The following is a 55,134-nucleotide window of genomic DNA, read 5'->3' as shown; positions in this document are numbered from 1 at the left end:
CCCGGCCAGTCAGCGGGCCAACGGTGACTTCCTCGAACACGACCTGCGCTACAAGCGCACCGGCGAATTCCTCGACATCATCCAGGGTCTTTGGCAGAACGAACGTTTCTCCTACGACGGCGATATCTACCAACTGGAGAACGGCGCCCTGCCCCATGGTTTGCAAAACGAACGCAAACCCGGCGTGTATTTCTCCGGTTTTTCCGATGCCGCGCTGGATGTCGCCGCCAAACATGCCGACGTTTACCTGAACTGGGCCGAGCCGATCGACAAGCTCAAGCCGCACATCGAGCGCGTCCGCGAACTGGCGGACAAACAAGGCCGCAGCGTGCGCTTCGGTCTGCGCGTCGACCTCTTCGCCCGCGAAACCGAAGAGCAGGCCTGGAAAGATCTGCGCCGCCAGTTCGACAAGCTCGACGGCAAGAGCAGCGTAGTCGCCAAAGGCTTTACCAGCGGTTCCGATTCAGTCGGTGGCGCACGGCAAACGGCTTACCACCAGAACATCGATCGCTTTGATGACCTGATCATTGGCCCGAACCTGTGGGCCGGTTTCGCCAAGGCCAAACCCGGGCCGACCGTGGGCCTGGTAGGCAGTCACCAGAACATCGCCGAACGCCTGTCGGAATACCGCGACGCCGGTTTCTCGACCTTCATCCTCGCCGGCAATCCGCACCTGGAAGAAGCCCTGCGCATCGGTCAGGAAGTGCTGCCGCTGGTGCACCAGCGCCCTGTTGCCCAACCGCAAACTCACTTGAAGGCCAGCGCCTGAGCGCGGCGGGAGAATCATTGATGACGCAAGCCCTCGACACCCTCTGGTACACCCGCTGCCCGGTCCCGACCGGGCTCGGCATCGCCGTGCAAAAAGGCTGGCTGCAAGACACCGTCGGCGCGCTCGGCACCGAGGTTCAATCGCTGCGCGAGTCCACTGACAAAGCGGTTCGCGAATCGCACTTCGATCACACCTTGCGTAACTCGGTACGCCACGGCGGCAACATCCCGGCGATCTGGGCCCGTGCGCAGGGCCGGGAAACCCGGGTCATCGGCCTGTCCTGGGCTGATGAAGTGCAACTGATCCTGACCCGCGCCGACAGCGGCATCAAAACCGTCAAGGACCTCAAGGGCCGTCGTTTCGGCCTGCCGGACTGGGCCGGCGCGCAGATCGACTTCACCCGCGCCCAGGCTCTGCGCGGCCTGGAAAACGCCCTGAAACTCGAAGGCCTGCAAGTCGGCGACGTGCAATTGGTGAACTTCCATTATGACGGCACGTTCAGCGACCCGCAGGTGCAGACCGTCAACGGCACGCCGGTCAGCGCGCAGCGGGTCGAGGGGCGCAACCTGGAACTGGTGGGCCTGCTGCGCGGTGAGGTCGATGCGATTTTCCTCAAGGGCGCGAGTGCCGCCCGGCAGGCCCACGAGTTTGGCCTGCACACGGTGATCGACACTGGCTCGCATCCGGAACCGCTGATTCGCAGCAACAACGGCACCCCGCGCACACTGGCCGTGGACCTGAACCTGCTGGACCAGCATTTTGATGTGGCCACCGGCATTCTTGATTCCGTGCTGCGCGCCGAACAATGGGCGCACACCCATCCGGAAGAAACCCGTCGCTACCTGGCTCGGGAAACCAACAGCAGCGAGTACTGGGTCAGCGCCGCGTATGGCGACGACGCGCACCTGCGCCTGCGCACCGAACTCGACGAACAGGCCATCGCCGCGTTGCAGGATTTCACCCACTTCCTGCATCGCTGGCGCTTCATCCCGAAAAGCTTCGACGTGCGCGACTGGATCGATCCACGGCCACTGCAAGCACTGCTGGCAACACCCACCGCACTGGCTGGCTAACCCGCCGGATTTCATGGATTGGAACTGAAGACCCTTATGAGCAAACCACTCGATACCCTTTGGTACACCCACAGCCCGGTGCCCACCGGGCTTGGCATCGCCGTGCAGTCCGGGCGACTGGCGGAAGCCTTTCTGCCGTTCGGCACCAATATCCAGTCCTTGCGCGAGTCCAGTGAACGGGAAGTTCGCGAAGCTCATTACGACCATCACCTGAAAAATTCGGTGCGTCACGGCGGCAATATTCCAGCGATCTGGGCCTACGCCAGCGGCGTGCAAACCCGCGTATTGGGGTTGTCCTGGAGCGACGAGGTGCAGTTGATCCTGACCACTGCGGAAAGCGGCGTGAAGAGCATTCGCGACCTGAAGAACCGCCGCTTCGGCCTGCCGAAATGGGCCAACGTGCAGATCGATTTCACCCGCGCCCAGGCCCTGCGCGGACTGGAAAACGCCCTCAAGCTTGAAGGCCTGGAGGTGTCCGATGTCGAGCTGGTGGATTACCCCTACGGCGGTACTTACAGCGACGATCAAAAACAGCATGTCTTTGGCTCGGAAGTCAGCCTCGGTGTCACGCGCTTCAGCAAGCGCAATAACGAACTGATCGGACTGCTGCGCGGCGACATCGACGCGATTTTCCTCAAGGGTGCGCACGCCGTGCACCTGGCGAACGAGTTCGGCTTGCAGGTGGTGGTCGATACCGGCTCGCACCCTGACCCGTTGATCCGCTCGAACAACGGCACGCCACGGACCCTGACCGTGGACACGCACCTGCTGCACGAGCATTTCGATGCCAGCGTGAAAATCGTCGACACCGTGCTGCGCACCGAGCAATGGGCGTGGGCCAATCCGGAAGAAACCCGTCGCTTTTTGGCGCGGGAACTCAATACCAGCGAGTACTGGGTGGCCGCTGCGTACGGTGAAGATGCGCATCGGCGTTTGCGCACAACCCTGGATGCGCGCTCGATTGAAGCGTTGCAGGATTTCACCGATTTCCTGCATCGCTGGGATTTCATTCCACGCCGGTTCGATGTGCGTGAGTGGATTGATTTCAGCGTGCTGGAAAAGGTGATTGGTTCGACGTCACGATTGGCGGTTTGAGGTTTTTTTCGTTTGTGAGGGCCCCTTCGCGGGCAAGCCTCGCTCCTACAGGCGATGTGTGTCGACCACAATAAATTTGAACGACACACAACCCCTGTAGGAGCGAGGCTTGCCCGCGAAGCCGTCCCCAAGCCACACACACTGCTCGCCTGGCAACACACCCTCGCCCCACTCCTGCTGCTCCAGCAACACCCGCCAAGCAACTTTCTGCTGAATCCACGACAGGCACTTAGCGCCAGACTGGATCCAACTAACTCACTTATTAAAAATCGCCCTTAACAGCAACTTCAAAAAACTATTTAATCCTTTTATTTCAACTATTTAACAAAACTAAAACCCCTAGAAAATAATCTGGCACGATCTCTGCTCTACCCCTATTAGCGAAACTTTAACGGGGGAGATTCACATGCATAAACTTAATCCAATCACCAAGAGTATCTGGTTAACCTTGCTGCTGTCCGGGGGGACTGTCAGCGAGGGGCTGCTGGCGGCGCAATCCAAGGACGCAGACAGCGACAAGACCACCACGGAGCCTTCACTCAAGACGGTCACCGTCACCGCTCAACACCGGGAAGAAACCCTGCAAGAGGTTCCGGTGGCCGTGTCGGCGGTACAGGGCACCAGCCTGATAGCCGATGGCGTGCGCAATATCGGCGACATCACCACATTCGTTCCCAACGTAGCGGCGAAGAACCCCGACGGCGATGGCCGGCCGCGTTGGTACATTCGCGGCCTCGGCACCGGTGATACGGGCGCGGCCACGGTGTTCCCGGTGGGGATCTACGCCGATGACGTGTACCTGAACGCACCGATTGCCGGTGGCGGGCCGTTGTTCGACCTGGAACGCGTGGAGATTCTGCGCGGTCCGCAAGGCACGCTGTACGGCAAGAACACTACCGCCGGCGCGGTGAACATCATTTCCAAAAAGCCGACTTTCGACACTGACGGTTTCGGCACCATCGGCTTCGGCAGCAAGAACGAACGCATCGTCAGCGGTGCCCTCGGCGGCGCGCTGGTGGATGAAAAACTCGCCGCACGGGTGGCGCTGTATTCCGAAGAGCGCGACGGTTTCCAGAAGAACCTCGTCGACGACAACACCTACGGCGACGTCAACAAGAAAGCCGTACGCCTGCAATTCCTCGCGCAACTGAACCCGGACCTGGAGGCCCTGCTGAAGATCCACAGCCGCGAATTCAAAGGAGATGGCAGCAACGGCTCGCTGGCCGTCGGTCGTTACTACAACGTCGGTTATCAACGACCCAACGGGCGCGACACCGCGCTGAACGTCAACGAGGACTCCAAGCTTGATCACGACGGCACGTCGCTGACCCTGAACTGGAATTTGGGTGATTACACCCTGACGTCAATCAGCGCTTATGACTACATCCGCGGCCAGTCCACCAGCGACGCCGACTACACGCCTTTTGAGGTGAACGGCGCGGCGATTTCCGATAACAAATACACCCAGTACTCGCAAGAAATCCGCCTGGCATCGCCGCAGCAGGAGACCCTGCGCTGGCTCGCCGGTGCGCATTACTTCCACGAAGACCTCGACAGCTCGGCCCAGCGCATCATCACGCCCGGCCCGACACCGAACGGCACCGGCTCGAACCAGACCGGCGGCGCCACCGATTTTCGTGACCTCAACTTCGACCACACCACCGACAGCTATGCGTTGTTCGGCAACCTGACCTACGACTTCACCGACGACTTCAGCGTCACCGGTGGCCTGCGCTGGACCCAGGAAAAGAAAGACATCGACCTCAACCTGACCCAACTGACCCGCACCACTGCCAACGGCCCGCTGGTGCCACTGGGCGGCGCCGGCACCAACGGCAATCGTCAGGAAGACAAGACCTGGGAAGCCTGGACGTACGACCTGACGCCGGAATACCGGATCAACGACAACGTGCGCGTGTTCTTCCGTTATGCCCATGGCTTCCGTTCCGGCGGCTTCAACACCGGACTGTCGACCAGCCTTGCGCAGCTGACCACGGTTGACCCGGAACAACTCGACGCCTACGAAATCGGCCTCAAGTCCGAGTGGTTCGACCATCGCCTGACGGCCAACGCCAACATTTTCTACTACGACTATTCGGACATTCAGGTGAACCTGCTGACGGTCAACAACGGGGTGTTGACCACCGCGCTGACCAACGGCGCCAAGGGTACGGTCAAGGGCGCCGAGCTGGAGCTCGAAGGCCAGCCGACGGACTACCTGCACTTGCGGGCGGCGGTGTCGTTCCTCGATACCGAATACACCGATTTCAAAAACACCAACCCGACCACAGGCGCCGTCACCGGTGACTACAGCGGCAACAGCTTCGTGCGTTCGCCACGCAACGTGGTGTCGCTCGGCGCCGATTACACCTTCCCGCTGGAGATCGGCGGCAAGCTGGTGGCCGGTGGTGACGTGAGTTTTCGCGACAAGGAATACTTCCTCGCCGATCGCCAGAGCAGCGCCGACAAGACGCTCACCCAACCCCATTACACCCTGGCCAACACCCGCCTGACCTGGTTCAGCCCGGATGAAAAACTCAGCGTCACCGGTTTCGTCAACAACCTCACCGACCGTCGCTACCAGGTCCATGGCCGGCCCAACGGCACCCTCGGTCAATACGTCATCACCTACGGCGACCCACGCACCGTCGGCCTGAGCGTGACCAGCCGCTTCTGATCCCGGTTCACACACCTCTCCTGTAGGAGCCGGCTTGCTGGCGATGGGGCCCGTGAGCCTTGCATCGCAGGTAAGGACGCCATCGCCAGCAAGCCGGCTCCTACAAGGATTGTGTTGTTCTCAATTTCAGTGACACCGCTTCTCCCTGTAGGAGCTGGCTTGCCAGCGATGAGGTCTTCAAGCCTTGCGTCGCCAGTGAGGACGCTATCGCCAGCAAGCCGGCTCCTACAAGGATTGTGTTGTTCTCGATTTCCGTGACACCGCTTCCCCTGTAGGAGCTGGCTTGCCAGCGATGAGGCCTTCAAGACTTGCATAGCCAGTGAGGACGCTATCGCCGGCAAGCCGGCTCCTACAAAGGATTGTGTTGTTCTCAATTTCCGTGACACCGCTTCCCCTGTAGGAGCCGGCTTGCTGGCGATGCGGCCTCAAGGCGCGCATCGCTCATGCGGTCGCCATCGCCGGCAAGCCGGCTCCTACAGGGGCTGCGGACCTTTTAAGGACTCTGCTCATGTTCCATCGCACTCCGTTGGCCGGCGCTATTGCGCTGGTCTTAGGCAGCCTTGCCGTGCCTGTAATAGCTGCCGAAACCAAACCTGCCGCCACTTCCGATCACCTGGACACTGTCGTGGTGCTCGGTACCCGGCGCAGTGATGTCACCGCACTGGAAAGCGCCGCGCCGGTAGACGTCTTGACCAGCGAGCAATTGCAGCAGACCGGTGCCAGCGACCTGTCCGGCGCGCTCACGGCCCTGTCGCCTTCGTTCAGCTATCCGCAATCGCCCCAGGGCGCGTTCGCCGGTTCCATCGCTCAGGGCGCCTCTTTGCGTGGCCTGGCCTCCGATCAGGTGCTGGTGCTGGTCAACGGCAAGCGCCGCCACACCAGCGCCAACGTCACGCGGCAAAGCCTGGTCAATGGTCGTGGCGCCGCCGCGGTCGACCTGAGCCTGATTCCCTTGAGCTCGATCCAGCGCGTCGAAATCCTGCGCGACGGCGCCGCCGCTCAATACGGCTCCGACGCCATCGCCGGGGTGATCAACATCGTGCTCAAGGAAAAGGACGACGGCGGCAACCTCGGCTACCGCTTCGGCGGCTACGACAAGGGTGACGGCATCCAGCGCAAACTCAGCGGCTGGAAAGGTTTCGCCCTGCCCAACGACGGCTTCCTGACCCTGAGTTTCGACGCCGGCAGCCAGGACCCGGCCAGCGACACCAACCCTGACAACCGGATCTTCTACCCCGGTTCCACCAGCATCAACACGCCGCGCGAGCAGAACAACCGCTACCGCACCTGGCGCTGGGGCTCGGGCAATGTCTCGGACCAGTACAACTTCGCCGCGAACAGCGAAGTCGGCATCGGCGACGGTCTGACGGCCTACGGTTTCGCCACCTACTCGCACAAAAACACCGACGCCGAAGGCTTCTTCGACCCGCCCACCACCCTGCGCAACAACTACAGCAGCACCGCGTTGCAGCGCTTCCCGGACGGGCGCCTGCCGATCACGCGCTATTCGCTGGAAGACTATGCGCTGACCGGCGGCCTGCGTTACGAAGACGACCTTCTGGGTAAATTCGACTTCGCCGTGAACCATGGCAACAACACCCTGAAGTCCACCGACCGTAACGCGATCAACCCCAGCTGGGGCGCCACCAGCCCGGAGAAAATCTTCACCGGCGAACGGGAGGTCGATCAGACCAACGTCACGCTGGACTGGGTGCGGGATTTCCCCACCGACCTGCTGTTCAAGCCGCTGACGCTCTCGGCCGGCCTGGCCTGGCGCCAGGAGAATTACGAGCTGAGCGCCGGCGAAGCGGCTGGCTGGCAGAACGGCCCGTTGTTCAACACCGTCGACCCGGTCACCGGCCGGCGCATCCCGGGTTACTACTCGGGCATCACCCAGGTCGATGCGGCTTCACTGGACCGCAACGTGCTGGGTGCCTACATCGACGTCGAAGGGCAGATCACCGAGAAATTCCAGGCCGGCGTCGCGGTGCGCACCGAGCACTATTCGGACTTCGGCGACACCACCAACGGCAAACTGTCGCTGCGTTATGACTTCACTCCGCAGATCGCCGCACGGGCCACGGCCAGCACGGGTTATCGCGCGCCGTCGCTGGTGCAGAGCGGCTTGTCTTCGTTCAGCGTGCAGGTGGTCGAGCAACCGCCCGGCAGCGGCAACTTCGTCGAAGTGCAGCAACGCACATTGCGCGCCGACAGCCCGGAAGCGGCGCTGCTGGGCGGCAAGTCGCTGAAACCGGAAGAGTCCACCAGTTATTCCCTGGGCCTGGTCTGGCGTCCGTTGGCCAATGCGTCGGTGACGCTGGACGCCTACCGGATCGACATCGACAACCGCATCACCCTCTCCGATCAGTTGCCGGCGGCGGTGGTGTCGCCGATTTTCGCCGGCACGCCCTACGCGAATATCCAGAGCGCGGCCTTCTACACCAACGTTGCCGACACCCGCACCGACGGGATCGAGCTGATGGGTAACTATCAACTGGACCTGCAGCAATGGGGACGCCTGAACCTGAGCAGCGGCATCAGCCAGAACAACACGAAAATCACCGCGTTGCGCGATGTCGGCAATATCAAGGGTTCGCAGATTGTCGGCCGTACCACCCAGGGCCTGATCGAGGACGGCACACCGGAAACCAAACTGGTGCTTAGCGCCAACTGGCTGTTTGATGAATGGGGTGTGACCGTGGCTCAGCGTCGTTACGGTGAATGGAAAAGCCTCAACGCCACCAACCCGACCCTGGACCAGACCTACAGCCCGCAATGGGTCACGGACCTGGATGTGTCGTACACCTTCAACAAGGCGCTGAAGCTGTCGGTGGGCGCGATCAACCTGTTCGACACGCACCCGGACAAGGCGGATGGCGCGCAGTTGTACGGCGTACCGAAATACTCGATCACCAGCCCTGAAGGTGCGCAGGGTGCGTTCTATTACACCAGCGTCAGTTACGAGTTCTGACGCGGGTGCTGATGGGGTGTTGCTGGGGCAGCAATGGGTGCTGGCATGGCATCAATGTGCGGCGCATAGGCTGACGTCTTCGCGGGCAAGCCTCGCTCCTACAGGTTACGAATTGTCCCTGTAGGAGCGAGGCTTGCCCGCGAAGGCGTCAGTGCGATCAACCACTCTCTGTGCGATGGCACACCTCTTGCGATACCCCTGCGGTACTTCGCCGAAATAAGACCCGCCATGCGTACCCGACGTCTGTTGTTTTCCCTGACCTGGCTCATCTCCCCTGCCGCCCTGTTGTTGCTCTGGGCGGTGGTGGCCGAGGCCGGGATTTTCCCGCGCAACCTGCTCGTCCCGCCCGCTCAGGTGTGGCAGACCTTCGAGGAATTGTCGGCCAGCGGTGAGCTGCTCGACCACTTGCTCAACAGCCTGTCACGACTGGGGCTGGGTTTCGGCATAGGCTCGCTGCTGGGCCTGGCGTTCGGGGTGCTGATGGCGTTGTCGAAGAACGTCGAGATCTACTGCTCGCCGCTGTTCCACACCCTGCGCCAGATCCCCAGCATCGCGCTGATCCCGATGTTTGTGTTGCTGTTCGGCATCGATGAAACCTTCAAGATCATCATCGTCGCCAAGACTGCGTTCTTCCCGGTGGCGCTGGCCGCCAGCGAAGGGGTCAAGGCCATTCCGCGCAGCTACTTCGAAGTCGCCGATGTGTATCGCCTGCGCTGGCCGACGTTTGTCCGCGCCATCGCCCTGCCCGCTGCCGCGCCGCCGATCATCACCGGTTTTCGCATCAGCCTGACCCGCGCCTGGGTGGTGTTGGTGGCCACCGAGTTGCTGGCCGCCGACAGCGGTCTGGGGCAGATGATCGAAATGAGCCGGCAGATGTTGCGCATTGATGTGGTGATGGTCGGGATTGTGGTGACCGGCGTTATCGGTTTCGCCCTGGACTTTACCTTTCGCCAACTGGAACAGCGGCTGTTCCGCTGGCAGACCCGCTAGGAGCCGATGATGATTCGATTGCTTGCCAAATCCCGTGGCCTGCTCCTGCCGCTGTTGTTGATCGGCGGCTGGGAATACCTGTCACGCCAGGGTGCCGCTGGCGCGTACGCCTTTGTGCCGTTGTCGGCGATCGGCGCGGCGTTGCTCGAACTGTTGGCCAACGGCGAGTTGCTGGTGAACCTGCTGGCCAGCCTGGCCCGCACCAGCACCGGCCTGGCACTGGGGATTGTCTTCGGCGTGTTGCTGGGGGTGCTGATGGCGCTGTCGGCAGTGGCCAATCGGCTGGTCGGGCCGCTGTTTCATTCGATCCGCCAGGTGCCGATGCTCGGCTGGATTCCGTTGATCGCCATGTGGTTTGGCAATGGCGAGTTTTCCAAAGTGTTGATCGTCAGTCTCGCGGCGTTCTATCCGATGGTCCTCAACACGTACCAGGGTTTCAGCCATGTCGAGAAGCGCTATCGCGAGGTCGGTCAGGTGCTGGTGCTGAGCCGCTGGCAACGCTTTCGTCATGTGCTGCTGCCAGCGGCGCTGCCGAGCATTGCCACCGGCGTGCTGCATGCGCTGGCGTTTGCCTGGGTCACCGCGGTGGGCAGCGAACTGTTCCTGTCTTCGGGCGCCGGCCTGGGCAACCTGATGATGAACGCCGAAGCCGGCTCACGCATGGAAGTCATCGTCCTCAGCGTGCTGTGCATCGGCCTCTGCGGTTACCTGATGACCCTGCTGTTCACTCTTCTTAGCCGCCATCTGCTGCGCTGGCGCAACATTCGCTGAAAGGCCGATAACCATGAACGCAATTGCCCAACACGCTGTGCCACACAGCACCTCATTACACACCGGTGCGCTGCAGATTCGCGGCTTGAGCAAGGCCTACCGGATCGAAGGCCAGCCTTTGCCGGTGCTGCAACAGATCAATCTCGACGTGCGTCCCGGTGAGTTCGTCAGCATTGTCGGTGCCAGCGGTTGCGGTAAGTCGACGCTGCTGCGGCTGGTCGTCGGGCTGGAGGACGACTATGAAGGCGAGATTCTGCTGGATGGCAAACGGGTGGTCGGCACCAGCCTGGAACGCGGGATCGTGTTTCAGGACCATCGACTGTTTCCGTGGATGACCCTGAAACAGAACATTGCCCTGGCGCTGAAAAACCATCCGTTGTCCAAGGCAGAAAAGGACCGTTTGGTGGCCGAGCACATTGCGCTGGTCAACCTCGAAGGTTTTGAAAACGCCTACCCCCACCAGTTGTCCGGCGGCATGGCGCAGCGCGCGGCCATCGCCCGCGCACTGATCAACCAACCGAAAGTGCTGCTGCTCGACGAACCCCTCGGCGCCCTCGACGCCCTGACCCGGGTGCGCCTGCAACACGAGTTGCTACGCATCTGGGTGCAACAGCGCTGCACGGTGATCATGGTCACCCACGACATCGAAGAAGCGCTGTACCTGGGCGACCGGGTCATCGTGATGGACGCCCACCCGGGCCGGATCAAGCACGAAATCAAGGTCGACCTGCCCCACCCACGGGACCGGGCTTCAACGGTTTTGCAGGGGTACAAGGAACAGCTGCTTGAGGAGTTGGTGGGGCATTAAACGCTGGACCTGTAGGAGCCGGCTTGCTGGCGATTGAAGCGACGCGGTGTGTCCGATGCGCCGCCATCGCCGGCAAGCCGGCTCCTACAAGGTCATTTGATCAACACAGAATCCTGTAGGAGTTGGCTTGCCGGCGATGGCGTCTTGCTTGATATACCGCGCCGATCCGATCGCCAGCAAGCCGGCTCCTACAGGATCAGGGGGCATCCAGAGCCTTTCTGGCAGCTGGCTTTAAAAAGAACCAAAAGGAATTAATAAATACATAAACAGTATTTATCGTTATAAAAATATCCGCGTAATCTCAGACCATCCCGTCATTCACCACGACAGTGAAGAGCCCTATGAATCCGACCGCCAACATCATCGACTTCACCAGCTACCGCAAACGCAAACAAGCGCAGCAACGGGCACGGGCCATGTGGGAAATGTACGCACGCAATGCTGGCCTGCAGGCCTTTCAGTGGGTTCAGGCTTCGCGTTCGACCGAGACTCGTCAGGCGTGAATACACAAAACCCCTCGCGCTTTCTGGCGAGCGCTGACGAACCCGTGCTGGACCTGAACAACCTCGAATCACTGGAAGAGGACCCGATCTGCGAGCGGGTCGCGCAAAACCTGCAACGCCTGCGGGGCAAGCGTCACCTGTCCCTCGACGCCCTTGCGCGACAATGCGGTGTGAGCCGGGCGATGCTCGCGCAGATCGAATCCGGACGCAGCGTGCCGTCGATCAAAGTGCTGTGCAAAATCGCCAAAGGCTTGAAGGTTTCGGTGGCCGCATTTCTTGAACATCGCGCCTTTGAAGGGGTGGCCGTGTTATCGGCGAGCCAGAGCAAACGCCTGGTCAGCGCCAGCGGCGCCTTTGTCAGTCGTGCGCTGTTCCCGTTTGACGTGGCGCGCCAATCGGAATTTTACGAACTGCGCCTGAGCCCATTGGGAGAGGACGTTTCCGAGGGCCATGGCCCCGGCGTCCAGGAGAACCTGGTGGTTTCGCAGGGCGTACTGGAAATCAGCGTCAACGACGAACGCTACCTGCTTTCCACCGGCGATTCGATCCTGTTTTACGCCGACCAGCCCCACCGCTATCGCAACCCGGCGGACAGTGAAGCGGTGGCGTATCTGGTGGTGACTTACCCGGAACGCCTCGACTGACAAAACCGACTTGCGGGTGATGGCGGCTTTGCTGACGCCATCGCCGGCAAGCCGGCTCCTACAGGGTAGGTGGTCAACTCCAATTCATCGAACGACGCAGACATTGTAGGAGCCGGCTTGCTGGCGATGGCGATCTCAAGTACGCCTTCGCCGGCAAGCCTGGCTCCTACAGGGTCGTGGATGCCCCCAGTTTTTCGGACGACATCAAACTGTAGGAGCCGGCTTGCTGGCGATGGCGATCTCAAATACGCCTTCGCCAGCAAGCCTGGCTCCTACAGGGTCGTGGATGCCCCCAGTTTTTCGGACGACATCAAACTGTAGGAGCCGGCTTGCTGGCGATGGCGATCTCAAATACGCCTTCGCCGGCAAGCCTGGCTCCTACAAAAGCAGGACATTAAAAAGCCCGGCCAATCTGCATTGGCCGGGCTTTTTAATGGCTGTCGCTCAGGATCAGCAGGTGCAGCACATCATCGGCATGCCATTGCAGCTCATCATCATCGGCATGCTGCAATCGTTCATCATTTTCATCATCAGGGTGCAGCAGTTTTTCATCATGTCCATGTTCATGCCCGCCATCGGCATGATTTTGCACATCATGCCGTCAGCCATCATGGTGCATTCCATCACGCACTTCATCGACGGCATCGGCATGCCCATCATCGGCATTGGCATCATCATGTTCATCATCGGCATGGCCATGGCCGCCTGGGACATGCACATCATGCTCATGTTGCCGCAGTGCATCATCATCGGCATGCCGCAGTTCATCATCATCTGCATCATTTCTGCGCTGTTCTTGAACATCGCCATGTCCATGCCAGCGGCCGGCATCATTTTGCACATCATGCCGTCGTCCATCATTTCGCACGTCATGGTCGCCATCATCATCGGCATGCCCATCATCGGCATCATCGGCATGTTGGCGTTCATCGGCATTTGCATCTGCATGGCGTTCATCATGGTGTTGTTCCCCAAAGGTTTGAATAGTTGGACGAAGCTGATGGCGCCGATTCTAAGGATTGGACCGGGGGCAACAAGATGACCATCGAACAGCGGAATTTGATGCTGGGGCAGCTTTAACGAGGTGGATGGAACGTCTATTTCTGCCATGACCGCCATTCGGATTTGATTGCAGACACAACCCGATCCACAACGCGGATTTTACGGTTATGGATATGCAGAAGAGGTCTATTTAAAGAACCGAAAGAAATAATCGTTCTAACTGAACGAATAATTTTTGAAGCACAGCTTATTTCAGGCAAAAAAAATCCCAGGCAGCTGATGGACGCCTGGGATTTAAAAATGCATAAACCGTGGTGGTGAACGCGGTGCGGATATTACGGAATATTTCACCGTGTAACAAGATATTTTGACTCACCACCTGGTTACTAATCTTTCCAAGTCCTTAAATATCCACACTTTTTTTAAGGTCGAGTGACGAAAAGCGGTCAACTACAAGTACCAGCGATATTCACGCGCATTGATGTCCTGCATAAATGCCAAATGGTCCTGACGCTTGTTTTCGCAGTAGACATTTACAAACTCCGCACCCAATCCCTCACGCAACTGCGCGTTGTGTTGCATGGATTGAACGGCCTCCAGCATCTCCAGCGGGAAGTTGATGCCACTGCTGCGATCTTCATTCAACGGTGCTATCGGTTGACGACCGGTTTCGAGTCCTTGTTCCAACCCGACCAGAATCGCCGCCAACACCAGATACGGGTTGGCATCGGCACCGGCGAGGCGATGTTCGATGCGTAGATTCCTCGCGTCCGACTCAGGAACCCGCAGGCAGGCGTCCCGATCTTCAAAGCCCCAACTGGCACGCGTCGCGACATTCACGGTGCCGCTCAAGCGACGCAGCGCATTGTGGTTCGGCGCGAAGATCGGCATGCAATGCGGCAACAGTTCAAGGCAACCGGCCACGGCATGGCGCAGCGGCTGTTGGTCATTGGCCGCTAAAAGGTTATTGCCCGCCTCGTCGTACAGGCTCACATGAACATGCATGCCGCTGCCGGGGTGTTGCAAGTAAGGCTTGGCCATGAAACTGGCGCGGTAGTTGTGCTTGAGCGCCACGCCACGGGTGCTGCGGCAAAACAGCGCCGCCCAGTCGGCAGCCCGCAGGCCGTCATCCAGGTGACCGAAGTTGATCTCGAACTGCCCCGGGCCCAGCTCGGCAGTAATCACCGTGGTGTCGATGCCTTGCGCCCGCGCCGTCTCGACCATTTCATCGAGTACCGGCGCAAACCGCGACAGCCGCTCGATATGCATGTTCGGCTGATCGTCCGCATCGTCGGTCAGCGGATCGCGCGCAAACTGCGGCAAGCCGTCACGCAACTGGCGATCGAACAGGTAGAACTCCAGTTCGAAAGCCACCACCGGGAAGATCCCTTTGCCAGCGAGGCGCTCCAGCACTTGCGCCAGCACTTCCCGTGGCTCGAAGACGATCGGTTTTTCAGTGCCGCTGGAGGTGATCAACATCTGCCCCAGCGGCTGTTTTTCCCAGTCGACGATTTTCAGCGTACCCGGCACCAACCGACGGGGCGCATCCGGGTCGCCGTCGTTGAAACAGTAGTCGCCGATTTTGAACAGCCCGCCTTGAGTGCCGAGCAATACACAATTCTGCGGCAGCTTGAGCGCGCTGCCGGCGGCGACCTTTTCGAGCATCTCGATCGGATAGCGCTTGCCGTAGAAATGCCCCGGGATATCCAGGGAAATCAGGTCGACGTAGCGCACATCCGGAAAGCGCTGCCGAAATGCGCGCACTTCAGCAACCAGATCAGAGCAGACAGCATCCATCATGTTGTTCCTTGTTGTTTTTATCAGGTGTAAACCCAGAGCACCCGGGTGAGCTGATCGGTGAGATTGCCGTAGCGGCAATGGGTATGGCTGGCTAGTTGAAAGCTGTCCCCGCCCCCCAGGGTGACCGGTTGATTGTCATCCAGCCAAAGTGTCAGTTGCCCTTCGAGCACGTAACCGCCCTGCTCCGAGCTGTCATCCATGTGCCGGTCACCACTGCTGGCGCCGGGCTCGAGACGGCTTTCGAGCATCGAGAACGAGGCGCGCATTTTCGGCGAGACCAGGATGTCGGTGATGCCGTCGGCGTAATACAGCGTGCGGCGCTCGTCCGGCCGGGTCACCCACGGCAAGGCCATGGGTTTGGGCAGGCTGTAGAAATAGGTGGTCGGCACGCCGAGGGTTTCGCTGATCGCGGTCAAGTCCGCCACGGTCGGACGTGACAACCCACGCTCGACTTGCGAGAGGAAACCGACAGAGCGACCGATCTTGTCCGCCAGTTCCTTGAGCGTGTATTTCTTGTGTTTGCGCAGGTCCTGAATCAGGATCGCCAGCGCCGAAATCTCTTCTTGCATGTCCATCTGAAAGCTTCCAGAAAATGTGCGTTTCAAAGGCTGTCGCGCAACCGATACCAGGCCTTGCCGATGGCTTCCAGGGGCGCGGCCATGTATTTGCCGCCGGGGAAGCTGCCGTTGACCAGGCCCTGATACAAGCCCAGCTCATCTGCCTGACCGAGTATCGCGTCGGACACGGCGCGAGCCCCGGCCAGGGTCGGCAGCACACCATGGCCCGAATAACCCTGCAGCCAATAGAGATCGCCGCGTCGGCCAATGTCAGGTGTGCGTTTGAGCGTGAGGTCGATATGGCCGCCCCAGGCGAATTCCAGTTCGACGCCCTGGAGCTGAGGAAATACCCGTTGCAGGAACGGCCGGGTCGCGGCGGCGATGTCCTTCGGCATGCCGCCCAGGTAGGTGCAACCGCCGCCGAACAGCAAGCGGTTATCCGGTGTACGACGGAAATAATCGAGAACGAACTGATTGTCGGTGACACAGACATTGCTCGGCAGGAGCGCGGTCGCCTGTGCTTGCGAGAGCGGCGCGGTGGCCACCTGATAGGTGCCGACCGGCAACACACAACTTGATAGCTGCGGATCGAGCCGGTCCAGATAGGCGTTGCACGCCAGCACCAGCACATCGGCCCGGATGCGCCCGCGCTCAGTGGTGACCACGTACCGGCCACCCTCCTCGCGGTAATTCAGCGCCTTGCTTTGTTCATGAATACGACCACCGGCGCGCTCGATGGCCGCAGCCAGGCCGAGTGCCAGTTTCAACGGGTTCAGGTGCCCGCCTTCAGGATCAAACAGGCCCGCCTGGTAGCGCTCGCTGGCGACCCATTGCGGCAACTGCTCACGGGGAATGAATTGCAATCCATCGTGGCCCCATTTGTGGCTCGCCTCGTGTTGCCACTCGGTCAGCAGGCTCACCCGGCGCGGCATCACCGATGTCCAGAGGTGGCCGGGCCGATAGTCACAATCGAATTCATGCCGGGCGGGCAGCGCGCGCAATTCCTGCGCGGCCCAGCGCATGCCGTCCCACAAGCGTCGCGCACGCTCATAACCCAGCGCGGCCTCCAGCGGCGGCATATCGCACGACCAACCGAGAATGGCCTGGCCGCCATTGCGCCCCGACGCCGCCCAAGCCACTCGACTGGCTTCCAGCAGCGTCACGCGTTTGCCCGCCAGGGCCAGTCGCAATGCCGTGTGCAAACCACTGAAGCCGGCGCCGATGATCAACACTTCAGTGTCGTGCTCGCCCTCCAACGCCGCACGTTCCACCAAGCGATCTGCGCAAGTGTGAGCGTAGTAACTGGCGACGTGGCGGGTGGATTGCTGGAACATGCGGGCCTCATGAAATTTTATTATTTAAATTTCATGAAAAAATACACACGTTATTTCACGAACGCAAGAACCTGTAGGAGCGAGCCTGCTCGCGATGGAGTGTCAGCAAACCTATGTGGCTGACATTCCATCGCGAGCAGGCTCGCTCCTACAGGGATTCAGGTGATTTCCGCTCAGCGACTCAAGCGATCGGGATCAGCGGATCTGCTGCGGCCCATGCGGTTGTACGATCAGCTGCCGGCGGGTAGATCCACACGGTGTTGATCTGCGTCTTCAGGTTCTTGCCTTCCTGTTTCACCAGTTTGACCTGACGGTCCCAGCCCTCGGTGTACACCGCACCCCAGGCACCCAGGTCCAGGCAGGTGACGTATTTGGGTTGGCTGTACGGCGTCGGGTCCACGCCAAGGATCTGCGCGGCAACGTTATTGCCGGCGTGACGCCCCAATACGATGGCGTGTTGGCAGGTCATCAAGGCGTAGTTGCCGATGTCGTCGGACGCGGCATAAGCCACATCGCCGGTGGCAAAGATATCGTCCTGACCGATGACTTTCAGGTGGCTGTCCACGTGCAGGCGGCCCAGGTGATCGCGTTCGGCAGGGATCTGCTCGGTCAGCGAACTGGCGCGCACGCCGGTGGTCCAGACCACGGTTTTGGCCTCGATACGCTGGCCGTCGCTCAGAGTGACGCCGTTGGCATCGACGGAAAGTACCGAAGCCTTCAAGTGCCATTTCACGCCGGTTTCAATACTGGCCTCTTCGATCGACTTGGCGATTTCAGCCCCCATCGACCCGCCAATTTTCTCGCCACGATCGACAATGATCACCTCGACGTCGGCCTGATCGCCCAAAATGGCACGCAGACGTGCGGTCATCTCGGTCGCCGTTTCAATCCCGGTGAAGCCGCCGCCGGCCACCACCACGGTGTTGCGGGCTTTGCTTTCCGGCAGGCTGGCCAGGGATTTCAGATGGTTTTCCAGGCGCACGGCTTGTTCGATCTGGTCGACATCGAACGCATGTTCAGCCACGCCGGCGGTCGCCGGAATCGCCAGACGGCTGCCGGTGGCCAGAACGAGTTTGTCGTAGCTGCACACCTGTTTCGCACCCGAGGCGTCGACATAACCCACGCGTTTTTGCTCGACGTCGATGGTTTGCGCAGCGCCCTTGATGAACTTCACGCCCACCGCATCGAACAGCTCGCCAATCGGCGCGGCCAGTTGGTGCGCGCTCGGCTCATAGAACCGCGGACGCACGCGCAGCTCGGCCTGCGGGGCCAGGACGGTGACTTCTACGTCGTTGTGACCATGAATGTCGAACAGGCGTGTGGCGCTCAAAGCCGTCCACATGCCACCGAAACCTGCGCCGATTACCAGAATGTGCTGTTTCATCTTTAACTCCGTGAGAAGGCCGATCAATAAATTCGTAGAGGTCGTGCGCTTGCCAGTGTCGACCGAACAACTACGACTGTATTGATCCTAGTTAATTAACGCAATCGGTTTTTTCTGATGGTTGCCATCGAAAGGTTCGATGGCTCGACCGAGAGAGCCTTTACCCACGCACAAGGGGTAATGCACAGAGAGATGCGCCGACGGGATTCGTTGCCTGCCTAACCTTCAGCTGCTAACATTTGCGACAAGATTAGTCGGAGATCCAAATGTCTCTTTACAGCGCTGGCGTTGAGTACGGCATTCATTGCCTGATTTTCCTGGTGGGCAATTGCGGCGACACCCGTGAGGCGAGCGTGCGTGACCTCGCAGAGCTGCAAGGCGTGCCACTGGACTATCTGGCGAAAATTTTCACCAAACTGGCCAAGGCAAAACTGGTGGTCGCCACTGAAGGCGTGCGCGGCGGGTTCAAGCTGGCCCGGCCCTCCGACGAAATCAGCGTGCTCGATATCGTCAATGCCATCGACGGCCAAAAGCTGATTTTCGATTGCCGGGAAATTCGCGGGCGTTGCGCCCTGTTCGAAGGTTCCGCCCCGGATTGGGCGGTGTCAGGCCATTGCTCGGTCCATGCGGTCATGATGACGGCGCAGAAACGCATGGAAGACGCCCTCGCCCAGCAGACCATCCTGGATCTCGCCAGGAAAGTCGGACGAAAGGCGCCCTCGGAGTTCAGTGCTCAGGTTGATAACTGGATGAGTGATCGCCGGGACAAGAAAAGCGCTGCCCCGGCCGCTGACGAACAGACCATTGTGGTTACCAACATTTGAAATGTGTTTGGCGACTGACGCCATCGCCAGCAAGCCGGCTCTTACAGGAAATTGCGGTGTCCTTGTAGGAGCCGGCTTGCTGGCGATGGCGATCCATCAAACGTCGCTATAAACAGTCCCGAACCGCCTGACGCAGTGCGCCTGACTTGGCCCATGGCGGCCCTTGATACAGCGAAACCCGGCTGCCGTCTTTCGATTTCACGATATCCAGAATTTCGTCGGCCGTGATGATGCTCGGCGCCTTGATCCGGTAGCCATTGGAAATCGGCGTTTGAGTCGTATTGGAAATCTCTTTCTGCCACGCCGGCAATACGCAGGCGGCATACTCCTTCGGCGCCTTCTCACTGTATTTGCTGACATTCGGCTCACCCGGCACCAGTGACGCAGGCAAGGAGCACCCCGCCAGTAACGCCACCACGACTCCCGCAATCAACGTCCGCATGACGCCCCCCTATTCAAAAAAAAGGAAATGTAGCGCGTCGTCTTGCAGACATCCATTCATTGAGCCTTTCTCAGCGTTTTTCGGTGTTCTGGCCGGGATGCGCAGCGGGCCGTTCGTTCAGGAAAGTCATCCATCGCTCATACGCTTCGTGCTGCCATTGAGTGACCCGCTCCCATTCCGGGCCGCTGAGTTGATGAGCGGAAATCAGCTTCATCATCTCCGTGGTCGCTGCGTCCAGATCGACCATCAGCTCATGCGCGTGAACCCTGAAGTCATCGGTCGTCGTCATTTGAAATTGCCTCGCCCCGGCGGAAATTCGCCACTTCAATACGACAGCAAATCTTTTCGCTCGCGTGCATCTTCCCGACCAAAGGCAGCATTGGCAGTTCGGACGAACAAAACGCCCTGTCGAGGGAAATGGGACTAAAATTTCGTAGCAGAGGTTTTCTGGAGATCGTCATGTGGCTCAACGAATCTGAAAACGAACTTCGACGTGACCTGCAAAGCGTTGCATCGGACCTGAGGTGGTCGGCGGTCGAGCTTCTACGCTTGGCAGATCAGTTAAAGCTGTCTGGCAATGATGTCGATGCGCAGGCGGTGCTGAGGCTGTGCGACCTGTTTCAGGGCGACGAACAGCGATTGGCAGGCTATGCCGAAGAAGTGAAAGCCAAGGCCATCAGTCGCAACAAAGCTCACTGAACAGGAGCGCGGCCATGAACAAGCCTTTATTCGCGCTGGTTGTCGTACTGGCAGCGCTGGCGGGCTGCAGCACTGAATCACGCCTCTATGGCGACCTCCCGTTGGTCGCCAAAGTCGAGACCGGAATGAGCAAGGATCAGGTCGAGCAGATCGGCGGGCCGCCTCACACCATCACCGATCGCACGGCTGTGCCTGGCACTTGCTATGACTACAAGCTGACGAAAGCCGGCCATCAACAAGCGTACAACGTCAGTTTCGATAACCGGGGCAAGGTCGACCACACGAGCTTCATCACCTGTGCGGAATGGAGCCGCCTGCAAACAAAAGCCAGGGAGTCTTCCCATAGCACCGGCGGCGGTGGCGGCGGTTACTGAGCCAAAATGAAAAGCCCCGGAAAAAACCGGGGCTAGAAGCGTTTTACTTGACCGTCGTCTGGTTGCCCGCCGGCCTTTTGGCCCGGGATTTGTAACCGGGAAGTGCCGCGGCAAAGGCCAGTGCCTCTTCCCGGCTGGCAAAAGCGCCCAGTTGGTCACCTTGGGTGCACACCCGCCATGGGCCATTGCTCACGCTAAGTACGTCATAACCGTTCATGTGCATCTTATTCAGCATCGGAACGCTCATAAGTCACCTCCATTTTCGGTACTGATGTCCAGGATTGACCTGCCTACCTTACACCCGCCCTTTGCCGAGGTGCCGACCAGACGTCGCGACAGTATTCCGCCATTCGGTTGCACTTTCAGCCCCTGTGAGACCTCTAACCAGCCAAGAGGCCCGTGCAGCCTTGGGCGGCCTGAATATTGCATTTTTATTACTGTTTTATGACAACAAGCACTCAGGTAACACATGAAAGTACGCGCAACCGTCATTTGTGAGCAGGACCGGCACGTTCTCCTGGTGCGCAAGCCAAGGTGTCGCTGGACGTTGCCCGGCGGAAAGGTCGAGCCCGGAGAAACCGTGGCAGGCGCCGCCATGCGTGAACTTCAGGAAGAGACCGGGCTCGGGGTCGACGACATGCTGTACCTGATGCAACTGGAAACGGGCGGCACCCGACACCACGTTTACGAGGCGTCGGTGCTCAACTCGTCTGAAGCCCGGCCGCAAAACGAAATATTCGACTGCCTGTGGTATCCGCTGGACGCCGTGCAGAACCTGAACACCAGCGACGCCACGCTGCGAATCGTCAGAGCGTTTCAGCGTCGCCTGTAAGATGGGTCAGGCCTTGGCCACTGCCGTTGCCGCCTTGTCGATAAACGCCGCCACTTCGACTGGCATCGAGGCAAGGGACGCGTGACTGGCATGCAACGTCAGGATCTCTTTGGCGTTCAACCGCCCCGCCATCCACTGCTGGTTTTGCGGCGCGATCATCCGGTCGTCGGTCGACACCTGATACCACGACGGTTTGTTCTTCCACGCCACCGTAGTGATCGCATCGCCAAACGTGCCGGCCAAGGGGGCTTTTTGGGTGATGCCCATGACCAATCCTTCGGTTGCGGGCAGGTCCTGGCAGAAGCTTTCGTGGTAAAGCTCCGGTCTGACCCACAAATAACCATCACTGTCGGGGGCCAGGTTCGCTGCGGCAGCGGGTGGATGCCGTTGAGTGATGGCACCGGGACTTTCACCCGCATCCGGCGCGAACGCGGCGATGTACACCAGACCCACGACATTCGCTTGATCGCCGGCCTCAGTGATGACCGCACCACCATAGGAATGCCCCACCAGCAGCACCGGCCCCGCCACTTGCGCGACCATTTTGCGCGTGCGCTCGGCATCATCGGCCAACGACGTGAGCGGCATCTCGACCGCGCGGATGCGGGTGTAGCCCCTGCTCAACAGTTCGGCGATAACCTTGTTCCAGTGGGCGGCACCGCCCCAAAAACCATGGACCAGCACGATCGTGGGTTTTTCACTCATCACGTTGACTCCGTTTGATGGGGTTGTTGGCGAACGCTGTCAGCCCTGGTCGCCACCACCCACCGGCATGATCATGCCGGTGATATAGGACGCTTCGTCGCTGGCCAGAAACAGAATAGCGCCTGCCTGCTCATCCAGCGTGCCATAGCGCTTCATCAAACTGCTGTCGAGCGTCTGGTCGACGATCTGCTGGTACCACACTTTTTCTTCGGCGCTCTGTTCGGCGCTGTTGCGCGGAATCACTCGCGGCGGCGCTTCAGTGCCACCGGGCGCCGTGGCATTGACCCGCACGCCACGACCGGCGGTTTCGAACGCCAGGCACGCGGTCAGCGCATTCACCCCGCCCTTCGCCGCACCGTACGGCACACGGTTGATGCTGCGCGTGGCGATGGACGAGACGTTGACGATGGCGCCGCTGCCCTGCTCCAGCATGAACGGCAGCGCCGCATGGCAGCACCATAACGTCGGGAACAGCGAGCGGCGGACTTCAGCCTCGATCTGCTCGGCTTCGTAGTGTTCGAACGGTTTGGCCCAGATCGTCCCACCGACATTGTTGATGAGGATGTCGAGACGACCGAAGCGCTCGACGGCGGTTTGCATCACACGGTTGCATTCGCCGTATTGCTCAAGATCGGCGGTCAGCGCGAGCACCTGGCTGTCCTTCCCCAATTGCTGCTGCACTTCGAACACCAGTTCGGAGCGGTCGACCAGAATCAAGCGCGCCCCTTCCGCCGCCATGCGCTCGGCAACACGCCGGCCGATGCCTTGGGCGGCACCGGTGATCAACGCGACTTTTTCGTGAAATCTGTTCATGTGTACCTCGTGACGACGGATGCGAATCTACCCTGTGGGAGCGAGCCTGCTCGCGATGATCGTTAACGATTACGCGTGCTTTCTGAATAGACGCGGCGTCCTGGAGACCATCGCGAGCAGGCTCGCTCCCACATTGGTTTTGTGTCGCGACTTATGCCGCGCTGGCAGCGAACTTCTCGTAGTAGAAATTCACCGGCGCAATGCCTTGCTCGCGAATGTACTGGCTGACCGCCTCGACCATCGGCGGCGGGCCGCACAGGTACACATCGACGTCGCCCTCGTTCAAGTGTTTGGGCTCGATGTGCTGGGTCACGTAGCCTTTGAGCGGGTGCTGGCTGTCGGGGCTGGCCACGCAGGCGCTGAAGCTGAAATTCGGGATTCGCGCGGCGAAGGCTTCCAGCCGATCCATTTCCACCAGATCGAAATCGTTGGTCACGCCGTAGATCAGATGCAACGGATGTTCACTGCCCTGCTCGGCGATTTTTTCCAGCATCGCGGTGAATGGCGCAAGCCCCGTACCACCGGCCAGCAGCAACAACGGCCGACGGATGTCGCGCAGATAAAAACTGCCCAGCGGCCCGGCCAGGCTCATGCTGTCGCCGGCCTTGGCCATGCCGGTGAGGAAGCTGCTCATCAAACCGCCAGGCACATTGCGAATCAGGAAACTGACCTCGCCGTCACGCTGCAACGAGCTGAACGAATAAGCGCGGGTCTGCTCGCTGCCGGGAACCCCGAGGTTCACGTACTGCCCCGGCAGGAACGCCAGTTTGCTCAGCGCATCGCCCTTGATCGACAACGCGATGGTGCTGTCGGACAGCTGGCGCACGGCGCTGATGGTCGCTTCAAAACTGGCCTGCTGGGTGCGGCAGACTTCCGAGGAGGCCGGCACCCGCACCACGCAATCGCTCTGGGCGCGCATCTGGCAGGTCAGGACAAAACCCTGTTCGGCTTCCTCAGCCGTGAGCGCGTCCTCGATGTATTCCTCGCCCAGGTCGTAACGGCCGGCTTCGGCGAAACATTTGCACGTACCACAGGCGCCGTCGCGGCAATCCAGCGGAATGTTGATGCCTTGACGGTACGCGGCGTCGGCCACGGTTTCGCCGGCGTTGGCGTCGATGAAACGGGTGACGCCGTCTTCGAAATTAAATGCGATGGAATGAGTCATGACGGCCGCCTCACAGGTGGTAAACATCGATGACCTGGCGAACGTAGTCGTTCTTCAGGATCACTTTCTTGGCCTTGATCAGCGGGTTTTCGCCGCGCATATCGAGGGTGTAGAAACTGCTGCCGAAATAGCTGTCGACGGTCTTGTAGCGAAAGCTCAAGGTGTGCCAGTTGAAGCGCACCTTGCACAGGCCGTCCGCCTGTTCCAGAAGCTCGATGTTGCTGATGTTGTGCGAGGTGCGGGTGTCCGGCACGGTGGCGCTGGAACGCTCGGTCTTGATACGGAAGATGCGGTCTTCCAGACCCGTGCGGTTGCCGTACCAGATCAGCGAAATTTCCCGTTGCGGGTCTTCAGTCAGTTCGTCGTTGTCGTCCCAGGACGGCATCCAGAACGTCGCATCCGTGGCGTACAACTCCAGCCATTCGTCCCATTGCCGGTCATCGAGGTAGCGCGCTTCGCGGTAGAGAAAGTCGCGCACGGTTTCATAGGTGATGGTCATTACACGGTCTCCACGGCAATCAGCTTCGATTGCTCGGCAGCCAGGGCCTTGAGCATGGTTTGCTGCCAATACTTGTGCTGCAACACGAACAGGCCTTCGTCCTCGGTGCGCACACCGCTGAGCAACGGATGCAGGTCAATTTCCTTCGCCGCCTCATCGGCGCCTTCGACCCAGTGCTCGGCGCCACGGGACATGTCGTTCCAGGCGGTCACGCTGCCCTGGTAACCGGTCTGGCAGGAGCGGAACTCTTCCAGATCGTCCGGGGTGGCCATGCCGCTGACGTTGAAGAAATCCTCGTACTGACGAATCCGGCTCGAACGGGCGTGATCGCTTTCGCCTTTGGGGGCGATGCAGTAAATGGTGATTTCCGTACGGTTGACCGAGATCGGCCGGGCGATGCGGATCTGCGAGCTGAACTGGTCCATCAGGTACACGTTCGGGTACAGGCACAGGTTGCGCGAGTTTTCGATCATCCAGTCGGCGCGAGCCTTGCCGAAGTCCTTGGCCAGCTCATCGCGACGTTCGTACAGCGGACGGTCCTCCGGGTTGGCCCAACGGGTCCAGAGCAGCATGTGGCCTTTGTCGAACGAGTAGAAACCACCGCCCTGCTTGGCCCAGCTGCCGGCGCTCATGGTCGGGTTGGTGTCGCCGGCCTCGCGCTGTTTGCGCTGGTTCTGGGTGGCGGCGTAGTTCCAGTGCACCGAGCTGACGTGGTAACCGTCGGCGCCGTTTTCGGCGGTGAGTTTCCAGTTGCCTTCGTAGATGTAGCTGGACGAACCGCGCAGCACTTCCAGGCCGTCGGCGGACTGGTCGACGATCATGTCGATGATCTTCGCCGACTCGCCCAAATGCTCAACCAGCGGCACCACATCAGCCTTGAGGCTGCCGAACAGGAAGCCGCGATAGGATTCGAAACGGGCGACTTTGGTCAGGTCGTGGGAGCCTTCGCAGTTGAAGCTCGCCGGGTAGCCGGCCGCTGCCGGGTCTTTGACTTTCAGCAGTTTGCCGGAGTTGTTGAAGGTCCAGCCATGAAACGGGCAGGTGTACGAGCTTTTGTTGCCGGACTTGTGTCGGCAAAGCATCGCGCCACGGTGACTGCAGGCGTTGATAAAGGCGTTCAGCTCACCGTCCTTGTTGCGCGCGATGAAGATCGACTGGCGCCCCATGGTGGTGGTGTAGAAATCGTTTTTGTTGGGGATCTGGCTTTCGTGCGCCAGGTACAGCCAGTTGCCTTCGAAGATGTATTCCATCTCAAGATCGAACAGCCGCGGATCGGTGAACATCTCGCGCTTGCAGCGGTAGATGCCTTGTTCTGGATCGTCCTCGAGCAAGGATTGAAGATATTCGGGTCGCAGGGTCATGGCCGCCGCCTCCATTGTTATTGTTCAGGCAAGGCTCATGCTAGGACGGGGCAATGGGGTGGACTATCCGCTGGGTGCAGACCTTTATCCGATTTGTGCAGAACGTATTTTCGGAATCGGACTACATAACTGCTTACAACTTCTGAATAGACTGCCCTCCTGACTACAAGGAGTGGTTTGCATGGCTAATCACGGTTACATGACCATAAACGGTAAAGCTCAAGGAATGATTTCAGCGGGCTGTTCAACCCAGGCCTCTATTGGCAACAAATACCAGGCTGCACACACAGACGAGATCATGGTGCTGTCCTACAGCCACAACATGACCAATATCGGCGATATCAATAAATCGACCCACAGCCCGATCATCGTTACCAAAGCCGTCGACAAGTCATCACCGCTGCTCGCTCAAGCGCTTTCAAATCGTGAAGAAATCAACTGCACGATCAGCTTTTATCGCGTGTCGTCCTTCGGCATGCAGGAAAAGTTTTTCACCGTGTCGATCAATGGCGGGGTCATTGCCGACCTGACGCTTGAAGTGCCTCATGCCATTTTTCAAAACGATGCAGAGCCCCAGGAACAGGTGGCCATTCGTTACCGCGACATCACGTGGACCCACCACTTGGCAAAAACCTCCGGCTACAGTTCGTGGGGCGAAGAGGAATGAATCCTCATGAGCAGTGGGACGTTAACAGCGCGGCGGGCAAACTGGCGGGACAGGCCCGCACGCTCGGCGCGCGTCATCTGGCTCAAGGCAGGTTGCGTGAGCGGTTCAATCGGGAAGTCGCCTTTTATGCAAAGCGCGTTGCGGACGATGTCGCGCAGGGCAAAACAACGCCAGGGCAAGGCTTACAGGCGCTTGCACAAGAACAACACGACTTGCTTATCCAGTCACAAGCCATCACGCAAAAAACTCAGGGCGCGGTCACTGAACGGGTAAAAAGAATCCCGGCCTCAATGCTCACACAGCCTTCATTGAAAGCTGACCCGGAACGTTTATTGCGCTTTGTACATGCGCAGAATCTCAAGTCCACGGGCACGAACTCGCCCCGCGAACTGGCGGCAGCCGCTTCGCCGCATCCTGCTCCAGACCTGAAATTTTTCCCTCAAGAACAATGGCCCGCGCAAGTCGCACAAGAAGAACCCGGGTTCTACGTCGTGCCCAGAAGTACGACGGCTGACAAACTGGAAGCCCGACTATTCACGTCAGCCTCCCCCGCCGCCATCGCCAAATTCAAGGCCTTGAATCCGAATCTGGATCAGGTAAAGGCCGGGACGATGATTGTTCTCAGCGATCCGAATAGTCATCTTTGTACTTTCGAAGAAGCGTTGCTGATGGAAGCGGCTGGTAATGTGAATAGAGCCCTGGAGCCTCTCAGTTCGGATGAGGCCGATTTCATGGCGCGGCACTATGACGAGATTGCGTTCTTTATCTCCAAAGGGTCACTCGGGGCCAGTGCAGGGCTGGCGATGTTCTCGAAGAACCTGAAAGACGTGGAGGAGATTTTGCGCGACATCGATAAATTGCACACAAAAACGTTTCAGGCAAACGGTCACCTCAACTCTCCCGATTTCTATGCCGAGCGCAAACGCCTGCTGACTCAGCTGGACACCCAACTCACCAAACTGACTAAAAAGAGCATTGGCTTTCCGGATCATCCCAATCTGAAAAGCGTGTTGGGCCTATCGACTAAAAGCCTTGTTCATCGCTGGAGAAAAGCAGGGGCTATTGGGCAGATTCCTGGTTATGCCACGCATATTGATGCCGTTTCCAAAGCGGCGAAGTACGTCAAATATGGTGGTTGGGTTGGTACAGCGGTGGGTGGTGGAGCGTCAGTGATCAAGGTTCAGGGTGTTTGTGCAGAAGGGAATGTGGAGGCCTGTGAGAAGGTGAAATTTACAGAAACTGGGGGTTTTTCCGGTGGAGTGGCAGGTGGAGTCTTCGCTTCAGCTGCGATCACTGGTTCGACTGCAGGTTGGGTCTGCGCCGCACTTTCCGTACCGACTGGTGGGACCGCTGCTCTTGTATGCGGTCTAGTGGTAGTCGGTGTCGGTTCTATTGTCGGAGGCGTTGGTGGAGGCAAGGGTGGAGAGTTAATTGGAGAGAAAATTTATGAGATCACTAAATGAACGCTGAGACCGTTGATTTATTAATTGCCGGCATCGGACTAATCTATTTTGCAGCTGCACTAGCTTGGATAATTTTCGCATTGCATATGGCCTACACAAAAATGGACATGATGCTCGAACTTTATAAAAACTGTAAGGCAATCATGGTCCGAGCACCTCTCAGACACGGTGGACCATGGGGAAATTTAATGCTCATAGGAGGCATTTCTGGAATTGTAACTTTCCCCAATTTTTATCTAAAAAGAGGAGAGTTAAGCATGGAAGACTTAAAAAACACTCCGACTAGCTTGAGACGTAAACTAGCCATTTTGCAGTGGAGCGTATGGGGACTTTTATTGGTAATGTCGGGATTCGCGATTATAGCCATATTCGACCTTGCCTAAACATACGACCGATTCAAATTTTGAAGTCAGGACTTTTAACTACACTGGTTTTACTCACCACGACAGATAGTTCCAAACTTCTATATCAATCCAAGTTTTAGATGACGAACGCGCTTAGGAGATTAGCTAGTGAGCCTGAACACCGTTCAAAAAATTCATTTTGTCATTGGCCTAATAAATTTTGGATGTATTTTTATATTTATTGGCACAACGCTTTATCTCGCCTATACCAAAATGGATTTTATATTGCATCACCTGAGAAACTGCCCTGCAATTATTCATCGGAGAGGTCTCAGAAACCGAGGACCTAGAGCAAACCTAGTTTTAATGGGTGAAATAATGTTCACATTAGCTATGCCTCACTTCTCTCTACGCAATGGAGGTACTAGCGCGGATGATCTGAAGAACTTCCCCGTAGGCCTGAGACGATTTTTGGTAACCCTATATTGGCTCGGGTGGACTTCTTTTATCGTAATGTTCGTCTTTTACGCAGTTGCCGAACTTGAACTTGTCTGAAAAATTTCTTTTCGCGAATGAACCTCTCACGGACGACTCAATCCCGCCGCTTCAACGTATCCGACGGCAATTCCCCAAACTGCTTGCGATAGTTATCCGAAAACCGCCCCAAATGCAGAAACCCATAATCCATCGCCACTTCCGTAACGTTACGCACATTACAGGTCGGGTCGCTCAAACAGGCATTGATACGCTCCAGACGTTTCTGCCGGATGTAGTTTTTCGGCGTGGTGCCGGCGTTGCGTTCGAACAAGCCATACAGTGAACGCAGGCTCATCCGTGCCTGACGCGCCAGTTCTTCGCTGTCGATGTCCTGCTTGAGGTGGCGTGCGATGTAGTCGGCAATCACCTCGAATGTGGCCGTCTGTGAGCCGAGGTTGATGCGGCTGACGTTGGTCTGCATCAGGCTGAGCATCTTGCTGACGATGATCTGTGCGTAATGCTCCTGCACCTTGGGAATCTGCTCGGTGGCCTCGGCCTCCTGGCAAATCATCGCCAGCAGCCCGACAAACCCTTCCAGTTCATTGAGCTGGTAACGGTTCTCCAGAAACCGCACGCCCTGCCCCGGATAACGCCAGCGCTGCTCGTCGCACACAGACTCAAGCAACGTTGTGGGAACTTTGAGGATGAATTTTTCGCAATCGTCAGAGTAGGTCAGGTCCACCGGATCATCGGGATTGATCAGCAGCAACTCGCCAGGTGCGAAGTAATGTTCCTGACCGTGCCCGCGCCACAGGCAGTTGCCACGCAACAACACTTGCAGGTGATAGATGCTTTCCAGTGCGCCCGAGGTGACCCGCACGCTGCCGCCATAGCTGATGCGGCACAGGTCGAGGCTGGCAAACTTGCGATGATTGAGACTGGCCAGGGGTTGCCCGGCGCGCGGCATCAGGATGCAATGATTACCGACATGCTGATTGACGTAGCCCGACACCGCGTACGGGTCGGCATGGTCGAATACGGAGCTGCGCTGACTCAACAGTTGCGCTTGCATCATCGGGTCACTCTCGTTGTTTTTATGGGGTGCGTCGGGTCATTCTAAGGCAGTGCTTGCAGCGGTGTGTCAGTTGATCGACATGTGGAATATTCTGGCCCTTTCGCGAGCAAGCCCGCTCCCACATTTTGACCGTAGTCCCACTGAAGAAACACGGTCGAATGTGGGAGCGAGCCTGCTCGCGAAAGCGGTGTGTCAGTCATCACCAAGCTGGAATCAGTCCTCGAGTGCGCGAACCCGCTCGTGACGCTGCTGCTCTTGCGGCTGGGCGGACGACTGCAAGGTGAAATCGAATTCGATCTCGGCAAAACGACCGCTGACGCCATGCGCCGCTGCGCGTTGTTGATCATCGCTGAAGGTGATTTTCGCGATCAGCTCGTCACGCGTGGCGTAGGCAAAATCGTCGTGCAGGTATTGATCGCCGTCGAGGTTGATCTGGGTGGTCAGGTGACGATGATCCGCCGCCGAGATGAAGAAGTGCACGTGCGCCGGACGCTGGCCGTGACGGCCCAGTTGATCGAGCAGTTGCTGGGTCGGACCGTCCGGCGGGCAGCCGTAACCCGACGGCACGATGCTGCGGAAGCGGTAGCGACCTTCGGCGTCGGTGACGATGCGTCGACGCAGGTTGAATTCGGATTGCGTGGTATCGAAGTACGAATAAGTGCCGCCGGTATTGGCGTGCCAGACATCCACAATCGCACCGGCCAACGGTTCGCCGGCGGTATTGAGCACACGGCCCTGCATGAACAGCGTCACACCCGGATCGACGCCATCATCAAGACGCGCTTCACCTTGGGACAACGGCGCACCGGCCACGTACAGCGGGCCTTCGATCGTGCGCGGCGTGCCGCCAGCCTTGCCGGCCTGTTCGTCTTCGGCGTCCATCAACAGGTCGAGGTAGTGTTCCAGGCCCAACCCGGCCACCACTAGTCCAGCCTCCTGGCGCGCACCCAGCACGTTGAGGTAATTGACGGCTTTCCAGAACTCTTCCGGGGTCACGGCGAGGTCTTCGATGATGTTCACCGAATCACGCAGGATGCGGTAGATCAGGGCTTTGGTGCGTGGATTGCCGGCATCGTTGTGCAGGCCGCTGGCCTCTTCGAGAAACTTCTGGGCTTTGGCAGTGTGGGAAATTTTTACGTTCATTTTATGGGTTCCTCATCTTGTAATTATTAGCGTGGCGAACTGAACAGGCCAGGTTCAGCGGTCATCCTCGCGGATGGAAGAAGGATGCCGGCACATCGCGGTGACTTCGATCGCCATGTACGGGTACAGCGGCAATTGCATGAGCAAGTCGTGCAGCTCTTGAACGCTGTCGACATCGAACACGCTGTAATTGGCATAGAGCCCGGCAATGCGCCACAGGTGACGCCACTTGCCTTGATCCTGCAGACGCTGGGCCAGGGCTTTTTCGTCAGCCTTGAGCTGCGCGGCGCGTTCGGGGTTCATGTCGACCGGCAAATTCACGGTCATCTTTACGTGGAACAGCATAATGCTCTCCTCAGGCTTGATGAATGGCAGTGGATGTCTTGTCGCGACGGAAAAACGCCAGGCGTTCTTCATCGAGGTTCAGGCCCAGCCCAGGGGTTTTCGGCACGTGCAGCTCGAAATCGCGATAGACCAGCGGCTCGCTGAGAATGTCTTCGGTCAACAGCAGCGGGCCGAACAGCTCGGTGTCCCACGCCAGTTTGTTCAGCGTGACGAAGGCATGGGCCGAAGCCAGCGTGCCGATGCCACCTTCGAGCATGGTGCCGCCGTACAGGCCGATGCCCGCCGCTTCGGCAATCGCGGCGGTTCGCAGCACAGCGCGTGGGCCGCCGTTCTTGGCGATCTTCAGGGCGAACACCGAAGCCGCACCTTCTCGGGCCAGGTTGAACGCATCTTCCACGCACTCGATGGATTCGTCGGCCATGATTGGCGCCGGGCTGATGGCGTTCAGGCGCGCCATGCCCGAGCGGTTATTGCGCGAAATCGGCTGTTCGATCAGGTCGATGCCGTTGCTGCCGAGAATCCGGCAGGCGCGCAACGCGACGGCTTCATCCCAGGCCTGATTGACATCGACCCGCACGCTGGCGCGATCGCCGAGGGCTTTCTTGATCGCGATGACGTGGGCCAGATCGCGATTGACTTCGCCGGCACCGATTTTCAGTTTGAAGATGCGATGGCGGCGCAGGTCGAGCATTTTTTCCGCTTCGGCAATGTCCTTGTCGGTGTCGCCGCTGGCCAGGGTCCAGGCCACTGGCAGCGCATCCCGAACGCGGCCGCCCAGCAGTTCGCTGACCGGCAGGCCAAGGCGTTTGCCCTGGGCATCGAGCAACGCGGTTTCGATACCTGACTTGGCAAAGGTGTTGCCACGGATGCTGCGCTCCAGGCGCAACATCGCAGCGTTGACGTTGGCGCTGTCCTGACCCAGCAGCAGCGGCGCGAAGTGCCGGTCAATGTTGGTCTTGATGCTGTCCGGGCTTTCATTGCCATACGCCAGGCCACCGATGGTGGTGGATTCGCCAATGCCTTCAATGCCATCGGCGCAGCGCACACGAATGATCACCAGCGTCTGGTTCTGCATGGTGTGCATCGCCAGCTTGTGCGGGCGGATGGTCGGCAGATCGACGATGATCGTCTCGATCGATTCAATGGCAGTTGCAAGCATGTCGATACCCGTCAGGTTCTTAAAGTTCTGGAACCGATTCTGGTACGGCTTTTTTCGGGAAGCCAATATAGAATTGGTCTGACTTGATACCTTTAAGGTATGCAAACTGCTTTGCGGAGGCCTCATGGAACTGCGTCACCTGCGGTATTTTCAGGTGTTGGCTCAAACCCTCAACTTCACCCGCGCGGCCGAACTGCTGCACATCGCCCAGCCGCCACTGAGCCGACAGATTCAGCAACTGGAGGATGAACTCGGGGTGTTGCTGCTGGATCGCGGACGACCGCTGAAGCTGACCGACGCCGGACGGTTTTTCCATGAGCACAGCACTGCCCTGCTGGAGCAACTGGGCAAGGTCTGCGACAACACGCGACGCATCGGCCTGGGGGAAAAAACCTGGCTGGGGATTGGTTTTGCGCCGTCGACACTCTATGGCGTGCTGCCGGAACTGATTCGCCGTTTGCGCAGCGGCGAGCCTCTGGAGCTGGAACTGGGGCTCTCGGAAATGACCACGCTGCAACAGGTGCAGGCGCTCAAGGCCGGGCGGATCGATATCGGTTTCGGCCGCATCCGCATCGACGACCCGGCCATTATCCAGACGGTGTTGACCGAAGACCGGCTGGTCGCCGCCCTGCCCGCCGGTCATCCGCTACTGGCCGGGCCGATCAGCCTGCGCGAACTGGCGAAGGAACCTTTCGTGCTGTACCCCGGCAACCCGCGCCCCAGCTACGCCGACCATGTGATCGGGCTATTCGAATCCTATGGCGTGAGCATTCACGTGGCGCAGTGGACCAACGAACTGCAAACCGCCATCGGCCTGGTGGGCGCAGGAATCGGCGTCACCCTGGTGCCGGCCTCGGTGCAATTGCTGCACCGCGACGACATCGGCTTCACGCCGCTGCTGGAAGACAACGCGACCTCGCCGATCATCCTCAGCCGACGCGTGGGCGACGTGTCGCCAGGGTTGAATCATTGTTTGCGGATGATTGATGAATTATCGCCGCAACAGCTGAACGCTTTGTAAGAGCCCGGCTTGCTGGCGATGGCGCCCGTGAGATTGCCATCGCCGGCAAGCCGGCTCCTACAAATTGCGGGCGTGTTCGGGGTTGAGGGTTTACGCAAAACCTGTAGGAGCCCGGCTTGCCGGCGATGGCGTCCGCGAGATCGCCATCGCCAGCAAGCCGGCTCCTACAAATTGCGGGGGTGTTCGGGATTGAGGGTTTACGCAAAACCTGTAGGGGTCCGGCTTGCTAGCGAGGGCACCCGTGAGATTGCCATCGCCAGCAAGCCGGCTCCTACAAATTGCGGAGGTGTTCGGGGTTGAGGGTTCACGCAAAACCTGTAGGAGCCCGGCTTGCTGGCGATGGCGCCCGTGAGATTGCCATCGCCGGCAAGCCGGCTCCTACAAATTGTCGGGGTGCTCGGGATTGAGGGCTCACACAAAACCTGTAGGAGCCCGGCTTGCCGGCGATGGCGTCCGTGAAATTGCCATCGCCAGCAAGCTGGCTCCTACAAGTTGTGGGGGTGTTCGGGATTGAGGGTTTACGCAAAACCTGTAGGAGCCCGGCTTGCCGGCGATGGCGTCCGTGAGATCGCCATCGCCGGCAAGCCGGACTCCTACAGGTTTTGCGGTTATTCCTCAGCCGGCAAACGCGCGGCGACCGGCGCGCATTTCGGTGTGAAATTCGCCAATCAGGTTTGAAACAGCACGAGCGCTGCTCAGTTGCGCGGGTGACACGCCGGTGATCAGCAGATCAATCCTGCCGGTGGAGCGCTCGAAAACCTTGATCCGTAGCGACCCGTCAGGATTCACCGTGCAGGCGCAGGAAAGCGGTTGAAAACCGGACTCCACAATGCGGCAAAGTTCTGGAACTGAAACCATAAAGGGTGTCTCGGGTGGCGGTTGATAGGATTGACCCTTTGAGAATAGATGGGCCTACCAAGCCTGCTCGGGCGAATACTTGGGACAAATGTTATTTGTGTCTCAATTCGGAAAACTTTAGGTACCGGTTAAGAGCAAAGCATTCAAGGTGTCAGCATGACAAATTTCAATAGCTTCATTTTTACCTTCAGGTTCAACAAGCAGGCCATTACCTCACTTGCGCTTGAAACGCAGGTCGAAAAAGCTGCCGACTTTTTGCGTCAGGCCGGTGCTATCAGTCCACTCCTGGCCAACTGGTATTTGCAAGGAAAAAGCCTGAAAGACTCGCTTTCAACTAACGTCAGTAACAACACTCAAGCGCTGATCGACAAAGTTAAGCGCGCTCATGATCCTGACCTCCCCGACCTGACCGAATTTTCGGTCTGGAATGCCATCCAGGATCCGCTCGAGGGCGGAGTCGCCTTCCATTACAGCGCGCACAACCTCGATTCAGTGTCAGCCATGTCCTTCGAGGACGCCGGTGCTTTGTTGATGAAGCTTGCGCACCCGGAAGAGACATTCACAAAAATTATCAATCTGGCCGTGAATATCTGGCCAGAAATTGACTGGGTCACCGTGGTACCGGCCAACTATTTCAGAAAAGGTCGTGTTTTCAAGGACCGACAGACAATTGGATGGATTGGCTTTTGCCCGCAACCGTTGAAACAGGAAGACTTCCCTCAGGCACACAAACTGGTTCCCGTGCCCGACAGGGGGACCATTATCGTCAGCTGTCCTGAAGTCATGAATGAGCAAAACCTCGACCACTTCGGACAGGTTGGGGATATTGATACCAAACTGGTAGAGCTTGGTTATTTGCCGTTGTTTATGAACTGAATCGTGCACATGTGAACGACAGCGATCATCTGCAGGAGCCGGCTTGCCGGCGAAGGGCCCGTGAGTCTTGCGTTTTGATCACTGCGCATCCGCTCCCCAGATCCAGTTCCAGACCCCCGGCAATTTCACCGGCTGCGCACTGTCACGAACGGTGCGCGCCATGGCCGCCCGTTGCAGTTCGGCCTGATCATCGTAAAACGGCTTCTGCGCCGTTTTCACGCCGGTCGCCTGCGCACTGTCGAGAAGGATTTGCAGGTATTCGCGGGCATGTCGGGCGGTGTAGCGATTGAGGTCGTGGAAGGTCACCACCACCGGGATCACCCCATCCACCGTCGGCAACTCACCCAATGCGATGCGCTCGCGCACCTCCGACATCTGCCGCAGCATGTTGGCCCGGCGCCGGGGGCTGGCGTTGAAACCCCAGATCTTGCCGTCGTTGGCGCTCAGGTCGGTCAGCAACACGTGCATGCCGTGCTTTTGATAAGCGGCGAAAACCCGTTTGTCGTAGTTCCAGAAAGGCGGCCGTACCAGAGTCGGCGGCGTGCCGGTGATGGCGGCGATGTCGGCACTGCCTTTGGTCAATGACTGTTCCAGTTCTTCCGGGCTCAGAGAACGGTGATTGGTGTGCCAGTGGGTGGCCGTGTGGAAACCGAGAATCTGCCCATCGGCATGCTCGCGGCGCATGACCTCGCGGCCGATGTCGCTGTCGCCCGCCCGTGGCGCGCCGGTCTGCACGAAGAACACCGCTTTGAGGTTCGGCTGCACCGGGTTGGTGGCGAGGCTGTCGAGGATTGTCATCGTCGGGTTCCAGAAACTCGACGCGCTGGGACCGTCGTCGAACGTCAGCAGAAACCGGATCGGTGCTTGCGCGTGCAGACGCTGTTCGGTTTGTGGCGTCATTTCGATGGGAGCAGCGATGCAACCCGCCAGCCCGACGGCAATGGCGAGTGCGCTGAGAATCTTGAACAGCTGTTTCATGTTGTGCCTTGAGCCGGACCGTTAAGCCCGCACAGGTGTGCGGGCGCGGTTTGGATCAGGGTACACAGTGTTTGGTTCCGGTGCTGCCCGGCATTGTCGATTACTGGGTAAACGCCTGCTCGAACGAGTTGTCGATAATCGGCGCGGTCGCCAGCGCTGTCGGCAGTGCTTTGACCTTGAACAGAAAATCCGCCGTGCTTTGCAGGTCCTTAGCAGCCTGTGCATCCACCGGGCCGACGGTCATGTGAGCCTGGCGTAACCAGTGACGCGAGACGTTCTGGTCAAGATTGGCCTTCTTCGCCCACAGATCGGCATATTCGTCGGTGTGATTGTCGACCCAGGCCCGTGCCTTTTTCAGGCGAACCAGGAAGTCGGCGATGGCTTCGCGCTTGCTGTCGATTGAGGGTGTCGAAGCGGCGATGGCGCTGAGGCCTGGCATGAGGTTCTTGGCGGTAAGAATCGGTCGCGCGCCGGAGAACAGAATCTGTTGGGAAATGTAGGGTTCCCAGACCGGGAAGGCATCAATGCTGCCCTGAGGCAGCGCGGCGGCGGCATCGATCGGCATCAGCTTGATAAAGTCGACGTAGTCCTCCGGCAGGTCAGCTTGTTGCAAGGCACGCAGGGTCAATTGCTGGCTCCAGGCGCCGGGCCAGTAGGCAACTTTCTTGCCCTTGAGATCGGCGATGGTCTTGACCGGCGAATCCTTGGGCACCAGCAAGGCGATGGTGTCCGGGTTCTGCCGCGAGACGCCGATCAGCTTGACCGGCGCCTGCTTTGCAGCGAGGAACAGGAAGCCTGAATCGCCCAGAAAACCCACGTCCAGCGCCCGGTGTTCAACGCTTCGGCCAGCGGTGCAGCGGCCTGAAAATGCTTCCAGTCAACGGTGTAAGGCGCCCCATCCAGCACCCCCGAAGCCTCCACCGAAGCGCGCACGTTGTAGTAATTCTGATCACCGACATGCAGGACAACGGGCTCAGCGGCGTAGGCCATTGGCGCTGCAAACAATGCACTGGTCAGTAAACTGCGGACGAATCTGGACAGGTTCATCGGGGGCTCCTTGAGAGTGAATGGCATAGACCATAACGCTCTTACTGGATGCTTTTTAAATTCGATTTACGCATAAGCTCATGACTGTCAGTCAACACTGTTCACCCGGCAACAGCGAGCCGACAGACTGTTTTCCCTGCAACACCCTTCTGCTTCATTCCTCGCCTCAACGCCTTGAAAAGGCCTGATATCCAAGACATGGCACAGAGCCTGCAATATTCCTTTTACGCAGGAAGCATTTATAAAAAATGAATTTTTCGACATAAGAAACTCAACGCCTTGTCCGGAGCCGATCCCATGAAGTCCACCTTCCGTTTTCCCAAAGTCAGGTATCTGCTCAGCGCCTGCGCCCTGGCCTTGAGCCTGCAACCCGTCGCGCAGGCTGCTGAAGCACCGCCGGCCGAAGTGCATCTGGATTACGCCTACTACTCGCCAGTGAGCCTGGTGCTTAAACACTTTGGATTTCTGGAAAAAGCCCTGCCGCAGACCAAAGTCAGTTGGGTGCTGAGTCAGGGCAGCAATCGCTCGCTGGAGTACCTCAACAGCGGCGGCGTTGATTTCGCCTCCTCCGCCAGCCTCGCCGCCGTGCTTAGCCGCGCCAATGGCAGCCCGATCAAATCGGTTTACGTCTACAGCCGCGCCGAATGGACCGCATTGGTGGTGCGCAAGGATTCGCCCTACCAGACCGTCGCCGACCTGAAAGGCAAGAAAATCGCCGCCACCAAAGGCACCGACCCGTACCTGTTCACCCTGCGCAGCCTGCAACAGGCCGGCCTGAGCAAAGACGATGTGGAACTGGTGCACTTGCAGCACCCGGATGGCCGCACGGCCCTGGAAAAAGGCGACGTCGACGCCTGGGCCGGCCTCGACCCACACATGGCCGCCAGCCAGGTCCAGGCCGGTTCGCGCCTGTTGTATCGCAACACCAACTTCAACAGTTATGGCGTAGTCAGCGTTACTGACACTTATGCGAAAGAGCACCCGCAGACCATCGAAACCGTACTGAATGCGTACGAAAAGGCCCGCGACTGGGCGGTAAAAAACCCTGACGAACTGGCGAAACTGCTCGCTACCGAATCCGGTCTGCCGCTGGAAGTGGCCAGGCTGCAACTGTCCCGCACTGACCTGAGCAGCCCGCAACTGACCGCCAGGGATGTGATCGCCTCCAAGGCCGCCGCGCCGATTCTGGTGTCCGAAGAACTGGTGCGTCGTGGGGTGAATGTCGATCAGGTCATCGATCAGTTGATCGACACCGGCTTCAAGGAAACCGTGGCCCGTCAGTAAATCACCGCCAACGGGGCACAACGAATCCGCGCCAGTCGCGGATTCGTCATGACCGGAGAATCTCATGACCAGCAAAAGCAAAGACCTGCCCCTCGAACTGCCGACGCCACGTCGTGCCGCTCTTTCCTTGAACAATGCCTGGCGTTTGCGTCTCAAGGGTCTGGCGTTGCCGGTGCTGATCCTCCTGGTGCTGGAATTTGTCGTACGCATCGGCTGGTTGCCGTCCTACCAAATGCCGGCGCCCAGCGAAATCGCCCTGACCTTGAGAGACCTCGCCGAAGGCGCGCTGTGGAAACACATCAGCACCAGCCTGTTGCGCGTGTTGCTCGGTTTCGCCATCGGCGCCGGTCTGGCACTGGTGTTTGCCGCCTGGGTCGGTTTGAGCCGCGAAGCCGAAGCCTGGCTTGAGCCGACCTTCGCCGGCCTGCGTTCGATTCCGAGCCTGGCCTGGGTGCCCCTGTTGTTGCTGTGGCTGGGCATCGACGAAACCTCGAAAATCGTCCTGATTGCCATCGGCGCGTTCTTCCCGGTGTACCTCAACGGCGTCGCGGCGATTCGCGACATCGACCGCAAACTGGTGGAAGTCGGGCAGATGTATGGCTTCGGTCGCACACGGCTGGTCCGGCGGATTCTGCTACCCGCCGCCCTACCCGGCCTGTTTACCGGGTTGCGCAGCGGCATGAGCCTGGCGTGGATGTTTCTGGTGGCCGCCGAACTGATCGCCGCGACCAAAGGGTTGGGTTATCTGCTCAGTGACGGTCGCGAGACCTCCCGCCCGGACATCGTGCTCGCGGCAATCATTGTGCTGGCGCTGCTGGGCAAACTCAGCGATGGCATTCTCGCCGGCCTGGAGAAACGCTTCCTGGCGTGGCGCGACACGTTCAACGGCCAAAGCACAGAGGATTGAGCCATGACCGATTATCTGCTGGACATTCGCGTCCAGCGCAAAACTTTCGCCACCACCACTGTGCTCAGGGATATCCACCTGCAATTGCAGCCCCGGCAAACCGTCAGCCTGCTGGGCCCCAGCGGGTGCGGAAAAAGCACGTTGTTGCGGATCGTTGCCGGTCTGGAAAAGGACTTTCAGGGTGAACTGAATCGCAGCGCCGGTGAGGTCGCGTTCGTGTTTCAGGAACCTCGATTGATGCCCTGGCTGACGGTTGAGCAGAACATCGGCTTCAGCGCCGACAACCGATATGACAAGGCCTGGGTCGCACAACTGATCGATGAAGTCGGCCTCGGCGGGTTCGCTCAAGCGTTACCCAAGGCGCTTTCCGGCGGCATGGCGCAGCGGGTCGCCATTGCTCGCGGCCTCTACTCACGGCCCGATGTGTTGTTGCTCGACGAGCCGTTCAGCGCGGTGGACGCCTTCACCCGGATGAAACTGCAAGACCTGTTGCTGCAACTGGCCGAGCGTCACGCCATCGCCCTGCTGCTGGTGACCCACGATGTCGATGAAGCGCTGTACCTCAGCGATCGCGTCCTGGTCATGGACAATCGCCCCAGCAGCATTCGCCAGGAACTGACGGTGCAACTACCCCATCCGCGTGATCGGCGCGATCCGCTGCTGGCGCAATTGAAGGCCCTGTCGTTGACCGAACTGCAACGGGCGCACGTCATTTGAATCGCCCAGCGTTCCCCGATCCCGAACATCCTGACGATCCGTAGGAGCCAGGCTTGCCGGCGATGGCGTCCGCAAGATCGCCATCGCCAGCAAGCCGGCTCCTACAGGGTTTGCGTGAATCCCCGATCCCGGACATCTCCCAATCCGTAGGAGCCAGGCTTGCCGGCGAAGGCGCCCGTGAAATCGCCATCGCCAGCAAGCCGGCTCCTACAGGTTTTGCGTGAATTCCCAATCCCGAACATCCCTCAATCCGTAGGAGTCCGGCTTGCCGGCGAAGGCGTCCGTAAGATCGCCATCGCCGGCAAGCCGGGCTCCTACAGGGTTCGCGTGAATCCCCAATCCCGGACATCCCCCAATCCGTAGGAGCCGGCTTGCTGGCGATGGCGTCTGTGAAATCGCCATCGCCGGCAAGCCGGCTCCTACAGGTGAAGCGTCTAAGCTGAAGGTTCCAGTCGGAGGTTTCTTTCGATGTGCGGAAGACTCTCGCAATACCGGGGCATTCATGACTTCGTGGCGGTGCTGAGTATTCCCGACGCGCTAATCAACCATGTCGGCGATGAACCGCTGGCCAGATACAACGCCGCGCCGACGAATCAACTCGCGTTGTTTCATCGAGAAAGCAATGGGCTCCAGGCCGACAAGGTGCGCTGGGGATGGCGGCCGCACTGGGCAAAGGATCGTGCGGCGCCGATCAATGCACGGGTGGAGAAAGTCGCCCACGGTCCGTTCTTTCGCGCAATCTGGCCGCACCGCGCGATTGTGCCGATCGACAACTGGTTCGAATGGGTCGATACGCCGGACTCAACGAGACAGCCATGGCTCATCCGGCGGCAGGACCGCGAACCGATTTTTTGCGCCGCGATTGGCCGGTTTCCCACCGATGGCGAGGAACCGAGAGACGACAACGGTTTCGTGATCATTACCGCAGACAGCGCTGGAGGCATGCTCGACATTCACGACCGGCGGCCAGTGGTGTTGTCGCCGGAACTGGCGCGGGAATGGCTCGATCCCGCCACGCCCCCGGAACGCGCCGAACAGATGGCCTTGTTTCAAGGCGAAGGCAGCGAAGTTTTCGAGTGGTACAAGGTTGGCAAGGCTGTAGGCAACGTGAGGAATCAAGACGCGTCGCTGATTGACGAGAGTGCATGAACTTATCAATACCAACAGCCTGACGGCAGCCAATAACTGTTATTTATGCAGACCAATAACTTAAACGTTACACAGACTGTTTCACCCAAGTAACACTTACTGATAGAGGGTGCTTTGCTGTATCAACCGCTTGTCCGACAATTTGATCGTCATACATACATTTAGAATAACTACGGATAGCATGCGCGCCGCATTTCCATTGGCATCGCCCAGTTGACCAACGAGTCAACAACTAAGGAAATCCCAACTACAACAAGCCTTGCAGAGAATTAAATGCGCGACGATTTTGCAATCAATCAAGTCGTTGGTCTGGAGTGCGTTTATCTTTCGACGACAGAGCACTATCGGCTGGACTGTTTCATCGAGCAATACATAAAGACCCGTAACCTGCGATCGGTTCCGGGGATTGACGGCACCTTGCGTTCAACGCTCATACACTATCCCGGCAAGCCGCCGGTCATGGTCAACGAAGTGAACGCATGGATCGACAAGACCCTAGGCTATCGGGCCTCACATCCCGACGAATTGCAACTCGACGACGCTTGAAACGACACGCAGGCCTACGTTTGGCAAAAGAACTGAACGAACCCGTCGTCGCCGTACTCTGAACGGTAGAGGCTCACTGAGCCTCCTCCTTTTTCAGCAGTCCTATTTCTGCATCACACTTTCACCGCAGATCTCTCTGAATTTTCATTCGACGACTAAGCCACTGACCTGGCTGGCTTCACGAGAGATAGATGAGTGAACTCGTCCCCTATGCCGTGCATTACTTATTCGACGGTGTGCGACAGCACTTTTTCAAGATGGCTGTGCATTTTTCCGATGTCGAAGCGATTCATTCGGCGTCTGCGCATGCTTACCCTGAATCCGGCCGCAAGATCGCCGAACACGCCACCCTCGAAGCGGCACGGATCAAAGCACAGCAATTGGGCATTACCCAGATTCGCTGGAATGTGTCGATCTGATTGACTGGCAAAAAAAAGCCCCGCGCATTGGCGGGGCTTTGTTGTATGCGCAGATCGGTCAGAGCGCCTGCTAAAACTTTCTATCAGGTTCTGACAGTTCCTTCCCGTCGTCAGGATGCTTCCAGTCAGGCGTCGAACGTTTCTGCCGCTCGATCTCTTCTTCCGTCGGTTCATCCATGTCTTCATCTTCCGGATCCGGACGCTTTTGTTCAGTTGCCATGCTCACCTCTCTCCCTAAGGGATCAGTCATCAACTTTAAGCGTAGAACAGTTTTGCGCTCCCGGCTCAGAGCCACCAGCGCAGCAAAAAGAAAAAGCCCATGCTCAACAACATACTGAGCAAGGTGTTGCGGGTGTACAGCACCAGCCCCACCGCCACCAGTGAACTGATCAGGTACGGGTTGTCCCATTGCAGGTTCAGCTGTTTATCCGGCATGAACACAATCGGGCCGCAGATCGCGGTCAACATGCCCGGCACCGCAAAGCCGAGGAATTGCCGGGCGTTGCTGCTCAGGCGCAGCGGCAACCGCGGCTCGAGAAATACATAACGGTTGAGGAACACCAGAATCCCCATACCGACAATCACCGCCCAGACCATCATGTGCGTCCACCGTAGAATTTGTTGCAGATGAAGCCCGCCGTCATGCCCGCTAATCCCGACAACACCAGCGCCGAGCCCCATTGCCAGTAACTGAACAACACCGAGCAAAACAGCGAAACCGCCACGCAGACCACGGTAGGTACGTTGCGCACCACCGGGGTGATCAGGGCAATGAAGGTCGCGGCGATGGAGAAGTCCAGGCCCAGATGTTCCAAACCTGGAATGCTGCTGCCCAGCACGATGCCGGCCAGCGTGAAGAGGTTCCAGGCGATGTAAAACGTCAGGCCGACGCCCAGGGCATACCAGCGGTTGAATTGCTGTTTGTCATGCTGGCTGGTCAGGGCGAACAGCTCGTCGGTGAGCAAAAAGCCCAGCCCGGCACGCCAGCGACCCGGCAGCGGGGAAATCACCGAGCGCATGCTCATGCCGTAGAGCAAATGCTGCGACGTCAGCAATAACGTGGTCAGCAGAATTGAAAAGATTCCGGCACCGCCCTTGAGCATGCCGATGGCCACCAATTGCGCCGCCCCGGCAAACACGATGCTCGACAACCCCTGGCCTTGCAGCGGCGTGAGGTTGGCTTCGATGGCCATGGAGCCGGCCAGCAATCCCCACGGCGCGGTCGCCAGGGACAACGGCATGATCGCCGCGGCGCCGCGAAGAAAGGCGCTGCGCGGCATGAGTGAGTGAGTCATAACGCTCTACAAACAGGAAAGACGCCTGACTGTGCCAGCAGTCGCGCCCGATGGCTTGAACAATCTTGCGCACTTGTGCCGATTTTGGTGATTGACAAAATTCCCGCCGACTCTTAAAACTGAGCGCCTCATTCAGGGTGTAAGCAAACATGTCCGCAACCTTCAACCTCAACATTGACGCCATTGGCTTGATTGCCAAGGCGCAAGGTTGCGTTGCGCACGCCCTCAAATCGAAGAAACAGTCGCTCATGTGACCGGGGCGCGCTGTCCCGTCAGATGAGCTGACAGGACATTGAGCGCGACGGGCACCCTCCCCCTGCTTACTTCCTTCTACGCTTCTGACGGTGACGAAATCGGTCAACTTTCAGGAGTAAGTGCATGTCATCGTTTCAAGGTATCTGGGTTCCGCTCGTTACGCCGTTTCAACACGGTGCGATCGATTTCGTCGGGTTGCGCCGACTCGTCAGCCATTTGCTGGACAAAGGCGTCGATGGCCTGGTGGTCTGCGGCACTACCGCTGAAGCGGCGGCACTGAGCAAACATGAACAACTGGCGGTGCTGGATGCCGTGCTTGAATGGGTGCCTGCGGATCAGGTGGTCATGGGGTTGGCCGGCAACAACCTGACCGAACTGCTGCAATTGCAGAGCGAAATCCTCAAGCGGCCACTGGCCGGGTTGCTGGTGCCGCCGCCGTACTACATTCGCCCGTCCCAGGCGGGCCTTGAAGCGTTTTTCAAAACGGTTGCCGATGCGTCCACTGTGCCGATCATTCTGTACGACATCCCGTATCGCACCGGCATCGCCTTCGAACAGGCAACGTTGCTCAACATTGTGGCCCACGAGCGAATCGTCGCGATCAAGGATTGCGGCGGCAATCAGGGCAACACCCTGGCGCTGCTGACCAGCGGCAAGGTCAACGTGTTGTGCGGCGAAGACAACCAGATATTCAGCGCCCTGTGCCTCGGTGCCAAAGGGGCGATTGCCGCCTCGGCGCATGTGCATCCGGAGTTGTTCGTGACGCTGTATCAACAGATCCGCGACCAGCGGTTGGCGGAAGGACGGGCGACGTTTTTCCGGTTGTTGCCGCTGATTCAAAGCCTGTTCATTGAACCCAATCCTGCCCCGGTGAAAACCGCACTGGCCCTTGAAGGCTTGATCGACGACGAACTGCGCGCGCCGATGCAACGCAGCAGTGAGGCCATGGTGCTGCGTCTGAAGGCCGTGCTCGCCGGGCTGGGCAGCAAACAATAGATAGAGCGCCGACGCCCCGCCCGAGTACCATGGAGTGATTCGCATCACGCGTCAGGGAGTCGCCATGCTTTACCGGATCGCCGCCGATGGGCTGGTGCTGTTTCACCTGTTGTTCATTCTGTTCGTGCTGTTCGGCGGGCTGCTGGTGCTCAAATGGCGCCACCTGGCCTGGTGGCACCTGCCGGCCGCAACGTGGGGGATTGCGGTCGAAGTGTTCCACCTGACCTGCCCGCTGACACAGTGGGAAAACCTCATGCGCAGCGCGGCCGGGCAGACCGGCTATGGCGGTGGTTTCATCGAACATTATGTGTGGCCGGTGATTTACCCGGCCGGGTTGACCCCGAGTATTCAGTTGGGACTCGGCGGCGTGGTGCTGGTGATCAACGTGTTGGTCTACGTTCGAGTGTTCAGGCAGCGCAAGTCACGCCGGACGTCCACCCTTTCAAATACCACACGATCCCTGTAGGAGCCGGCTTGCTGGCGATGGCGGCCTCAAATTCAATGCAGCGTTCGAGGGCCTCTTCGCGGGCAAGCCTCGCTCCTACAGGGGTTGAGGTTGGCCTATACATTTCAGGTGGCCGCGATTTTGTTCTCGTGTTCCAGACATTCATTTCCAGGCCGTTCGTTCGAGGATTCAGAACATGTTGTCGATTGAAGACCTGGCGTTGCTGGAGGCCATTCGGGAAACCGGTAGCCTGTCGCGCGCGGCGGTGCACCTGGGCAAGGCGCCATCGACCGTGTCGTATGCGGCGCGGCAACTGGAAGAGCGTTTCGACGCCTTGCTCTTCGATCGCCGCCGCTACCGCTTGCAGCTCACCCCGGCCGGGGAATTGCTGGTGAACGAGGCGGCGCGGCTGATGCAGGACGTCTCGCGCCTGACCCAACGGGTGCAGCAAGTGGCCAATGGCTGGGAGAGTCGGCTGTGGATCGTCACCGACGAACTGCTGGAGTTCGAAACCCTGATCCCGGTGATTCACGAGTTCGATGCGCTGGAGTCCGGCGTGCCGTTGCGCATCACCCAGGAAGTGCTCAAAGGTGTCTGGGAAGCCCTTCGCGAAGGCCGTGCGGACCTGATCATCGGCGCCACCAACGAACCGCCGGCCATCCCTTCCTTGCGCTGGATGCAGTTGGGGGAAATGGAATGGGTGTTTGCGGTCTCACCGAAGCACCCGCTGGCCAAGGCCAAGGAACCGATCTCTCGGGCAACGGTGACGCAACACCGGGCGATTGTCGTGGCCGACTCCTCCAGAGTCACCGAAGGCAGCACTTATGGCGTCTCCGGCGGACAACCCGTGCTCGCCGTGCCGACCATGCGCGCCAAAATCCTCGCCCAGTGCGACGGCCTGGGCGTGGGGTGGCTGCCCAAACATCGGGTCGGCTCGTTACTGAAAAACGGCACGCTGGTCGAAAAACAGATGGCCGACCCGCGCGAGCCGAACATTCTGTATGCCGGCTGGCGTGGCGACCATGACGGTCGCGCCCTGGGTTGGTGGCTGGAAAAACTCAAGCAATCGTACCTGGCGACCCAACTGGTTCAGGGCAGCGGTGGGTTTGTTTGAGTTCAGTTGGCAATGACGCTCATGTTCCTGCCGCTGGCCTTGGCCACGTAAAGCGCCTTGTCCGCAGCGCCCACCAGGTCGTTCGGCTGGGCCTGTGATGCCGGATCGTAAGCGGCGACGCCGATACTGACCGTCACCATGCCTTCTGCGCCTTCACGGTGGGGAATACCGGCCTGCAACACCGCACGACGGATTTTTTCCGCCACCAGAAACGCCCCCACATAGTCAGTCCCTGGCAGCACCGCCGCAAACTCTTCACCGCCGTAGCGCGCCGCCAGATCCCCGGGCCGCTTGATGTTGTCGGTGATGATCGCGCTGATGTTGCGCAAACATTCGTCGCCGGCCACATGACCGTAGTGGTCGTTGAACAGTTTGAAGTGATCGACATCGATCATCAGCAGCGCGAGGCCGCTCAGGCTTCGCCGGGCGCGACCCATTTCCGAGTGGATGAACAGGTCGAACTGACGCCGGTTGGACAGCCCCGTCAGCGCGTCTTCCAGAGCCAGCAATTCCAGGCCGCGATTGACCTCGAGCAGTTTGTCCTGAGCGTCCAGCAGTTGGTTCTGAATGCGGTTCTGCTGCTTCATCAGATTGATCAGGCGAAAACCCAGTACACCGACAAAACCCAGCAAAAGCGTAACGATGCCAGCACTGAGCAAAGACTCCTCACGCCAGCCGTCCAGGACTTCCTCCTTGTCGAGAGCGGTGAAAACAACCAGCGGATACCCCTCGACCCGGCGAAATCCCACCACCCGCACAACGCCATCTACCATGGATTTGAATGTTGCCGTCCCTGAACTCCCCGAGGGCAACAACTGCTTGAACAGCGGGCTGTTGGCGAGGCTGGTGCCGATATCCGCTTCGTTGAACGGCCGGCGAACGATGATGGTGGCGTCGTCGGCGATCAGGTTGATTACGCCGTTGCGGCCCATGTCGATGCTGTCGTACAGGGTCAGGAAATGATTGAGATAAATCGTCGCCAGCGCCACACCGGCAAAACTCCCATCGGCATGATTGATCCGGCGCGACACCGTCATGATCCATTCGCCGCTGGAGCGGCTTTTGATCGATGGGCCGATATGAGGCCCACGGTCGGGATGATCGCGATGGAAGATGAAATATTCACGGTCGGCATTGTTGGCATCGGTCAGGGCGGCGCCATTGGAATTGGCAATCCAGCGCCCCGTTTCGTCATAGACGAACAGGCCATGCAACTGACTCAACTCACTGCGCTGGGCGCTGAGCAGACGCTCCAGATGTGGCAGCCCGGCCGGGTCGAAGCCGTCGTTTTCGAGGCGTTCCACCAGCGTAAACAGCAGCGTATCGGCCTGCTTGATCGTCGCCTGCGCTTGCGAGGCCAGGGTCTGCGCAAGGTTGGACATCGCCACTTCCTTGTCATGCAGATGATACTGGCGCGAACTCCACGCTTCCCAGATCACGATGACAATCATGGACAGGCACACTGCAACAAGCAGTACCACCGCGGAGCGTACCTTGATCCTGGCCCCGGCCTGTTCGGTGACCAAAGGCACGCTGTGGCGCAATTGTTCAATTCGGTCTTTGACAGACGGGTTACCCATGACGCTCCCTGAATCCTGATGAATGGCGACTGATCCCGTTCGCCTTTTTATTATCAATGTGCCTTGGTCCTGTACCGGTTAGCGTGGCGTCTGTTTCACGGCCTCAAGCCACGCCGGGTTCAATTGTGTCTGTTCGGTCTCGATGCCCAGCGCTTCCATTCGTGCCTTGTGCAGGTCCATTTCACGTATCAATTGGCTGTGATCACTGGAGTTACCGTCCAGTTGGTGCATCTGGCTCAGCCCCAGGTGATAAAAACGCAGCAGCTTCATGGCACTCGGATCACCCGCGTCCACCGCCGCCGTCACCTGGTGCATGACGTTGGTGATGCTCATCAGGCTGCGTTTGAGCTGCCAGCCGTAGACCGCCGGCGCCATCCACTCCTGGGTCCAGAATTTGCCGCGCATCAGCGCCGCCATCAACAACACCGCGACAAACACGCCACCCACGTTGAAGCGTAGATTGTCGCCCCCCGGTTCGCCGAACATCGCCACCGCCGCGGTGGACAAAACCATCGCCAGGGCGAGGAAAACCAGGGCGATGATGATCGTGCTGCGGCGCGTCTGGCTTCGATAGATTTCTGGGTTCTGCGGCTGGATTTCAAACATCGCGACGGGGTTCCTCAGGCGGCGTGAGCAAAAAGACTGCGGGGCATTATCGCCTCTGCGAGGGATTTAGCTATGCTGGGGCTCCTTTTCATCTTTTCATCGTCAAAGGGGAACATGGCGATACTGCGCAGTTCGTGCCATCTTCTTTCGTGGATACATACTATTCGGATGTCATGCGTCCTCGGCGGGTGACATCGTTTTAAGGATCATTGAATGTCCCAACGACAAGTAATCAACGCTTCGGTCAGCCCCAAAGGTAGCCTGGAAACCCTCTCTCAACGTGAAGTACAGCAACTGAGCGAAGCCGGATCCGGCAGCACCTATACCCTCTTCCGCCAGTGCGCCCTGGCCATTCTGAATACCGGCGCCCATGTCGATAACGCCAAGACCATCCTCGAAGCCTACAAGGACTTCGAAATCCGCATTCACCAACAAGACCGCGGTGTACGCCTTGAACTGCTGAACGCCCCGGCCGACGCATTCGTCGATGGCGAAATGATCGCCAGCACCCGGGAAATGCTGTTCAGCGCCCTGCGCGACATCGTCTACACCGAAAACGAACTCGACAGCCAGCGCATCGACCTGAGCAATTCCCAGGGCATCAGCGACTACGTGTTCCACCTGCTGCGCAACGCCCGCACCCTGCGCCCCGGCGTCGAGCCGAAAATCGTAGTGTGCTGGGGTGGCCACTCGATCAACACCGAAGAATACAAATACACCAAGAAAGTCGGCCACGAACTGGGCCTGCGCAGCCTCGACATCTGCACCGGTTGCGGCCCCGGCGTGATGAAAGGCCCGATGAAAGGCGCGACCATCGCCCATGCCAAACAACGCATTCACGGTGGCCGTTACCTCGGCTTGACCGAGCCCGGCATCATCGCCGCCGAAGCGCCGAACCCGATCGTCAATGAGCTGGTGATTCTGCCGGACATCGAGAAACGCCTGGAAGCGTTCGTGCGTGTCGGCCATGGCATCATCATTTTCCCTGGCGGCGCGGGCACGGCTGAAGAGTTCCTGTACCTGCTCGGCATCCTGATGCACCCGGACAACAAGGGCCTGCCCTTCCCGGTCATCCTCACCGGGCCGAAACACGCGGCGCCGTATCTGGAACAACTGGACGCGTTCGTCGGCGCCACCCTGGGTGACGCAGCGAAGCAGCATTACGAGATCATCATCGACGACCCGGCTGAAGTCGCGCGGCAGATGACTGCTGGCCTCAAAGCGGTGAAACAGTTCCGCCGCGAGCGCAACGACGCGTTCCATTTCAACTGGCTGCTGAAGATCGACGAGGGCTTCCAGCGCCCATTCGACCCGACCCACGAAAACATGGCCAACCTGAAACTGAGCCGCAGCCTGCCGGCCCATGAACTGGCCGCCAACCTGCGTCGCGCGTTCTCCGGCATCGTCGCCGGCAACGTCAAGGACAAGGGGATCCGCCTGATCGAAGAACACGGGCCGTACCAGATCCGTGGCGATGCGGCGGTGATGCAGCCGCTGGATCAGTTGCTCAAGGCTTTCGTGGCCCAGCACCGGATGAAACTGCCGGGCGGCGCGGCGTATGTGCCGTGTTATCGCGTGGTGGCATAACCAAACCCTGTAGGAGCCAGCTTGCTGGCGATGAGGCCTTGCATCAAAGCAATGGTCGAGGGCCTCTTCGCGGGCAAGCCTCGCTCCTACAGAGTCGGGGTTGACCCATACCGCGACTTTGTAGGAGCCGGCTTGCTGGCGATGGGGCCCTAAAGCCTTGCGCTGCGCATCAAGCCGGTTCCGTTTTACAGGTTGTCCGCGTCGATCACAGCCTTGGCAAAGGCTTGCGGATCTTCCTGCGGCAAGTTGTGGCCGATGCCGCCGCTGATGAGGCGGTATTCGTATTTGCCGGTAAAACGCTTGGCGTAATCCTCGGCGGCCGGATGCGGCGCGCCGTTGGCATCGCCTTCCATGGTGATGGTCGGCACCGTAATCACCGGGGCCTTGGCCAGTTGCTGCTCCAGCGCTTCATACTGGGGTTCGCCCTGCACCATGCCCAACCGCCAGCGATAGTTGAAAATCGTGATAGCGACGTGATCCGGGTTGTCCAGGGCCGCCGCGCTGCGGTCGAACGTTGCGTCGTCGAAGCGCCATTTTGGCGATGCCAGCTCCCAGATCAACTTGGCGAAGTCGTGACGATTCTTTTCGTAGCCAGCTTGGCCGCGCTCGGTTGCGAAATAGAACTGGTACCACCATTGCAACTCGGCCTTAGGCGGCAACGGGTTCTTGCCCGCAGCCTGATTGCCGATCAGATAACCGCTGACGGCGACCAGCGCCTCGACCCGCTCCGGCCAAAGTGCGGCAACGATGTCCGCCGAGCGTGCGCCCCAGTCGTAGCCACCCAGCACCGCTTTCTTGATCTTCAGTGCATCCATGAAGTCGATGACATCACTGGCCAACGCCGCAGGCTGGCCGTTGCGAACAGTCTTGTCGGACAGGAAATGCGTGTCACCGTAGCCCCGTGCGTATGGGATCAACACCCGGTAACCCTTGGCCGCCAACAACGGCGCCACTTCGCTGTAGCTGTGAATGTCGTACGGCCAGCCGTGCAGAAGAATCACCACCGGCCCATCGGCGGGGCCGACTTCGGCGTACGCCACACTCAGCAACCCGGCATTGACATGCTTGAGCGGGCCGAACGTGTCCGCCTTGAGGGTCGCCGCACTCGCCACCACGGGCTCGGCAGTCGCGGCTTGCGCACTGGCAGCCCCGAGAGCACCGAGTTGCATCAGCGCGAACGCGAGGACCGAGGGGCCAAGGAAACGGCGACGACGCGAGGCGGAAGTACTGCTCAACACATTGATCTTCATGGTGATATCCCTGCAAGTCATTGATCGGGTGTTTGGACGACATGAATCAGCCATCGCGGGGCGCTAAGCAAACGGTGCGTTGCTCGACATCGACTGCGATGAGCGTAGTGGAAAGATCAGCCGCCCTGATTCGCGCAGTCTGCGAATTTGCTGTACCCGGCGACTTTCTGTGCGCCATTGGAATCGAGGTAGGTCAGGCGGGCATCGACAATGCCGCAGGTGCCGCCGCCGTTGTCGACAATGGAAACAACCTTCTTGATATCCAGGTGCGTGCCGTACGCAGTGGTCTGCGCCGGCGCTTGAACATCGGCATGAGCCGAAAATGCGGCAACGTTCAGGACGGCGAAGAAGCTGGCGGCAATCAGTTTTTTCCAGTTCATGATGAATTCCTCAGGGTTGCAATGGGCAATGGTTGCGAGGCAAACCGTGTTGTCTCGATGGAGCCCATTTAATCGACCCGAGGTATCTGCCATGTGTCTTAGAACCCGCGGAATTAAGGCGTAAGGTGTCAAACAGGGCAGCGGATACACTGTGATACAAAGCCTGTGGGCAGGTGCACCGTGGCTGCCTAGAATGCGCAACGTGCGAATAACAAGAGGGTTGAGCAATGGAACATGTAAACCACATTCTGATCGTCGACGACGACCGGGAGATTCGCGAGCTGGTCGGCAATTACCTGAAGAAGAACGGCCTGCGCACCACGGTGGTTGCCGACGGCCGGCAGATGCGCAGTTTTCTGGAAACCAATCAGGTGGACCTGATCGTGCTGGACATCATGATGCCCGGCGATGACGGCCTGGTGCTGTGCCGCGAGTTGCGCTCGGGTAAACATAAAGCGACGCCGATCCTGATGCTCACCGCACGCAACGACGAAACCGATCGCATCCTTGGCCTGGAAATGGGCGCCGACGACTACCTGACCAAACCCTTCGCCGCCCGCGAGTTGCTGGCGCGGATCAACGCCGTATTGCGCCGTACGCGAATGCTGCCGCCCAACCTGCTGATCACCGAAAGTGGCCGACTATTGGGTTTCGGCCGCTGGCGCCTCGACACGACTGCCCGCCATCTACTCGACGAAGACAACACGATGGTCGCTCTCAGTGGTGCCGAGTACCGCTTGTTGCGCGTATTCCTCGATCACCCGCAACGGGTACTCAGCCGCGACCAGTTGCTCAACCTGACCCAGGGACGCGATGCCGACCTGTTCGATCGCTCAATCGATTTGCTGGTGAGCCGTTTGCGCCAACGCTTGATGGATGACTCGCGCGAGTCGACTTACATCAAGACCGTGCGCAGCGAAGGCTATGTATTCTCCTACCCGGTGGAAATGCTCGGCGCAGAATCATGAAGCGTGCCTGGCGCTGAACACGATCGCCCTTCACATCAGAAGGGTTTTGTATCCGTCTGTATAAGAACCCGCTGCAGATACGCAGACAGCGATTTCGCCGGGTTCGAGCACACATCACCGATACACCCGGGCGTTTAACTGTGATCACCGGATAGCAGCAGCTACCGACCCACTCAAACTAAACGCACGGAGAATCACCATGATCAATTTCTCGAAAGTTTCTTCCCTGGCACTCGGTCTGGCACTGGTCGGTGGTCTCGGCCTGTCGAATCTGGCCTCGGCCAGCACCGTAAGCGCGGTGTCCCACGGCCAGATCCAGCAACTGCTGGTGGAAGGTGGCTCGGACCGGCTGCAACAGAACCGCGTGGCTGAAGGTGGCGCCGATCGTTTGCAAGAGCTGCGCGAACGTGTTGCTGAAGGCGGTGCCGATCGCCTGCAAGAGCTCCGCGAACGTGTCGCCGAAGGAGGTGCCGATCGCCTGCAAGAACTGCGTGAACGTGTCGCCCTGATCAGCCCGGACAACGCCGTACGCGGCGGCGTGATCGTGGCGGAAAACCGCGCAGAGTTCGGTTCGAAATATCAGCGGTATTGATCGCGATCTACGTCGCAACAAAGATCCCCTGTGGGAGTGATACCCATAAATCCTCAGGTCTGACGCAAAAGCCCGCTCAATTGCGCGGGACAGTGACTGCACGCTCGTACTAAGCTTTGTGCCACATTCGATCAAGGACGATTCATGAAGCGCATCGCCGTTTGCCTGCTGTCTCTTTTGACGTTCACTGCGGTCGCGGCAGACCTGAACATGCTGACTGACAACCACCCGCCCCTGCACTTCCAGCAGGGTAATCAACTGGTGGGGTTTGGCGTGGATGTGGTGCAGGCACTGGCCGACATGGCTGGCGACCAGGTGCACTTTCAGCAAGTCCCGCTACTGCGCGCCTTGCACGTGGCCAGCACCGAGCCCGCCACGGGGGTGTTCACCGTGTTGCGCACTGCCGAGCGTGATGGCCAGTATCAGTGGGTCGGTCCGCTGATGGAGGTGGAAACCGCTCTGTATTCCACTGAAAGTACCCGGCAACCGGTGCGCAGTCTGCTGGAGGCCGGTCATCAGGGCCGCATTGCCGTTCCGCGAAAATGGCTGGTCTACAGCTACTTGCAGAAGCAGGATGTGAACAATCTGTACGGCGTGGAAACCCCCGAACAAATGATGCGTCTGGCCCGCCTGGGTCGCGCGGAGTTCGTGGTGGCCGACACCCTTTCCGTCGCTACCATGGCCCGTGAAGAAGGAGTGCCACCCGAGCAGTTGCACTACCAGATACCGCTGATGAAGGAAGCCACGTATATCGCTTTTTCGCCGTTGACCGACCCGCGTCAGATTGCGCGCTGGCAACAGGCGCTGAACACGATGCGCCAGGACGGGCGCCTGGAACAGCTCAAGCAGCGCTGGCTGGCAGACCGTACACCACGCTGACGGCGTGGATCAACGTTCTCGATAAAGACTATGCGTGAGGGTGTTTTTTCATCGTGATGCTCCAGGACTACTGTGGGCCCATCTTCTTCCCACAGTTCTGGAGCAACATCATGAAAAGCATTATTGGTCTTGGTTTCGTCCTTTCGGTTCTTGGTGCTACATCGGCCATCGCGGCGCCTCACGCTTCTTTGCCAGTGGTGGCGGCGGCGAAGGTCAGTCAGCCGGCTACGTTGAATGTGAATACGGTTGGTGTTGATCGTAAAGACACTCAGGCGAGTACGTTGTATGTCGCTGAAAACCGTCCTGAGTTTGGGTCCAAGTATCAGCGTTATTGATTGGCTGGTTTGTGCGGCTTTGAATAGGAAACCCCGGGAGGATTTGGTCTTTTCGGGGTTTCTTTGTTTGGGGGCATATCCGTTTTTTTTGTGATGGCTGATATTGGTTTCGCCCTTACGGCGAGTCACTTGGAAGAGCCCCAAGTAACCAAGGGCTCTTGCCCCTTTCGTTCGGTGCCTCGCTGTGGCTCGGCATGCCCTCGCTCCGGTCCTGCTCCGTGGGCCCGCCGCCATCGGCCATCCCTGGCCGGGGGCGGCTAACCCGGCATCCATGCCGGGTTGCCC

General features: G+C 59.0%; 59 protein-coding genes and 1 pseudogene (1 of these 60 only partly in view). 33 read left to right on the top strand and 27 right to left on the bottom strand.

From position 1 onward, the window contains the following. The 10 genes from IB245_RS27390 to IB245_RS27345 all read left to right on the top strand — a co-directional run. A protein-coding gene (locus tag IB245_RS27390; protein WP_192229256.1) for an LLM class flavin-dependent oxidoreductase crosses the window boundary here: on the top strand, positions 1-769 show its 3' portion. It extends 392 nt beyond the left edge of the window; only the last 769 of its 1,161 coding nucleotides appear in the window; its start codon lies beyond the left edge, outside the window; the stop codon is at positions 767-769. A 20-nt stretch (positions 770-789) separates the two neighbouring features. After that, on the top strand, positions 790-1,842 hold the full coding sequence (locus tag IB245_RS27385; RefSeq protein WP_192229255.1) for an ABC transporter substrate-binding protein: 1,053 nt from the start codon (positions 790-792) through the stop codon (positions 1,840-1,842). A 36-nt stretch (positions 1,843-1,878) separates the two neighbouring features. Then, positions 1,879-2,937 (top strand): ABC transporter substrate-binding protein, encoded by a 1,059-nt coding sequence (locus IB245_RS27380; RefSeq protein WP_008029136.1) that lies wholly within the window; start codon positions 1,879-1,881, stop codon positions 2,935-2,937. Positions 2,938-3,343: 406 nt separating this feature from the next. Next, a complete protein-coding gene (locus IB245_RS27375; RefSeq protein ID WP_192229254.1) occupies positions 3,344-5,614 on the top strand; it encodes a TonB-dependent receptor in 2,271 nt (756 codons plus the stop codon). 508 nt (positions 5,615-6,122) lie between these two features. Next, complete coding sequence (locus tag IB245_RS27370; protein ID WP_192229253.1) at positions 6,123-8,585, top strand: TonB-dependent receptor plug domain-containing protein; 2,463 nt, start codon at positions 6,123-6,125, stop codon at positions 8,583-8,585. A gap of 228 nt (positions 8,586-8,813) precedes the next feature. Further along, the gene (locus tag IB245_RS27365; RefSeq protein WP_008029130.1) at positions 8,814-9,575 is read left to right on the top strand and encodes an ABC transporter permease; all 762 of its coding nucleotides are present in this window, start codon (positions 8,814-8,816) and stop codon (positions 9,573-9,575) included. Between the two features lie 9 nt (positions 9,576-9,584). Then, the gene (locus IB245_RS27360; protein ID WP_008029127.1) at positions 9,585-10,346 is read left to right on the top strand and encodes an ABC transporter permease; all 762 of its coding nucleotides are present in this window, start codon (positions 9,585-9,587) and stop codon (positions 10,344-10,346) included. A gap of 13 nt (positions 10,347-10,359) precedes the next feature. Then, positions 10,360-11,154, top strand: a complete 795-nt coding sequence (locus tag IB245_RS27355) for an ABC transporter ATP-binding protein (RefSeq protein WP_192229252.1) — start codon at positions 10,360-10,362, stop codon at positions 11,152-11,154. A 341-nt stretch (positions 11,155-11,495) separates the two neighbouring features. After that, complete coding sequence (locus tag IB245_RS27350) at positions 11,496-11,657, top strand: hypothetical protein (RefSeq protein ID WP_192229251.1); 162 nt, start codon at positions 11,496-11,498, stop codon at positions 11,655-11,657. Between the two features lie 53 nt (positions 11,658-11,710). Then, the gene (locus IB245_RS27345) at positions 11,711-12,301 is read left to right on the top strand and encodes a helix-turn-helix domain-containing protein (protein ID WP_162130711.1); all 591 of its coding nucleotides are present in this window, start codon (positions 11,711-11,713) and stop codon (positions 12,299-12,301) included. Between the two features lie 450 nt (positions 12,302-12,751). Here IB245_RS27345 and IB245_RS27340 read toward each other — a convergent pair whose 3' ends face one another. The 5 genes from IB245_RS27340 to IB245_RS27320 all read right to left on the bottom strand — a co-directional run bounded on the left by IB245_RS27340 (position 12,752) and on the right by IB245_RS27320 (position 18,378). Further along, positions 12,752-13,261: a hypothetical protein gene (locus tag IB245_RS27340; protein ID WP_081500240.1), complete on the bottom strand. Its 510-nt coding sequence runs from the start codon at positions 13,259-13,261 to the stop codon at positions 12,752-12,754. 492 nt (positions 13,262-13,753) lie between these two features. Beyond that, entirely contained in the window at positions 13,754-15,100 is a 1,347-nt protein-coding gene (locus IB245_RS27335) for a glutamine synthetase family protein (RefSeq protein ID WP_032828749.1), read from the bottom strand. 23 nt (positions 15,101-15,123) lie between these two features. After that, positions 15,124-15,678 carry a helix-turn-helix domain-containing protein gene (locus tag IB245_RS27330; RefSeq protein WP_192229250.1) on the bottom strand — a complete coding sequence of 185 codons (555 nt, stop codon included), beginning with the start codon at positions 15,676-15,678 and terminating at the stop codon, positions 15,124-15,126. Positions 15,679-15,704: 26 nt separating this feature from the next. Further along, the gene (locus IB245_RS27325; RefSeq protein ID WP_192229249.1) at positions 15,705-16,994 is read right to left on the bottom strand and encodes an NAD(P)/FAD-dependent oxidoreductase; all 1,290 of its coding nucleotides are present in this window, start codon (positions 16,992-16,994) and stop codon (positions 15,705-15,707) included. A gap of 181 nt (positions 16,995-17,175) precedes the next feature. Next, the gene (locus tag IB245_RS27320; RefSeq protein WP_192229248.1) at positions 17,176-18,378 is read right to left on the bottom strand and encodes an NAD(P)/FAD-dependent oxidoreductase; all 1,203 of its coding nucleotides are present in this window, start codon (positions 18,376-18,378) and stop codon (positions 17,176-17,178) included. A gap of 266 nt (positions 18,379-18,644) precedes the next feature. On the opposite strand from IB245_RS27320, the gene IB245_RS27315 reads away from it, so the two are divergent. Further along, positions 18,645-19,202 carry an RrF2 family transcriptional regulator gene (locus IB245_RS27315; protein ID WP_192229247.1) on the top strand — a complete coding sequence of 186 codons (558 nt, stop codon included), beginning with the start codon at positions 18,645-18,647 and terminating at the stop codon, positions 19,200-19,202. 106 nt (positions 19,203-19,308) lie between these two features. On the opposite strand, the gene IB245_RS27310 is transcribed toward IB245_RS27315, so the two are convergent. Together IB245_RS27310 and IB245_RS27305 are read right to left on the bottom strand one after the other, a co-directional pair. After that, the gene (locus tag IB245_RS27310) at positions 19,309-19,644 is read right to left on the bottom strand and encodes a hypothetical protein (protein ID WP_008044852.1); all 336 of its coding nucleotides are present in this window, start codon (positions 19,642-19,644) and stop codon (positions 19,309-19,311) included. Positions 19,645-19,714: 70 nt separating this feature from the next. Continuing rightward, a complete protein-coding gene (locus tag IB245_RS27305) occupies positions 19,715-19,933 on the bottom strand; it encodes a hypothetical protein (protein WP_192229246.1) in 219 nt (72 codons plus the stop codon). A gap of 170 nt (positions 19,934-20,103) precedes the next feature. Here IB245_RS27305 and IB245_RS27300 point away from each other — a divergent pair, with 170 nt between their 5' ends. Beyond that, positions 20,104-20,343 carry a hypothetical protein gene (locus tag IB245_RS27300; protein ID WP_008029106.1) on the top strand — a complete coding sequence of 80 codons (240 nt, stop codon included), beginning with the start codon at positions 20,104-20,106 and terminating at the stop codon, positions 20,341-20,343. Between the two features lie 14 nt (positions 20,344-20,357). Then, a complete protein-coding gene (osmE, locus tag IB245_RS27295; protein ID WP_192229245.1) occupies positions 20,358-20,717 on the top strand; it encodes an osmotically-inducible lipoprotein OsmE in 360 nt (119 codons plus the stop codon). Positions 20,718-20,760: 43 nt separating this feature from the next. On the opposite strand, the gene IB245_RS27290 is transcribed toward osmE, so the two are convergent. Then, positions 20,761-20,964, bottom strand: coding sequence for a DUF2188 domain-containing protein (locus IB245_RS27290; protein ID WP_192229244.1), 204 nt, complete (start codon positions 20,962-20,964; stop codon positions 20,761-20,763). Between the two features lie 222 nt (positions 20,965-21,186). Here IB245_RS27290 and IB245_RS27285 point away from each other — a divergent pair, with 222 nt between their 5' ends. Then, positions 21,187-21,549, top strand: coding sequence for an NUDIX hydrolase (locus IB245_RS27285; RefSeq protein ID WP_192229243.1), 363 nt, complete (start codon positions 21,187-21,189; stop codon positions 21,547-21,549). A gap of 6 nt (positions 21,550-21,555) precedes the next feature. Here IB245_RS27285 and IB245_RS27280 read toward each other — a convergent pair whose 3' ends face one another. From IB245_RS27280 to benA, 5 genes are all read right to left on the bottom strand, one after another. Further along, entirely contained in the window at positions 21,556-22,254 is a 699-nt protein-coding gene (locus IB245_RS27280; RefSeq protein WP_192229242.1) for an alpha/beta hydrolase, read from the bottom strand. A 39-nt stretch (positions 22,255-22,293) separates the two neighbouring features. Next, positions 22,294-23,067: a 1,6-dihydroxycyclohexa-2,4-diene-1-carboxylate dehydrogenase gene (locus tag IB245_RS27275; protein WP_008029096.1), complete on the bottom strand. Its 774-nt coding sequence runs from the start codon at positions 23,065-23,067 to the stop codon at positions 22,294-22,296. Positions 23,068-23,218: 151 nt separating this feature from the next. Then, entirely contained in the window at positions 23,219-24,232 is a 1,014-nt protein-coding gene (benC, locus tag IB245_RS27270) for a benzoate 1,2-dioxygenase electron transfer component BenC (RefSeq protein ID WP_192229241.1), read from the bottom strand. Between the two features lie 10 nt (positions 24,233-24,242). Continuing rightward, positions 24,243-24,731 (bottom strand): benzoate 1,2-dioxygenase small subunit, encoded by a 489-nt coding sequence (gene benB / locus IB245_RS27265; RefSeq protein WP_008029093.1) that lies wholly within the window; start codon positions 24,729-24,731, stop codon positions 24,243-24,245. Next, positions 24,731-26,092 carry a benzoate 1,2-dioxygenase large subunit gene (benA, locus tag IB245_RS27260; RefSeq protein WP_192229240.1) on the bottom strand — a complete coding sequence of 454 codons (1,362 nt, stop codon included), beginning with the start codon at positions 26,090-26,092 and terminating at the stop codon, positions 24,731-24,733. Before benA ends, benB begins: the two co-directional genes overlap by 1 nt. A 181-nt stretch (positions 26,093-26,273) precedes the next feature. On the opposite strand from benA, the gene IB245_RS27255 reads away from it, so the two are divergent. From IB245_RS27255 to IB245_RS27245, 3 genes are read left to right on the top strand one after another with little or no spacing between them, the layout of a single operon-like run. Continuing rightward, complete coding sequence (locus IB245_RS27255) at positions 26,274-26,759, top strand: Hcp family type VI secretion system effector (RefSeq protein ID WP_192229239.1); 486 nt, start codon at positions 26,274-26,276, stop codon at positions 26,757-26,759. Beyond that, the gene (locus IB245_RS27250) at positions 26,756-28,222 is read left to right on the top strand and encodes a hypothetical protein (RefSeq protein WP_192229238.1); all 1,467 of its coding nucleotides are present in this window, start codon (positions 26,756-26,758) and stop codon (positions 28,220-28,222) included. The genes IB245_RS27255 and IB245_RS27250 overlap by 4 nt, the downstream gene beginning before the upstream one ends. After that, positions 28,219-28,605 (top strand): hypothetical protein, encoded by a 387-nt coding sequence (locus tag IB245_RS27245; protein WP_192229237.1) that lies wholly within the window; start codon positions 28,219-28,221, stop codon positions 28,603-28,605. The genes IB245_RS27250 and IB245_RS27245 overlap by 4 nt, the downstream gene beginning before the upstream one ends. Positions 28,606-29,158: 553 nt before the next feature. On the opposite strand, the gene IB245_RS27240 is transcribed toward IB245_RS27245, so the two are convergent. The 4 genes from IB245_RS27240 to IB245_RS27225 form a co-directional block, all read right to left on the bottom strand. Beyond that, on the bottom strand, positions 29,159-30,118 hold the full coding sequence (locus tag IB245_RS27240; RefSeq protein ID WP_008029088.1) for an AraC family transcriptional regulator: 960 nt from the start codon (positions 30,116-30,118) through the stop codon (positions 29,159-29,161). Between the two features lie 213 nt (positions 30,119-30,331). Continuing rightward, positions 30,332-31,261, bottom strand: coding sequence for a catechol 1,2-dioxygenase (gene catA / locus IB245_RS27235; protein WP_192229236.1), 930 nt, complete (start codon positions 31,259-31,261; stop codon positions 30,332-30,334). Positions 31,262-31,315: 54 nt separating this feature from the next. Beyond that, on the bottom strand, positions 31,316-31,606 hold the full coding sequence (gene catC, locus IB245_RS27230; RefSeq protein WP_008029082.1) for a muconolactone Delta-isomerase: 291 nt from the start codon (positions 31,604-31,606) through the stop codon (positions 31,316-31,318). A gap of 10 nt (positions 31,607-31,616) precedes the next feature. After that, the gene (locus IB245_RS27225) at positions 31,617-32,765 is read right to left on the bottom strand and encodes a muconate cycloisomerase family protein (RefSeq protein WP_192229235.1); all 1,149 of its coding nucleotides are present in this window, start codon (positions 32,763-32,765) and stop codon (positions 31,617-31,619) included. Positions 32,766-32,889: 124 nt separating this feature from the next. Between IB245_RS27225 and IB245_RS27220 the strand changes: the two genes are divergently transcribed. Beyond that, a complete protein-coding gene (locus tag IB245_RS27220; protein ID WP_008029078.1) occupies positions 32,890-33,786 on the top strand; it encodes a LysR family transcriptional regulator in 897 nt (298 codons plus the stop codon). 615 nt (positions 33,787-34,401) lie between these two features. Here IB245_RS27220 and IB245_RS27215 read toward each other — a convergent pair. Continuing rightward, positions 34,402-34,644, bottom strand: a complete 243-nt coding sequence (locus IB245_RS27215; protein ID WP_192229234.1) for a DUF1652 domain-containing protein — start codon at positions 34,642-34,644, stop codon at positions 34,402-34,404. A gap of 156 nt (positions 34,645-34,800) precedes the next feature. Here IB245_RS27215 and IB245_RS27210 point away from each other — a divergent pair, with 156 nt between their 5' ends. Next, entirely contained in the window at positions 34,801-35,520 is a 720-nt protein-coding gene (locus IB245_RS27210; RefSeq protein ID WP_192229233.1) for an Imm52 family immunity protein, read from the top strand. Positions 35,521-35,598: 78 nt separating this feature from the next. Here the strand turns inward: IB245_RS27210 and IB245_RS27205 are convergent, their stop codons facing one another. Continuing rightward, a complete protein-coding gene (locus tag IB245_RS27205) occupies positions 35,599-36,498 on the bottom strand; it encodes a polysaccharide deacetylase family protein (RefSeq protein ID WP_192229232.1) in 900 nt (299 codons plus the stop codon). Positions 36,499-36,598: 100 nt separating this feature from the next. Next, positions 36,599-37,545 (bottom strand): annotated as a pseudogene (locus IB245_RS27200) (ABC transporter substrate-binding protein). Between the two features lie 297 nt (positions 37,546-37,842). Here IB245_RS27200 and IB245_RS27195 point away from each other — a divergent pair. The 6 genes from IB245_RS27195 to IB245_RS27170 all read left to right on the top strand — a co-directional run bounded on the left by IB245_RS27195 (position 37,843) and on the right by IB245_RS27170 (position 42,567). After that, positions 37,843-38,829 (top strand): aliphatic sulfonate ABC transporter substrate-binding protein, encoded by a 987-nt coding sequence (locus IB245_RS27195; RefSeq protein WP_192229231.1) that lies wholly within the window; start codon positions 37,843-37,845, stop codon positions 38,827-38,829. A gap of 64 nt (positions 38,830-38,893) precedes the next feature. Next, positions 38,894-39,736, top strand: a complete 843-nt coding sequence (locus tag IB245_RS27190) for an ABC transporter permease (protein WP_008043238.1) — start codon at positions 38,894-38,896, stop codon at positions 39,734-39,736. A gap of 3 nt (positions 39,737-39,739) precedes the next feature. Further along, entirely contained in the window at positions 39,740-40,453 is a 714-nt protein-coding gene (locus IB245_RS27185; RefSeq protein WP_192229230.1) for an ABC transporter ATP-binding protein, read from the top strand. A 468-nt stretch (positions 40,454-40,921) separates the two neighbouring features. Continuing rightward, complete coding sequence (locus IB245_RS27180) at positions 40,922-41,602, top strand: SOS response-associated peptidase (RefSeq protein ID WP_192229229.1); 681 nt, start codon at positions 40,922-40,924, stop codon at positions 41,600-41,602. Between the two features lie 273 nt (positions 41,603-41,875). Beyond that, positions 41,876-42,148 (top strand): hypothetical protein, encoded by a 273-nt coding sequence (locus IB245_RS27175; RefSeq protein WP_192229228.1) that lies wholly within the window; start codon positions 41,876-41,878, stop codon positions 42,146-42,148. Positions 42,149-42,339: 191 nt separating this feature from the next. Then, positions 42,340-42,567 (top strand): DUF6555 family protein, encoded by a 228-nt coding sequence (locus IB245_RS27170; RefSeq protein ID WP_192229227.1) that lies wholly within the window; start codon positions 42,340-42,342, stop codon positions 42,565-42,567. 70 nt (positions 42,568-42,637) lie between these two features. Here IB245_RS27170 and IB245_RS27165 read toward each other — a convergent pair whose 3' ends face one another. From IB245_RS27165 to IB245_RS27155, 3 genes are all read right to left on the bottom strand, one after another. After that, the gene (locus IB245_RS27165; RefSeq protein ID WP_008043229.1) at positions 42,638-42,787 is read right to left on the bottom strand and encodes a hypothetical protein; all 150 of its coding nucleotides are present in this window, start codon (positions 42,785-42,787) and stop codon (positions 42,638-42,640) included. A gap of 65 nt (positions 42,788-42,852) precedes the next feature. Further along, on the bottom strand, positions 42,853-43,164 hold the full coding sequence (locus tag IB245_RS27160; protein WP_167362959.1) for an AzlD domain-containing protein: 312 nt from the start codon (positions 43,162-43,164) through the stop codon (positions 42,853-42,855). Further along, positions 43,164-43,862, bottom strand: coding sequence for an AzlC family ABC transporter permease (locus tag IB245_RS27155; protein ID WP_032828797.1), 699 nt, complete (start codon positions 43,860-43,862; stop codon positions 43,164-43,166). Before IB245_RS27155 ends, IB245_RS27160 begins: the two co-directional genes overlap by 1 nt. A gap of 378 nt (positions 43,863-44,240) precedes the next feature. On the opposite strand from IB245_RS27155, the gene dapA reads away from it, so the two are divergent. The 3 genes from dapA (at position 44,241) to IB245_RS27140 (ending at position 46,672) form a co-directional block, all read left to right on the top strand. Beyond that, the gene (gene dapA, locus IB245_RS27150; protein WP_192229226.1) at positions 44,241-45,113 is read left to right on the top strand and encodes a 4-hydroxy-tetrahydrodipicolinate synthase; all 873 of its coding nucleotides are present in this window, start codon (positions 44,241-44,243) and stop codon (positions 45,111-45,113) included. A 64-nt stretch (positions 45,114-45,177) separates the two neighbouring features. After that, complete coding sequence (locus IB245_RS27145; RefSeq protein ID WP_008030239.1) at positions 45,178-45,579, top strand: DUF2784 domain-containing protein; 402 nt, start codon at positions 45,178-45,180, stop codon at positions 45,577-45,579. A gap of 175 nt (positions 45,580-45,754) precedes the next feature. Continuing rightward, a complete protein-coding gene (locus tag IB245_RS27140) occupies positions 45,755-46,672 on the top strand; it encodes a LysR family transcriptional regulator (protein ID WP_008043223.1) in 918 nt (305 codons plus the stop codon). A gap of 2 nt (positions 46,673-46,674) precedes the next feature. Here IB245_RS27140 and IB245_RS27135 read toward each other — a convergent pair whose 3' ends face one another. Together IB245_RS27135 and IB245_RS27130 are read right to left on the bottom strand one after the other, a co-directional pair. Next, entirely contained in the window at positions 46,675-48,252 is a 1,578-nt protein-coding gene (locus IB245_RS27135; RefSeq protein ID WP_192229225.1) for a sensor domain-containing diguanylate cyclase, read from the bottom strand. Between the two features lie 78 nt (positions 48,253-48,330). Then, complete coding sequence (locus IB245_RS27130; RefSeq protein WP_192229224.1) at positions 48,331-48,858, bottom strand: DUF3087 domain-containing protein; 528 nt, start codon at positions 48,856-48,858, stop codon at positions 48,331-48,333. Positions 48,859-49,071: 213 nt separating this feature from the next. Between IB245_RS27130 and ppnN the strand changes: the two genes are divergently transcribed. Further along, complete coding sequence (ppnN, locus tag IB245_RS27125; protein ID WP_008034560.1) at positions 49,072-50,445, top strand: nucleotide 5'-monophosphate nucleosidase PpnN; 1,374 nt, start codon at positions 49,072-49,074, stop codon at positions 50,443-50,445. 185 nt (positions 50,446-50,630) lie between these two features. Here ppnN and IB245_RS27120 read toward each other — a convergent pair whose 3' ends face one another. Continuing rightward, entirely contained in the window at positions 50,631-51,695 is a 1,065-nt protein-coding gene (locus IB245_RS27120; protein ID WP_008043220.1) for an alpha/beta fold hydrolase, read from the bottom strand. A 116-nt stretch (positions 51,696-51,811) separates the two neighbouring features. Beyond that, complete coding sequence (locus IB245_RS27115) at positions 51,812-52,075, bottom strand: DUF2790 domain-containing protein (RefSeq protein ID WP_008043219.1); 264 nt, start codon at positions 52,073-52,075, stop codon at positions 51,812-51,814. Positions 52,076-52,302: 227 nt separating this feature from the next. Between IB245_RS27115 and IB245_RS27110 the strand changes: the two genes are divergently transcribed. The 4 genes from IB245_RS27110 (at position 52,303) to IB245_RS27095 (ending at position 54,849) form a co-directional block, all read left to right on the top strand. Beyond that, positions 52,303-53,043: a response regulator gene (locus IB245_RS27110; RefSeq protein WP_192229223.1), complete on the top strand. Its 741-nt coding sequence runs from the start codon at positions 52,303-52,305 to the stop codon at positions 53,041-53,043. A 199-nt stretch (positions 53,044-53,242) separates the two neighbouring features. Next, on the top strand, positions 53,243-53,635 hold the full coding sequence (locus tag IB245_RS27105) for a hypothetical protein (protein ID WP_008043215.1): 393 nt from the start codon (positions 53,243-53,245) through the stop codon (positions 53,633-53,635). 144 nt (positions 53,636-53,779) lie between these two features. Next, positions 53,780-54,514: a substrate-binding periplasmic protein gene (locus tag IB245_RS27100; protein WP_008043213.1), complete on the top strand. Its 735-nt coding sequence runs from the start codon at positions 53,780-53,782 to the stop codon at positions 54,512-54,514. 110 nt (positions 54,515-54,624) lie between these two features. Then, positions 54,625-54,849, top strand: coding sequence for a hypothetical protein (locus IB245_RS27095; RefSeq protein WP_192229222.1), 225 nt, complete (start codon positions 54,625-54,627; stop codon positions 54,847-54,849). Positions 54,850-55,134: the final 285 nt, after the last annotated feature.

The organism is Pseudomonas sp. PDM02 (assembly GCF_014852285.1).
In the GTDB taxonomy this organism is placed as follows: Bacteria; Pseudomonadota; Gammaproteobacteria; order Pseudomonadales; family Pseudomonadaceae; genus Aquipseudomonas; species Aquipseudomonas migulae.
This window is presented reverse-complemented; position numbering and strand designations above follow the sequence as displayed.

What these genes read in the sequence shown, in the direction of transcription:
- benC (WP_192229241.1), bottom strand. Translation starts at nt 24,232, where the DNA reads ATGACTCATTCCATCGCATTTAATTTCGAAGACGGCGTCACCCGTTTC.
- IB245_RS27195 (WP_192229231.1), top strand. Translation starts at nt 37,843, where the DNA reads ATGAAGTCCACCTTCCGTTTTCCCAAAGTCAGGTATCTGCTCAGCGCC.
- ppnN (WP_008034560.1), top strand. Translation starts at nt 49,072, where the DNA reads ATGTCCCAACGACAAGTAATCAACGCTTCGGTCAGCCCCAAAGGTAGC.
- osmE (WP_192229245.1), top strand. Translation starts at nt 20,358, where the DNA reads ATGAACAAGCCTTTATTCGCGCTGGTTGTCGTACTGGCAGCGCTGGCG.
- IB245_RS27255 (WP_192229239.1), top strand. Translation starts at nt 26,274, where the DNA reads ATGGCTAATCACGGTTACATGACCATAAACGGTAAAGCTCAAGGAATG.
- IB245_RS27110 (WP_192229223.1), top strand. Translation starts at nt 52,303, where the DNA reads ATGGAACATGTAAACCACATTCTGATCGTCGACGACGACCGGGAGATT.
- IB245_RS27350 (WP_192229251.1), top strand. Translation starts at nt 11,496, where the DNA reads ATGAATCCGACCGCCAACATCATCGACTTCACCAGCTACCGCAAACGC.
- IB245_RS27250 (WP_192229238.1), top strand. Translation starts at nt 26,756, where the DNA reads ATGAATCCTCATGAGCAGTGGGACGTTAACAGCGCGGCGGGCAAACTG.
- IB245_RS27115 (WP_008043219.1), bottom strand. Translation starts at nt 52,075, where the DNA reads ATGAACTGGAAAAAACTGATTGCCGCCAGCTTCTTCGCCGTCCTGAAC.
- IB245_RS27315 (WP_192229247.1), top strand. Translation starts at nt 18,645, where the DNA reads ATGTCTCTTTACAGCGCTGGCGTTGAGTACGGCATTCATTGCCTGATT.
- IB245_RS27100 (WP_008043213.1), top strand. Translation starts at nt 53,780, where the DNA reads ATGAAGCGCATCGCCGTTTGCCTGCTGTCTCTTTTGACGTTCACTGCG.
- IB245_RS27220 (WP_008029078.1), top strand. Translation starts at nt 32,890, where the DNA reads ATGGAACTGCGTCACCTGCGGTATTTTCAGGTGTTGGCTCAAACCCTC.
- IB245_RS27285 (WP_192229243.1), top strand. Translation starts at nt 21,187, where the DNA reads ATGAAAGTACGCGCAACCGTCATTTGTGAGCAGGACCGGCACGTTCTC.
- IB245_RS27320 (WP_192229248.1), bottom strand. Translation starts at nt 18,378, where the DNA reads ATGAAACAGCACATTCTGGTAATCGGCGCAGGTTTCGGTGGCATGTGG.
- IB245_RS27175 (WP_192229228.1), top strand. Translation starts at nt 41,876, where the DNA reads ATGCGCGACGATTTTGCAATCAATCAAGTCGTTGGTCTGGAGTGCGTT.
- IB245_RS27155 (WP_032828797.1), bottom strand. Translation starts at nt 43,862, where the DNA reads ATGACTCACTCACTCATGCCGCGCAGCGCCTTTCTTCGCGGCGCCGCG.
- IB245_RS27135 (WP_192229225.1), bottom strand. Translation starts at nt 48,252, where the DNA reads ATGGGTAACCCGTCTGTCAAAGACCGAATTGAACAATTGCGCCACAGC.
- IB245_RS27140 (WP_008043223.1), top strand. Translation starts at nt 45,755, where the DNA reads ATGTTGTCGATTGAAGACCTGGCGTTGCTGGAGGCCATTCGGGAAACC.
- IB245_RS27210 (WP_192229233.1), top strand. Translation starts at nt 34,801, where the DNA reads ATGACAAATTTCAATAGCTTCATTTTTACCTTCAGGTTCAACAAGCAG.
- catA (WP_192229236.1), bottom strand. Translation starts at nt 31,261, where the DNA reads ATGAACGTAAAAATTTCCCACACTGCCAAAGCCCAGAAGTTTCTCGAA.
- IB245_RS27095 (WP_192229222.1), top strand. Translation starts at nt 54,625, where the DNA reads ATGAAAAGCATTATTGGTCTTGGTTTCGTCCTTTCGGTTCTTGGTGCT.
- catC (WP_008029082.1), bottom strand. Translation starts at nt 31,606, where the DNA reads ATGCTGTTCCACGTAAAGATGACCGTGAATTTGCCGGTCGACATGAAC.
- dapA (WP_192229226.1), top strand. Translation starts at nt 44,241, where the DNA reads ATGTCATCGTTTCAAGGTATCTGGGTTCCGCTCGTTACGCCGTTTCAA.
- IB245_RS27240 (WP_008029088.1), bottom strand. Translation starts at nt 30,118, where the DNA reads ATGATGCAAGCGCAACTGTTGAGTCAGCGCAGCTCCGTATTCGACCAT.
- IB245_RS27225 (WP_192229235.1), bottom strand. Translation starts at nt 32,765, where the DNA reads ATGCTTGCAACTGCCATTGAATCGATCGAGACGATCATCGTCGATCTG.
- IB245_RS27375 (WP_192229254.1), top strand. Translation starts at nt 3,344, where the DNA reads ATGCATAAACTTAATCCAATCACCAAGAGTATCTGGTTAACCTTGCTG.
- IB245_RS27325 (WP_192229249.1), bottom strand. Translation starts at nt 16,994, where the DNA reads ATGTTCCAGCAATCCACCCGCCACGTCGCCAGTTACTACGCTCACACT.
- IB245_RS27280 (WP_192229242.1), bottom strand. Translation starts at nt 22,254, where the DNA reads ATGAGTGAAAAACCCACGATCGTGCTGGTCCATGGTTTTTGGGGCGGT.
- IB245_RS27160 (WP_167362959.1), bottom strand. Translation starts at nt 43,164, where the DNA reads ATGGTCTGGGCGGTGATTGTCGGTATGGGGATTCTGGTGTTCCTCAAC.
- IB245_RS27190 (WP_008043238.1), top strand. Translation starts at nt 38,894, where the DNA reads ATGACCAGCAAAAGCAAAGACCTGCCCCTCGAACTGCCGACGCCACGT.
- IB245_RS27130 (WP_192229224.1), bottom strand. Translation starts at nt 48,858, where the DNA reads ATGTTTGAAATCCAGCCGCAGAACCCAGAAATCTATCGAAGCCAGACG.
- IB245_RS27380 (WP_008029136.1), top strand. Translation starts at nt 1,879, where the DNA reads ATGAGCAAACCACTCGATACCCTTTGGTACACCCACAGCCCGGTGCCC.
- IB245_RS27300 (WP_008029106.1), top strand. Translation starts at nt 20,104, where the DNA reads ATGTGGCTCAACGAATCTGAAAACGAACTTCGACGTGACCTGCAAAGC.
- IB245_RS27370 (WP_192229253.1), top strand. Translation starts at nt 6,123, where the DNA reads ATGTTCCATCGCACTCCGTTGGCCGGCGCTATTGCGCTGGTCTTAGGC.
- IB245_RS27330 (WP_192229250.1), bottom strand. Translation starts at nt 15,678, where the DNA reads ATGGACATGCAAGAAGAGATTTCGGCGCTGGCGATCCTGATTCAGGAC.
- IB245_RS27340 (WP_081500240.1), bottom strand. Translation starts at nt 13,261, where the DNA reads ATGATGAACGCCATGCAGATGCAAATGCCGATGAACGCCAACATGCCG.
- IB245_RS27305 (WP_192229246.1), bottom strand. Translation starts at nt 19,933, where the DNA reads ATGACGACGACCGATGACTTCAGGGTTCACGCGCATGAGCTGATGGTC.
- IB245_RS27180 (WP_192229229.1), top strand. Translation starts at nt 40,922, where the DNA reads ATGTGCGGAAGACTCTCGCAATACCGGGGCATTCATGACTTCGTGGCG.
- IB245_RS27165 (WP_008043229.1), bottom strand. Translation starts at nt 42,787, where the DNA reads ATGGCAACTGAACAAAAGCGTCCGGATCCGGAAGATGAAGACATGGAT.
- IB245_RS27205 (WP_192229232.1), bottom strand. Translation starts at nt 36,498, where the DNA reads ATGAAACAGCTGTTCAAGATTCTCAGCGCACTCGCCATTGCCGTCGGG.
- IB245_RS27310 (WP_008044852.1), bottom strand. Translation starts at nt 19,644, where the DNA reads ATGCGGACGTTGATTGCGGGAGTCGTGGTGGCGTTACTGGCGGGGTGC.
- IB245_RS27335 (WP_032828749.1), bottom strand. Translation starts at nt 15,100, where the DNA reads ATGGATGCTGTCTGCTCTGATCTGGTTGCTGAAGTGCGCGCATTTCGG.
- IB245_RS27215 (WP_192229234.1), bottom strand. Translation starts at nt 34,644, where the DNA reads ATGGTTTCAGTTCCAGAACTTTGCCGCATTGTGGAGTCCGGTTTTCAA.
- IB245_RS27355 (WP_192229252.1), top strand. Translation starts at nt 10,360, where the DNA reads ATGAACGCAATTGCCCAACACGCTGTGCCACACAGCACCTCATTACAC.
- IB245_RS27360 (WP_008029127.1), top strand. Translation starts at nt 9,585, where the DNA reads ATGATTCGATTGCTTGCCAAATCCCGTGGCCTGCTCCTGCCGCTGTTG.
- IB245_RS27365 (WP_008029130.1), top strand. Translation starts at nt 8,814, where the DNA reads ATGCGTACCCGACGTCTGTTGTTTTCCCTGACCTGGCTCATCTCCCCT.
- IB245_RS27170 (WP_192229227.1), top strand. Translation starts at nt 42,340, where the DNA reads ATGAGTGAACTCGTCCCCTATGCCGTGCATTACTTATTCGACGGTGTG.
- IB245_RS27290 (WP_192229244.1), bottom strand. Translation starts at nt 20,964, where the DNA reads ATGAGCGTTCCGATGCTGAATAAGATGCACATGAACGGTTATGACGTA.
- IB245_RS27105 (WP_008043215.1), top strand. Translation starts at nt 53,243, where the DNA reads ATGATCAATTTCTCGAAAGTTTCTTCCCTGGCACTCGGTCTGGCACTG.
- IB245_RS27145 (WP_008030239.1), top strand. Translation starts at nt 45,178, where the DNA reads ATGCTTTACCGGATCGCCGCCGATGGGCTGGTGCTGTTTCACCTGTTG.
- benA (WP_192229240.1), bottom strand. Translation starts at nt 26,092, where the DNA reads ATGACCCTGCGACCCGAATATCTTCAATCCTTGCTCGAGGACGATCCA.
- IB245_RS27120 (WP_008043220.1), bottom strand. Translation starts at nt 51,695, where the DNA reads ATGAAGATCAATGTGTTGAGCAGTACTTCCGCCTCGCGTCGTCGCCGT.
- IB245_RS27275 (WP_008029096.1), bottom strand. Translation starts at nt 23,067, where the DNA reads ATGAACAGATTTCACGAAAAAGTCGCGTTGATCACCGGTGCCGCCCAA.
- IB245_RS27385 (WP_192229255.1), top strand. Translation starts at nt 790, where the DNA reads ATGACGCAAGCCCTCGACACCCTCTGGTACACCCGCTGCCCGGTCCCG.
- benB (WP_008029093.1), bottom strand. Translation starts at nt 24,731, where the DNA reads ATGACCATCACCTATGAAACCGTGCGCGACTTTCTCTACCGCGAAGCG.
- IB245_RS27245 (WP_192229237.1), top strand. Translation starts at nt 28,219, where the DNA reads ATGAACGCTGAGACCGTTGATTTATTAATTGCCGGCATCGGACTAATC.
- IB245_RS27185 (WP_192229230.1), top strand. Translation starts at nt 39,740, where the DNA reads ATGACCGATTATCTGCTGGACATTCGCGTCCAGCGCAAAACTTTCGCC.